Annotated in this window: 39 protein-coding genes; 13 read left to right on the top strand and 26 right to left on the bottom strand. The window is 70.6% G+C overall.

Features of this window, described 5'->3' with window-relative positions; genetic code table 11:
* From IEY93_RS34270 to IEY93_RS34260, 3 genes are all read right to left on the bottom strand, one after another.
* Positions 1-225, bottom strand: a 225-nt coding sequence (locus IEY93_RS34270; RefSeq protein WP_229691706.1) for a hypothetical protein, incomplete at its 3' end; no start/stop codon positions are given.
* 303 nt (positions 226-528) lie between these two features.
* Positions 529-1,107, bottom strand: a complete 579-nt coding sequence (locus IEY93_RS34265) for a DUF3291 domain-containing protein (RefSeq protein ID WP_372444544.1) — start codon at positions 1,105-1,107, stop codon at positions 529-531.
* Positions 1,104-1,739 carry a helix-turn-helix transcriptional regulator gene (locus IEY93_RS34260; protein ID WP_189167328.1) on the bottom strand — a complete coding sequence of 212 codons (636 nt, stop codon included), beginning with the start codon at positions 1,737-1,739 and terminating at the stop codon, positions 1,104-1,106. Before IEY93_RS34260 ends, IEY93_RS34265 begins: the two co-directional genes overlap by 4 nt.
* Before the next feature lie 632 nt (positions 1,740-2,371).
* On the opposite strand from IEY93_RS34260, the gene IEY93_RS34255 reads away from it, so the two are divergent.
* Entirely contained in the window at positions 2,372-4,462 is a 2,091-nt protein-coding gene (locus tag IEY93_RS34255) for a family 43 glycosylhydrolase (RefSeq protein WP_203969058.1), read from the top strand.
* 519 nt (positions 4,463-4,981) lie between these two features.
* Here the strand turns inward: IEY93_RS34255 and IEY93_RS34250 are convergent.
* The 5 genes from IEY93_RS34250 to IEY93_RS34230 all read right to left on the bottom strand — a co-directional run bounded on the left by IEY93_RS34250 (position 4,982) and on the right by IEY93_RS34230 (position 10,149).
* Positions 4,982-5,935 carry an FKBP-type peptidyl-prolyl cis-trans isomerase gene (locus IEY93_RS34250; protein ID WP_189167327.1) on the bottom strand — a complete coding sequence of 318 codons (954 nt, stop codon included), beginning with the start codon at positions 5,933-5,935 and terminating at the stop codon, positions 4,982-4,984.
* A gap of 259 nt (positions 5,936-6,194) precedes the next feature.
* The gene (gene pafA / locus IEY93_RS34245; protein ID WP_189167326.1) at positions 6,195-7,553 is read right to left on the bottom strand and encodes a Pup--protein ligase; all 1,359 of its coding nucleotides are present in this window, start codon (positions 7,551-7,553) and stop codon (positions 6,195-6,197) included.
* A 314-nt stretch (positions 7,554-7,867) separates the two neighbouring features.
* Positions 7,868-8,647 carry a proteasome subunit alpha gene (gene prcA / locus IEY93_RS34240; RefSeq protein ID WP_189167332.1) on the bottom strand — a complete coding sequence of 260 codons (780 nt, stop codon included), beginning with the start codon at positions 8,645-8,647 and terminating at the stop codon, positions 7,868-7,870.
* A 39-nt stretch (positions 8,648-8,686) separates the two neighbouring features.
* Entirely contained in the window at positions 8,687-9,502 is an 816-nt protein-coding gene (gene prcB / locus IEY93_RS34235; RefSeq protein WP_189167331.1) for a proteasome subunit beta, read from the bottom strand.
* A 188-nt stretch (positions 9,503-9,690) separates the two neighbouring features.
* Entirely contained in the window at positions 9,691-10,149 is a 459-nt protein-coding gene (locus IEY93_RS34230) for a MarR family winged helix-turn-helix transcriptional regulator (RefSeq protein WP_189167325.1), read from the bottom strand.
* An 86-nt stretch (positions 10,150-10,235) separates the two neighbouring features.
* Between IEY93_RS34230 and IEY93_RS34225 the strand changes: the two genes are divergently transcribed.
* Positions 10,236-10,661 carry an SDR family NAD(P)-dependent oxidoreductase gene (locus IEY93_RS34225; protein WP_203969060.1) on the top strand — a complete coding sequence of 142 codons (426 nt, stop codon included), beginning with the start codon at positions 10,236-10,238 and terminating at the stop codon, positions 10,659-10,661.
* Between the two features lie 328 nt (positions 10,662-10,989).
* On the opposite strand, the gene IEY93_RS34220 is transcribed toward IEY93_RS34225, so the two are convergent.
* Complete coding sequence (locus IEY93_RS34220; protein ID WP_189167324.1) at positions 10,990-11,199, bottom strand: ubiquitin-like protein Pup; 210 nt, start codon at positions 11,197-11,199, stop codon at positions 10,990-10,992.
* Positions 11,200-11,426: 227 nt separating this feature from the next.
* Here IEY93_RS34220 and IEY93_RS34215 point away from each other — a divergent pair, with 227 nt between their 5' ends.
* Both IEY93_RS34215 and IEY93_RS34210 read left to right on the top strand, forming a co-directional pair.
* Positions 11,427-11,831, top strand: a complete 405-nt coding sequence (locus IEY93_RS34215; protein WP_189167323.1) for a DUF8059 family membrane protein — start codon at positions 11,427-11,429, stop codon at positions 11,829-11,831.
* Between the two features lie 113 nt (positions 11,832-11,944).
* On the top strand, positions 11,945-12,826 hold the full coding sequence (locus IEY93_RS34210) for a serine/threonine-protein kinase (RefSeq protein WP_189167322.1): 882 nt from the start codon (positions 11,945-11,947) through the stop codon (positions 12,824-12,826).
* 69 nt (positions 12,827-12,895) lie between these two features.
* On the opposite strand, the gene dop is transcribed toward IEY93_RS34210, so the two are convergent.
* The 3 genes from dop to IEY93_RS34195 form a co-directional block, all read right to left on the bottom strand.
* Entirely contained in the window at positions 12,896-14,413 is a 1,518-nt protein-coding gene (gene dop, locus IEY93_RS34205) for a depupylase/deamidase Dop (protein WP_372444545.1), read from the bottom strand.
* A 190-nt stretch (positions 14,414-14,603) separates the two neighbouring features.
* A complete protein-coding gene (gene arc, locus IEY93_RS34200) occupies positions 14,604-16,367 on the bottom strand; it encodes a proteasome ATPase (protein WP_189167321.1) in 1,764 nt (587 codons plus the stop codon).
* A gap of 222 nt (positions 16,368-16,589) precedes the next feature.
* Entirely contained in the window at positions 16,590-17,450 is an 861-nt protein-coding gene (locus IEY93_RS34195) for a tRNA (adenine-N1)-methyltransferase (protein WP_189167320.1), read from the bottom strand.
* Positions 17,451-17,601: 151 nt separating this feature from the next.
* Here IEY93_RS34195 and IEY93_RS34190 point away from each other — a divergent pair, with 151 nt between their 5' ends.
* Complete coding sequence (locus IEY93_RS34190; RefSeq protein ID WP_189167329.1) at positions 17,602-18,702, top strand: GNAT family N-acetyltransferase; 1,101 nt, start codon at positions 17,602-17,604, stop codon at positions 18,700-18,702.
* 25 nt (positions 18,703-18,727) lie between these two features.
* On the opposite strand, the gene IEY93_RS34185 is transcribed toward IEY93_RS34190, so the two are convergent.
* Together IEY93_RS34185 and IEY93_RS34180 are read right to left on the bottom strand one after the other, a co-directional pair.
* Complete coding sequence (locus IEY93_RS34185; protein WP_189167319.1) at positions 18,728-19,960, bottom strand: aminotransferase class III-fold pyridoxal phosphate-dependent enzyme; 1,233 nt, start codon at positions 19,958-19,960, stop codon at positions 18,728-18,730.
* A 3-nt stretch (positions 19,961-19,963) separates the two neighbouring features.
* Positions 19,964-20,923 carry a carbohydrate kinase family protein gene (locus IEY93_RS34180; RefSeq protein ID WP_189167318.1) on the bottom strand — a complete coding sequence of 320 codons (960 nt, stop codon included), beginning with the start codon at positions 20,921-20,923 and terminating at the stop codon, positions 19,964-19,966.
* A 102-nt stretch (positions 20,924-21,025) separates the two neighbouring features.
* Between IEY93_RS34180 and IEY93_RS34175 the strand changes: the two genes are divergently transcribed.
* Positions 21,026-21,616: a TetR/AcrR family transcriptional regulator gene (locus tag IEY93_RS34175; protein WP_189167317.1), complete on the top strand. Its 591-nt coding sequence runs from the start codon at positions 21,026-21,028 to the stop codon at positions 21,614-21,616.
* A 76-nt stretch (positions 21,617-21,692) separates the two neighbouring features.
* Complete coding sequence (locus IEY93_RS34170) at positions 21,693-22,316, top strand: class II aldolase/adducin family protein (RefSeq protein ID WP_189167316.1); 624 nt, start codon at positions 21,693-21,695, stop codon at positions 22,314-22,316.
* A gap of 43 nt (positions 22,317-22,359) precedes the next feature.
* Here IEY93_RS34170 and IEY93_RS34165 read toward each other — a convergent pair whose 3' ends face one another.
* On the bottom strand, positions 22,360-23,877 hold the full coding sequence (locus tag IEY93_RS34165) for an FHA domain-containing protein (protein WP_189167315.1): 1,518 nt from the start codon (positions 23,875-23,877) through the stop codon (positions 22,360-22,362).
* Positions 23,878-24,454: 577 nt separating this feature from the next.
* A complete protein-coding gene (locus IEY93_RS34160) occupies positions 24,455-25,591 on the bottom strand; it encodes a site-2 protease family protein (protein WP_189167314.1) in 1,137 nt (378 codons plus the stop codon).
* A gap of 113 nt (positions 25,592-25,704) precedes the next feature.
* Between IEY93_RS34160 and IEY93_RS34155 the strand changes: the two genes are divergently transcribed.
* Entirely contained in the window at positions 25,705-26,565 is an 861-nt protein-coding gene (locus tag IEY93_RS34155) for a RecB family exonuclease (RefSeq protein ID WP_189167313.1), read from the top strand.
* Between the two features lie 3 nt (positions 26,566-26,568).
* On the opposite strand, the gene IEY93_RS34150 is transcribed toward IEY93_RS34155, so the two are convergent.
* Complete coding sequence (locus IEY93_RS34150; protein WP_189167312.1) at positions 26,569-26,832, bottom strand: hypothetical protein; 264 nt, start codon at positions 26,830-26,832, stop codon at positions 26,569-26,571.
* A 237-nt stretch (positions 26,833-27,069) separates the two neighbouring features.
* Between IEY93_RS34150 and IEY93_RS34145 the strand changes: the two genes are divergently transcribed.
* Together IEY93_RS34145 and IEY93_RS34140 are read left to right on the top strand one after the other, a co-directional pair.
* Entirely contained in the window at positions 27,070-27,894 is an 825-nt protein-coding gene (locus tag IEY93_RS34145; RefSeq protein WP_189167311.1) for a helix-turn-helix domain-containing protein, read from the top strand.
* A complete protein-coding gene (locus tag IEY93_RS34140) occupies positions 27,882-28,097 on the top strand; it encodes a DUF397 domain-containing protein (RefSeq protein ID WP_189167310.1) in 216 nt (71 codons plus the stop codon). The genes IEY93_RS34145 and IEY93_RS34140 overlap by 13 nt, the downstream gene beginning before the upstream one ends.
* Before the next feature lie 10 nt (positions 28,098-28,107).
* On the opposite strand, the gene IEY93_RS34135 is transcribed toward IEY93_RS34140, so the two are convergent.
* Complete coding sequence (locus IEY93_RS34135; RefSeq protein WP_189167309.1) at positions 28,108-28,974, bottom strand: helix-turn-helix transcriptional regulator; 867 nt, start codon at positions 28,972-28,974, stop codon at positions 28,108-28,110.
* Positions 28,975-29,159: 185 nt separating this feature from the next.
* Here IEY93_RS34135 and IEY93_RS34130 point away from each other — a divergent pair, with 185 nt between their 5' ends.
* From IEY93_RS34130 to IEY93_RS34120, 3 genes are all read left to right on the top strand, one after another.
* Complete coding sequence (locus IEY93_RS34130) at positions 29,160-29,930, top strand: sensor histidine kinase (RefSeq protein WP_189167308.1); 771 nt, start codon at positions 29,160-29,162, stop codon at positions 29,928-29,930.
* 237 nt (positions 29,931-30,167) lie between these two features.
* A complete protein-coding gene (locus IEY93_RS34125; protein ID WP_189167307.1) occupies positions 30,168-31,391 on the top strand; it encodes a sensor histidine kinase in 1,224 nt (407 codons plus the stop codon).
* Positions 31,388-32,071: a response regulator gene (locus IEY93_RS34120; protein WP_189167306.1), complete on the top strand. Its 684-nt coding sequence runs from the start codon at positions 31,388-31,390 to the stop codon at positions 32,069-32,071. Before IEY93_RS34125 ends, IEY93_RS34120 begins: the two co-directional genes overlap by 4 nt.
* Positions 32,072-32,120: 49 nt before the next feature.
* Here IEY93_RS34120 and IEY93_RS34115 read toward each other — a convergent pair whose 3' ends face one another.
* The 8 genes from IEY93_RS34115 to IEY93_RS34080 form a co-directional block, all read right to left on the bottom strand.
* The gene (locus IEY93_RS34115; RefSeq protein WP_189167305.1) at positions 32,121-32,708 is read right to left on the bottom strand and encodes a Uma2 family endonuclease; all 588 of its coding nucleotides are present in this window, start codon (positions 32,706-32,708) and stop codon (positions 32,121-32,123) included.
* Positions 32,709-32,835: 127 nt separating this feature from the next.
* On the bottom strand, positions 32,836-33,888 hold the full coding sequence (locus IEY93_RS34110) for an ABC transporter ATP-binding protein (RefSeq protein WP_189167304.1): 1,053 nt from the start codon (positions 33,886-33,888) through the stop codon (positions 32,836-32,838).
* On the bottom strand, positions 33,885-34,910 hold the full coding sequence (locus IEY93_RS34105; protein WP_189167303.1) for an ABC transporter ATP-binding protein: 1,026 nt from the start codon (positions 34,908-34,910) through the stop codon (positions 33,885-33,887). The genes IEY93_RS34110 and IEY93_RS34105 overlap by 4 nt, the downstream gene beginning before the upstream one ends.
* Positions 34,907-35,926 (bottom strand): ABC transporter permease, encoded by a 1,020-nt coding sequence (locus IEY93_RS34100; RefSeq protein WP_189167302.1) that lies wholly within the window; start codon positions 35,924-35,926, stop codon positions 34,907-34,909. The genes IEY93_RS34105 and IEY93_RS34100 overlap by 4 nt, the downstream gene beginning before the upstream one ends.
* 87 nt (positions 35,927-36,013) lie before the next feature.
* Positions 36,014-37,795: an ABC transporter substrate-binding protein gene (locus tag IEY93_RS34095; RefSeq protein WP_189167301.1), complete on the bottom strand. Its 1,782-nt coding sequence runs from the start codon at positions 37,793-37,795 to the stop codon at positions 36,014-36,016.
* 53 nt (positions 37,796-37,848) lie between these two features.
* Complete coding sequence (locus IEY93_RS34090; RefSeq protein WP_189167300.1) at positions 37,849-38,841, bottom strand: ABC transporter permease; 993 nt, start codon at positions 38,839-38,841, stop codon at positions 37,849-37,851.
* A 473-nt stretch (positions 38,842-39,314) separates the two neighbouring features.
* Positions 39,315-39,821 carry a cellulose synthase gene (locus tag IEY93_RS34085; protein ID WP_189167299.1) on the bottom strand — a complete coding sequence of 169 codons (507 nt, stop codon included), beginning with the start codon at positions 39,819-39,821 and terminating at the stop codon, positions 39,315-39,317.
* 310 nt (positions 39,822-40,131) lie between these two features.
* The gene (locus IEY93_RS34080; protein ID WP_189167298.1) at positions 40,132-40,773 is read right to left on the bottom strand and encodes an HAD family hydrolase; all 642 of its coding nucleotides are present in this window, start codon (positions 40,771-40,773) and stop codon (positions 40,132-40,134) included.
* Positions 40,774-40,911: the final 138 nt, after the last annotated feature.

The following is a 40,911-nucleotide window of genomic DNA, read 5'->3' as shown; positions in this document are numbered from 1 at the left end:
CACCATCGGCGCCGGATCGGCCGTGTAAATCGTCTGGACGACCGGATTGTCAGCCCGCGCCGCACCGGCCGGCAACACCACCAGGGCACAGAGCAGGCCCATGAGCGACAGCACGACGCGCCTGAATCCGACGTTGCCCGGAAAACGTAATCTGCTGGCCACGATCACCTTCCTGAGATTGCGGTTGACCACCTTGCGCCCCGTGACTCCGCCGGACGCGGTCATGCGCCATGCCCGGCGAACAATGTGAGCGCTAACATGCAGATGAGACGTATTGTTAGCGCTAACATCGCATATGATGCCGGCCCCTTGCCAATAGAGCCACACATGATCTGATTAGACGTATGACGTGTCGACCGCTCGCGTCATCACACCAATGCGGAAAACGTTCGGAACGTTAACTTCGTTGATTTTTCTGCACGGTACTGAACGAGGCGTCGTGAGTCAACGGGCATCCCGCCCGGCCGGTGGCGGCGCAGGGCCGGGGCCGGGCGCCCGCATCGGGTCGCCGGCCCCGTGGCCTTGCGGCTACTCCGGCTCCATGCCCTCATAGGTGACGAGGAGCTTCTCGGTGAGCACGCCGGCGCCGTCGCCCGCCTCGGCGGTGGCGACCTCCCGCCCGCCGGCCTCGGGCAGCGGCGGCTCGTGGAAGTCCTTGAAGGTGAAGGCGTCAGGAGTGGGACCGTGGGCGCGCAGGCGCTCCAGCCTGGCCATTCCCTCGTCCAGTGCCGGGATGTGCCCCGCGGGGATCCACCACATCACGCTGTAGGGCTCCGCCATCCGCTCGAACCATTCGCGGCGGCGGCGCAGGTAATCCAGGTGCACGGTCCGGTAGACGAAGTCCCACAGCGCCTCCCGGGACTCCCACACCGAGAAGTTGATCAGCAGCATGTCGCCGTGGTCGTGCTGGACGGTGTCGGTCGGGCCGTCCCCGCCCTTCAGCCGCCAGACGAAGCCCGGCGCGGAGTCGCTGATGGCGTTGACCGGTTCGAGCCCGGCGATGAAGCCGGCGAGCTCCGGGGAGTCCTTGGGGGCGAGCATGCGGGCGACGTTGAGCTGGGCCAGGTGCATGCGCTCACCGAACCACGGCCGGACATCTAATGTCAATGATCATTATTTTTAGAGAACGAGACGCAGCACTCCCCCGGCCGGGGATCGATGCGGGCGGTGACCTCACGCTCCCCCACCGCCGCGAGCAGCCCCTGGCACAGGGCGAGGTTGAGCGAGCAGACCAGCACCGGGCGCTCCTCGGCCAGCACGTGGAAGGGGCAGTTGCGCAGGCGCGTCACCCCGCCCTCGTCGTAGGGCGCGTAGCCGCGCTCGGTCAGCGCCTCGCGCAGGTCGCCGGCCTTGGCCCGCTCGCCCACCCGGCGGGCGGCCCCCTGCGCGGCGTCCTCGCCGCCGAGGACGTCGACCGCCTCGGCGAGCACCAGCGCCAGCGTGCGGTAGTCGCGCGGCGGGACGGTGACCTGGTGCTCCACGGCGGAGCGGCGGTACACCTTGGCGGGACGCCCGCTCCCAGGACCGGTACGCCCGGTGAGATGACGGAAGCCCGACACCAACAGCCCGGCTTCCACGAGTTTGTCCAGATGGAACGCCGCCAGCGTGCGCCCGACGCCCGCCGCGCGCGCGGCCTCGTCCCGGCCGACCTCGTGCCCCTGCGCCACGACGTACTCGTACAGAGCACGCCGCACCGGATCGCGCAGCACGACGAGGACGTCCAGATCATCACTGCTCACAGCCGGGAGTCTAGGCCGCCGCCCCTCGCGCCCACCGCTCCGGTTCCGCCCGCCGTACTTGTGATCGTTAACATCGATCTCTGTTAACGTACCCGCACTATCCCGGTTCTCTTCATGAAAGTTTCAGGAACCCGGGTGCTTTCCAGCACCGCTTCCGCCCTTCGCACTCGTGCCCGCGGACGCCGCCCCCGCCCGGCATCGAACCGGCTTCCCCACAGCGGGCACCGCGCGGCAAAAGACCTGGACAACGCGGGGAAGCCGCACGAGAAGCCCCACGTACCGCATCGCCTGCGGGCGCTGGACACCTGCCGCCGTGGCGGGATGGCCGATCTTCCCGGGACCCTCGAAAGGGCCTCGGCAGCATGCTCGCCAGCCGTGGCCTCGCGCGGCCGGCCGGGCCGATCATGTCGCGTATGTTTCGGCTTGACGAACGATCTGTTATCGCTCACAGTCTGGAGATAACGCGAGTGGGGGTCACCCGGGACCCCTCTGGCTCCCGAGGTCTGCCCCCAGATCCCTCACCCCGCCCACCACCCGGCGCCCCCGCTCGGCGGGCCGTGGCGCCGGGCGGTCCCCTCGGCGTGTCCGCCGGGCCGCGGACCGTTCACCCCCCTCGTCCTCGAAGGAGGATCATGACTGCCACTGGTGAGGCCATACGGGCCGTACCCCGGCGGCGGCGACTCTGGTCACGGGTCGCCGCCGCTCTCGTCGCGATGCTCATGGTCGGCACAGCCGCCGCGACGATGAACCCGGCGCCCGCGTCCGCGGCGACGGTCGACACCGGCGCCTGGTACGTCCTGGTCAACCGCAACAGCGGCAAGGCCCTGGACGTGTACAACCTGGCCACCAACGACGGTGCCCGCATCGTCCAATGGGCCCGCAACGACGGCAACCAGCAGCAGTGGCAGTTCGTCGACTCCGGCGGCGGCTACTACCGGCTCAAGTCCCGCCTGTCGGGCAAGGTGCTGGACATCACCGGCGCCTCCACCGCCGACGGCGCCGCCGTCATCCAGTGGAGCGACAACAACGCCAACAACCAGCAGTTCCGCCTGGCCGACTCCAGCGGCGGCTACGTCCGCCTGCTCGCCCGCCACAGCGGGAAGGCCGTGGAGGTGCAGAACTCCTCCACCGCCGACGGCGGCAACATCGTGCAGTACACCGATCTGGGCGGCAACAACCAGCAGTGGCAGCTCGTCCGGGTCGGCGACTCCGGCAATCCCGGCACCGGCACGTACAACAACCCGGTGGTCTGGCAGGACTTCCCCGACGTCGACATCATCCGCGTCGGCGACACCTACTACATGTCGTCCTCGACCTTCCACTATTCGCCGGGCGCGCCGATCCTGCGGTCCTATGACCTGGTGAACTGGGAGTTCGCCGGGCACTCGGTGCCGAACCTCGACTTCGGCAACAACTACAGCCTCAACGGCGGCCGCGCCTACGTGAAGGGCATCTGGGCCTCGGCGTTCAACTACCGCCCGAGCAACAGCCAGTTCTACTGGCTGGGCTGCATCGACTTCAGCAAGACCTACGTCTACAGCTCCGCGACGGTGGACGGCACGTGGCAGCGGCGCTCGGTGATCAACAAGTGCTACTACGACGCCGGGCTGCTCGTCGACGACAACGACACGATGTACGTCGCCTACGGCAACAGCACCATCAGCGTCGCCCAGCTCTCCGCCGACGGCACCTCCGAGGTGCGCTCCCAGCAGGTGTTCCAGACGCCCTCCAGCGTCGGCACGCTCGAGGGGTCGCGCTTCTACAAGCGGGGCGGGTACTACTACATCTTCCTCACCAAGCCGGCCAACGGCCAGTACATCCTGCGGTCCACCAGCCCCTGGGGCCCGTACGAGATGCGCCAGGTGCTGCTCAACATGCCGAGCCCGATCTCCGGCGGCGGCGTGCCGCACCAGGGCGGCCTGGTGCAGACCCAGAACGGCGCCTGGTACTACATGGCCTTCGTGGACGCCTACCCCGGTGGCCGCGTCCCCGCCATGGCCCCGATCACCTGGAGCAGTGACGGCTGGCCCACGGTGCAGACCGTCAACGGCGGCTGGGGCGCGACCTACCCCAAGCCGAACCTGCCCGCACCGCCGCGCCAGGTGAAGCCGCTGACCGGGACCGACACCTTCGCCGGCACCACGCTCGGACCGCAGTGGGAGTGGAACCACAACCCCGACACCACCAAGTACTCGGTGAACAACGGGCTGCGGCTGCAGACCGCCACGGTGACCAACGACCTGTACAACGCCCGCAACACCCTCACCCACCGCACCCAGGGACCGAGCTCGACGGCCACCATCGAGCTGGACTACTCGACCATGCGCGACGGTGACCGCAGCGGGCTGGCGATCCTTCGCGACTCCTCGGCCTGGATCGGCGTCAAACGCGACAACGGCACCACCCGCGTCGTCATGACCAACGGGCTGACCATGGACTCCAATTGGAACACCACCGGTACGGGCACCGAGGCCGCGAGCGCCGCGATCTCCGGAGGCAAGATCTGGCTGCGGTCCACCGCCGACATCCGGCCCGGCACCGGCAGGCAGGCCCGCTTCTCCTACAGCACCGACGGGACGAACTTCACCACGCTCGGCCCGGCGCTCACGATGGGCAACAACTGGCCGTTCTTCCCTGGGCACCGGTTCGGCATCTTCAACTACGCCAGCCAGGCCCTCGGCGGCGCCGTGACCGTACGCAGCTTCAACCTGGCCACTCCGTAAGCCGCGCACCGAGGGCTCGCCCTTCGGACGCGTACCGCCACTGATCGCCCGGGCTCCGGCCCGGGCGATCGCTTTTGCGCCTATATCCACCTCTGCGGTGACCGCATACGTTCACCGGGCACGGTTCCACACTCCGGCCATGCGCGGGATGTGATCGGCGCCGGGCGGTGGGTCGTGCCGGCGCCGGCTACGGAGTCCGACCCGGTCAACGTTCGTGGACAGCGCACCAGACGGGATCACCCTCTGGCGGGACCACAGCCGTGGTTATGGTGCTGTCTTTGTCGGCGAGCTTGAAGTCGTTCTGCTTCAGGATGGCACCAGACCGGGCGCCTTTACAATGTAGATCAACACTTGGCCCGGGCCCGCCGGGGTCGTCAGCGGAGGCCCGGCGCCAGGCGGCGGGATCTGCCCGCGGTGCGCCCGGGCCGTTCCGCGGAGCCGGACAGGGGCGGGCCGTCCACGGCGAAGCGCCCGGTGCCTGAGGCACCGGGCGCTTCGGCGGAGCGTATCGGAGAGGCGTCAGTAGGCGCCGAGAACGTCGACCACGAAGACCAGGGTGTCGGTGCCCTTGATCTTGTCGCCCGAGCCGGCCTTGCCGTAGCCGAGGCTCGGCGGGATGGAGACCAGCACCCGGCTGCCGACCGGAACGCCGACCAGGCTCTGGTCCCAGCCCTTGATGACCTTGCCGACGCCGATCGGGAACATCACCGGCTCGCCGCGACCCCAGCTGCTGTCGAACTCGGTGTCGCTGCCCCAGATCTTGCCCGTGTAGTGCACGAGGATGGTCTGGCCGGACTTCACCACCGGGCCGGCGCCCTTGATCACGGTCTTGCTGACGAGGTCCTTGGGCGCGGGCTCGCTGGTCTTGGTGGTCAGCTTGGGAGCCTGGTCACCGCCGGGGTTCTCCAGCTTCACGCCGTTCACCCCGGGGTCGGTGGCGGTGCCCTGGGCGGCCTTGGCCGTCGGGACGCCCATCACGTCGATGACGTAGACGCTGGCGATCGAGGTGTCGGCGCCCTGCGACTTGGCCTGCTCCAGCTGCTGGGGGGTCAGGCTGTCCTTGGCGACCACGGCGAGGAACCGCCCGCCCGGCTTGCTGTCCTGGAACGCCTTGTAGACCACGCCCGGCAGCTTGGGATCGACCTTGATCAGCTGGGGCGCGCCGTCGTCGTAGGTGGAGCCCTGGGCGGCGTTGGTCTTGCCGTCCCAGCTGTAGGCGGTGAGGTTGGCGACCACCGAGTCGCCGTCCCTGACCTGAGCGCCCGTGCCGGGAGAGAGCTGCTGGGAGGAGGAGGTGGTCGGCGGCTTGCCGGCGGGGAAGGTCACCTGCGGCTTCTTGCCGAACTCGCCTCCGACCTTCACGCCGCTGGACGACTCGCTGGTCTTGGCGGTGACGTCTTGGCCTCCCCCGCCTCCGCCGCAGGCGGCGGCGAACAGCAACGGCAGAGCGGCGAGTAGGGCCAGTCGGCGCATGGGTATCCCTCGGAGAGACGTCACGTTCGCGTCACACTACCCGACGGCCGCCACCGCCCGGACGCGACCGCCCCGATCTTGCCGAAGCCTGACCGTACTTTCGGCCGTGCTTCTCCGCCGGGCCCGCCGACCTGCGCCGCGGCCGGGGTCCGATCCTCGGCCCGGAACCGGCCGACTCCGCCGGTCGCCCCTGCCGAGGGCGACCGGCGAAAGTTTCATCGGCACCGGCCGCGGCGCGCCCGCAGGCGGCCGCCGCCGGTCACATGCCGGCGATCAGCTTGTCCACCCGCTCGTCCACGCTGCGGAACGGGTCCTTGCACAGGACGGTGCGCTGCGCCTGGTCGTTGAGCTTCAGGTGGACCCAGTCGACGGTGAAGTCGCGGCGCTTCTCCTGCGCCCTGCGGATGAACTCCCCGCGCAGCCGCGCCCGGGTCGTCTGCGGCGGCACCGACTTGGCCTCGAAGATCTTCAGGTCGGACGCCACGCGCTCCACGGCGCCCCGCCGCTGCAGGAGGTAGAACAGGCCCCTCTTGCGGTGCACGTCGTGGTAGGCGAGGTCGAGCTGTGCCACCCGGGGCGAGGAGAGCGGCAGGTCGTACTTGGCGCGGTAGCGCTCGATGAGCTGGTACTTGGTGACCCAGTCGATCTCGCGGGACACCATGTCCAGGTCGCCGGTCTCCACCGCGCGCAGGGTCCGCTCCCACAGCTCCAGCACCCGCTCGGTGATCGCGTCGCCGCCGCGCCGGTCGACGAAGTCACGGGCCTTCGAGAGGTACTCCTGCTGGATCTCCAGCGAGGACGCCTCACGGCCGTTGGCCAGCCGCACCCGCCGGCGCCCGGTCATGTCGTGGGACACCTCGCGGATCGCCCTTATCGGGTTCTCCAGGCTCAGGTCGCGCATCACCGTGCCGGCCTCCACCATGCGCAGCACCAGGTCGGTCGCGCCGACCTTGAGCAGCATCGTGGCCTCGCTCATGTTGGAGTCGCCCACGATGACGTGCAGGCGGCGGAACCGCTCGGCGTCGGCGTGCGGCTCGTCGCGGGTGTTGATGATCGGACGCGACCGGGTGGTGGCGCTCGACACCCCCTCCCAGATGTGCTCGGCCCGCTGCGAGACGCAGTAGACCGCGCCGCGCGGCGTCTGCAGCACCTTGCCCGCGCCGCAGATGATCTGCCGGGTGACCAGGAAGGGGATCAGGACGTCGGCGAGCCGGCCGAACTCGCCGTGCCTGCCCACGAGGTAGTTCTCGTGGCAGCCGTAGGAGTTGCCCGCCGAATCGGTGTTGTTCTTGAAAAGGTAGATGTCCCCGGCGATGCCCTCCTCGCGCAGACGCTTCTCGGCGTCCACGAGCAGACCTTCCAGGATGCGCTCCCCCGCCTTGTCGTGGGTGACGAGCTCCACGACGTTGTCACACTCGGGGGTGGCGTACTCGGGATGGCTGCCCACGTCGAGGTACAGCCGGGCGCCGTTGCGCAGGAACACATTGCTCGATCGGCCCCAGGACACGACTCTGCGGAAAAGGTAGCGCGCCACCTCGTCCGGGGACAGCCTGCGCTGGCCGCGGAACGTGCAGGTGACCCCGTACTCGTTCTCCAAGCCGAAGATGCGACGATCCATCACATCACACTATGTCCCCCAGGCCCCGGAGGGGAGAGATCTTCGCCGGGTTTCGGGTCCAGGAGCTTCCAGCGTGCCGTCTAGGGGGTGTAGATCCCTACGACCTTCGCGATCCGCCCATCCCGAGTGATGATCATCAGGGTGGGCCCGCCGGCCTTCGCCGCGGCCTGCGGCACCCGGCACGGGGAGTGCGGCGGAGACGCGCCAGAGTGCCGGAGGACGTCATGAACGGTTGAGCCGCCGCGCCGAACCGGCGGGTTCGGCGCGACGGCTCAACGGGGTCGAACCTCGCGGGGAGGGCGGCTCCCTGCGGCTCAGCCGCCGGAGCCGGTGTCGATCTCCCCCTCGGGGGCGGTCGCCGGCCCGCCGCCGGCCTCGGGCTCACCGGGCTCGGCCGGCGGACCGCCGGCGGTGCCCTCGGTGATGAGCCGTTCGAGCCGGGCGCCGGTCAGGCGCTGGAACTTGCGGTGCTCGCGGGTGCGGTCGAGGACCGCGACCTCGAGCTGGGACACCGGCGGGCGTTCGCCACCCGGCTCGGTGAGGGCCGCCAGGCCGGCGTCCAGGGCCTCCGGCAGCGGCATGCCCTGGCGGAAGCGGTCCTTCAGCCGGCCGGCCACGGTGTCGGCGACACCGCCCATCACGACGAAGCCGTGCTCGTCGGTGACCGAGCCGTCGAAGGTCAGGCGGTAGATCTGGTCGTCCTCGGGGGCGTCGCCGATCTCGGCGACCACCAGCTCGACCTCGTACGGCTTGCGCGACTCGGTGAACACCATGCCGAGCGACTGGGCGTACAGGTTGGCCAGGCCCCGCGCGGTGACGTCGCTGCGGTCATAGGTGTAGCCGTTGATGTCGGCGTAGCGGATGCCGCCGAGGCGCAGTGCCTCGAACTCGTTGTACTTGCCGACGGCGGCGAAGCCGATGCGGTCGTAGATCTCGCTGATCTTGTGCAGCGCCCGGGAGGCGTTCGGGGCAACGAACAGAATGCCGTTCTCGTACTGCAGCACCACGACGCTGCGGCCGCGCGCGATGCCCTTCCGCGCGAAATCGGCCTTGTCCCGCATCTCCTGTTCGGGGGACACATATCCAAAGGGCATGGACACCGGTGGTGATCCTCTCGTGGCCGTGACTGGTGGCTAGCGCAGCGGGGCGGTGGGCCCGTCGGGGTCGGCCAGGCGGCGGTCGAGCACCTGGCGGACGTACCCCTCGACCTCCTCGTCGGACAGACGACGGTAGCCGTCCTCGTCGATCACCGTCACCAGCGGCCAGATCTTGCGGGTGACGTCGGGACCGCCGGTCGCCGAGTCGTCGTCCGCGGCGTCGTAGAGCGACTGGACCAGGGTCAGCACGGTGTCCTCGGCCGAGGCGCCCGCACGGTAGAGCTTCTTCAGCGCCCCTCGGGCGAACAGCGAGCCCGAGCCGATGGAGGCGTAGTTGGTCTGCTCGTACGGGCCGCCGCCGACGTCGTAGGAGAAGATGCGCCCCCTGCCGGTGTCCACGTCGTAGGCGGCGAACAGCGGCACCACCACCATGCCCTGCATCGCCAGCGGCAGGTTGCCGCGGATCATCGTGCCGAGCCGGTTGGCCTTGCCCTCGACCGAGAGCATGCGGCCTTCGCGCTTCTCGTAGTGCTCGAGCTCCACCACGTACAGACGGGCCAGCTCGATGCCGGTGCTCGCCGTCCCGGCGATGCCCATGCAGGAGTAGTCGTCGGTGCGGAAGACCTTCTCCATGTCCTTCTGGGAGATGTAGTTGCCCGACGTCGCCCGCCGGTCTCCCGCCATGACCACGCCGCCCGCGAAAGTCGCGGCGACGATCGTCGTCGCGTGCGGGATCTGGTCGCCGACGGAGGCCGCCAGGGACTCGAATCTCCCCGGGAGGAGCCCCGGAGCGTAGGACCCGACGAACTCGGTGAACGATGTGGATCCCGTGTCCAGGAACAGGTTGTTCATCCAGCCCCGCTGTGCTGCCACGCGACTCCCTCCCAAGGACTTACGTACTCCTAGGCCGACCCTACTGCTGGTGCTGTGGTGGTTGCACTTCCCACGATCAGCTCAGGGCGAACCACATTCGCCCATCCAGCCCCATCTTTCGCGAAAAGCCGCTTTACACATCCAGACCGGGCAGGGGGCCGCGCGCCTCAGCCGTCGCCCGCGACGCGCTGGACCGCACGGGCGAGCCGGGCGACGTCGATGCCTTCGAGGTGGTCCAGGAAGTGCCGCCGCACGCTGGCCAGGTTGACCGGCCACGCATTCTCCAGGCGGGCGAGGCCGGCGTCGGTGAGGACCGCGTTCCAACCGCGGGCGTCGTCGTCGCACCTGACCCGTTCGACCATGCCCTGCCCTTCCAGCCGGGTCACGATGCGGGTCATCCCGCTCAGCGACAGCTCGCAGGCGACCGCGAGGTCTCCCATCCGCATCCGCCGGCGCGGCGCCTCCGACAGCCGCATCAGAGTTATGTACTCGACGAGCGGCAGCCGCTGTTCGCGCACCATGTCGGCGTCGATGGCACGGGGCAGCGCGTACATCAGGCGGGTCAGCGCCCGAACCAGCGTCTCCTCGTCGGGGGTGAGCGGCCGTGGCGGCCGGGCCGTGGTCATGCCGCGATTTTACGTGCTTCGCGAAGCAAGTACTATGAACTAATTGCTTGACGAAGCAAGCAATCTGATCGGCACAGGAGGCCTCCATGGGAACGCTCGACGGAAAGGTCGTGCTCATCTTCGCCTGGCCCCACCTGGTCCGGCGCGGTGGCGGCGTCATCATCAACGTCGCCTCCATGGCCGGCATGATCGCCGGCGGGGTCCCGCCGATGGTCGGGCACACCGCGGCGAACGCCGGCGTCATCGGCATGACCCGGCAGTTCGCGCTCGAAGGCGCCCCCCATGGGATCCGCGCGGTGGCCATCAGTCCCGGCCCCGTCCTGACCCCGGCCAGCGACCGGGACCTCGGCGACGATCAGGCGGCCCGGGACGCGATAACCGCCAAGACCCTGCTCAAGCGCTTCGCCCGTCCCGAGGAGGTCGTCGAGCTGGCGGCGTTCCTCGCCTCGGACCGGGCGTCGTACATCACGGGCGCGAACTACGCCGTCGACGGTGGCGCCAGTGCCTGGTGACGCCTGCGGCAGGGAAGGAACCGCCTCGGAGGGCTGCGGGGCCATGGGTGCCGGCAGGTGGACGCGGAGGGGTCATGGCAGGGCCGGGTCCGCCCCCCGGGGGGCGGGGCTCATGGTGCCCGAACGCCCTCCGGGGGCTCGCGTGCGCCTCTCCGGGTGGTGCGGAACCGCGCTCATCGCCTCTGGGTGAGGCGGGGTGGTGCTCACCGCCCCCGGGTCACCGGCGCGCTCGTCGCGCCTGGTCTCCGAGGACGGGCGGATGCTCGCCGCACCCGGGCCGGAAGGCACCCTGCCCGTGGCCCGGCGGGCGGGATCGGATCGGCCGGCTCTACTGGCCGCCCTTCTGCACGTAGCTGCGGACGAACTCCTCGGCGTTCTCCTCCAGAACCTCGTCGATCTCGTCGAGGATCGCGTCGACGTCGTCAGTGAGCTTTTCCTGACGCTCCTGGACGTCCGGAGACGCCTGCGCCTCGGTCTCTTCGACCTCGGTCTCCTGCCGGCCGGTCTGCTTCTGGCCGCCGGTGTCCTTCGTCGCCATGTGGTACCTCCGCTTGGGGGACGCATCTGTTTCATATCTTCCCCGAACCGGACGACATTTCGCGCGGATCGTCCTGTGATCTACGCCGGACGCCAGGAGGGGGACTCGTCCCGTCAGACAGCCTCCCCGCCGCAAGCCACGACAAATCGGATGAACCACCGATTTCACTAGACAGCATTGCTATCCAATGATTGGATAGGATCACTATCCAATCAGGTGGAGGTTCCATGTCCCCGGCTTCGCTCACCACCGCAGGGGTGATCTTCATCACCGTTCCGACGATCGCGTTCGGCGGCGCCTCCCTGCTCGGCCTCATCGGCCGGCGCATCCCCGGATACCTCGACAACCCCGTGCGGCGCGGCCTGTGGCGGGCGGGGCACGCCCACGCGGGCGTGCTCGTGATGCTGGCCCTGGTCGCCCTGCTCTACGTGGACCAGAGCGACCTGTCCGGCGGGCTCAGGACGCTGGTCCGCGTGCTGTTCGCCGCCGCCCCGATCCTGATGCCCCTGGGGTTCTTTCTGTCGGTCCTGCGGCCGGGCGACACGCGGCCGGGCCGGCTCATCTGGCTGACCGCGGCCGGCGGGCTGTGCCTGTCCGCCGGCGCCGTCATCCTCGGTGCCGGGCTGCTATAAAACCGATCGGCCGCCCGCTCATATGGCATTCTTGTGAAGATCCGCCCATAGGCATCCCGCTCCAGCAGGAGCGGCCGTGGGGGCTTGGACGATGCCGGATATGAACGGGTGACATGAAAGCGGACCGCGCACAGCTGCTCGGAGATCGTTATCGGCTGATCTCGCCGCTGGGCCAAGGTGGCATGGGGATCGTCTGGCGTGCCCACGACCGGCGACTGGCCCGGGACGTGGCGATCAAGGAGCTGCGCCCGGCCCAGCACGGCGACCGGTTCGACGTGCACACGGCGCGGCGGCACGCGCTGCGCGAGGCGCGGTCGGCCGCCCGGCTCAGTCACCCCGCCATCGTCACCGTGCACGACCTGCTGGAGGAGGACGGCCGGCTCTGGATCGTCATGGAGCTGGTGGAGGCGCTGACCCTGCAGGCCACGGCCTGGCACCTCGGCCGGCTGCCGGTGCACTGGACCGCCTGGATCGGGTTCCACCTGCTCAGCGGCCTGCGGCACGCCCACGCGGCCGGAGTGCTGCACCGCGACATCAAGCCCGGGAACGTTCTGCTGACCGGCGAGCGGGTGGTGCTCAGCGACTTCGGCATCGCGGTGCTCCAGGACGAGAGCTCGCACACCACCACCATGCCGGTCGTCGGCTCCCCCGGCTACATCGCCCCCGAGCGGCTGCGCGGCCACCCGGCGACCCAGGCCGCCGACATGTGGTCGTTCGGCGCCACGCTGTACTTCTCGGTCGAGGGCAGGCCGCCGGCGAGCGACGGCGGCGACCTGCTGTCGGCCCGGCCGCCCGAGCAGCACCGCCCGCCGCGCCGCGCCGGCGCGCTGCGCACACTGCTGCAGGGGCTGCTGGAGCCCGACCCCGCCGAGCGGCTCACCAGCGACCAGGCCGCGGTGCTGCTGTCAGAGCTGCTCCGCAAGGAGGGCATCGCGGTGCCGCCGATGCGGCTGACCGGCAGCGGGATCTTCCCGCCCGGCGCCTTTACGATGTAGATCGCTACCGGCCCGAAGACCGGCGGGGCGGCGTGCCCCCGCCCGGCGGGGCCGGGCGGGGGAAAGGCGTCAGCGCTCGCCGGTGAGCGCGTTGACCAGGTCGGCGGCGGTGCGGCAGCGGTCGAGCAGCTCGCCCACGTGGGCCTTGGTGCCACGCAAGGGCTCGAGGGTCGGCACCCGCTGCAGCGACTCGCGGCCGGGAATGTCGAAGATCACCGAATCCCACGAGGCGGCGGCCACCGACTCGCTGTACTGCCGCAGGCACCGGCCGCGGAAGTAGGCCCGGGTGTCGTTCGGCGGCAGCTCGATGGCGCGCTGGACGTCGTCCTCGGTGACCAGGCGCTGCATGCGGTCGCGGGCCACCAGGCGGTTGTACAGTCCGCGGTCGGGCCGGATGTCGGAGTACTGCAGGTCGACGAGCTGGAGCCGGGGATGCGACCAGGCCAGGCCGTCGCGGGAGCGGTAGCCCTCCAGCAGCTCCAGCTTGGCCACCCAGTCGAGCTCCCTGGACAGCTGCATGGGGTCCTCGGCGAGACGGGTGAGCACCGACTCCCAGCGGTTGAGCACGTCCTTGGTCATGTCGTCCACGGCCGAGCCGAAGCGGTCCTCGACGTACTTGCGGGCCTGCTCCAGGTATTCCATCTGGAGCTGGACGGCGGTCATCTTGCGCCCGTCGCGCAGGGTGACCTCGTGCCGGCAGGTGGGGTCGTGGGAGACGGCCCGCAGCGCCGCCACCGGGCTCTCGACCGACAGGTCGCCGGTGAGGAAGCCGTCCTCGATCATCGCCAGCACCAGCGCCGTGGACCCCAGCTTCAGGTAGGTGGAGATCTCCGACATGTTGGCGTCGCCGATGATGACGTGCAGGCGGCGGTACTTCTCCGGGTCGGCGTGCGGCTCGTCCCGGGTGTTGATGATCGGCCGCTTCAGCGTGGTCTCCAGGCCGACCTCGACCTCGAAGAAGTCGGCCCGCTGGCTGATCTGGAAGCCCTCGCCGCGGGAGTCCTGCCCGATGCCGACCCGCCCCGCGCCGCAGACGACCTGCCGGGAGACGAAGAACGGCGTCAGGTGGCGGACGATGTCGGCGAACGGCGTGGCCCGCCGCATCAGGTAGTTCTCGTGGCAGCCGTAGGAGGCGCCCTTGTTGTCGGTGTTGTTCTTGTACAGCTGGATCGGAGCGTTCCCCGGCATCGCCGAGGCGCGCACCGCGGCGTCCTGCATCACGCGCTCGCCGGCCTTGTCCCAGATGACCGCCGCGCGGGGGTTGGTGCACTCGGGAGTGGAGTACTCGGGGTGGGCGTGGTCGACGTAGAGCCGTGCCCCGTTGGTCAGGATGACGTTGGCCAGCCCAAGATCCTCATCGGTGAGCTGGGTGGGGTCCGCGATCTCGCGAGCCAGGTCGAAGCCGCGGGCGTCGCGAAGTGGATTCTCCTCCTCGAAGTCCCATCTGGCCCGGCGCGCCCGCGCGGCCGAGGCCGCGAGGTAGGCGTTGACCACCTGTGAGGAGGTGACCATCGCGTTCGCACCAGGCTGCCCGGGTACGGAGATCCCGTACTCGGTCTCGATGCCCATCACCCGCCGTACCGTCACGCTCTCAGCCCTTCATCTGTGCCGCCTCGCACCCGGCCGCCGCCGTCACGCCGCCTGTACACGAGCCTAGACCGTCGGCCACCGCTTCAGGCCCTTCACTAGGTCGCTGCCCGCATGCCCTCAGCGGAAACGGCGACGGCGCGGCCCCTCGCGGAACCACGCCGTCGCAGAGCCTTCAGGCCGCCCTCGATCAGAGGTACTGGCCGGTGTTGGCGACCGTGTCGATGGACCTCCCGGCCTCCGTGCCCTGCTTTCCGGACACCAGGGTGCGGATGTAGACGATCCGCTCGCCCTTCTTTCCGGAGATGCGGGCCCAGTCGTCGGGGTTGGTGGTGTTGGGCAGGTCCTCGTTCTCGCTGAACTCGTCGACGCAGGCGGCGAGCAGGTGCGCGATGCGCAGCCCCTTCTGCCCGGTCTCCAGGAACTGCTTGATGGCCATCTTCTTGCCGCGGTCCACGATGTTCTGGATCATGGCCCCGGAGTTGAAGTCCTTGAAGTACAGGACCTCCTTGTCGCCGTTGGCGTAGGTCACCTCGAGGAAGCGGTTCTCCTCGCTCTCGGTGTACATGCGCTCGACGACCCGCTGGATCATGCCGACGACGGTCCCCTCGCGGGAACCGCTGTGCTCGTTGAGGTCCTCCTCGTGGAGCGGCAGCTCGGCGGTGATGTACTTCGAGAAGATGTCCTTGGCCGCCTCGGCGTCCGGCCGCTCGATCTTGATCTTGACGTCCAGCCGGCCGGGCCGCAGGATCGCCGGGTCGATCATGTCCTCGCGGTTGGAGGCGCCGATGACGATGACGTTCTCCAGGCCCTCGACACCGTCGATCTCCGACAGGAGCTGGGGGACGATGGTGTTCTCGACGTCGGAGGAGACGCCGGAGCCGCGGGTGCGGAAGATCGAGTCCATCTCGTCGAAGAACACGATCACCGGGGTGCCCTCGGAGGCCTTCTCACGGGCCCGCTGGAAGACCAGGCGGATGTGCCGCTCGGTCTCACCGACGTACTTGTTCAGCAGCTCCGGGCCCTTGATGTTGAGGAAGAAGCTCTTGCCGGACTGGCCGGTCTTCTCCGCGACCTGCTTGGCCAGGGAGTTGGCCACGGCCTTGGCGATGAGCGTCTTGCCGCACCCGGGGGGACCGTACAGCAGCACGCCCTTGGGCGGGCGCAGCTGGTGCTCGCGGAACAGGTCGGCGTGCAGGTAGGGCAGCTCGATGGCGTCCCTGATCTGCTCGATCTGCCGGGAGAGGCCGCCGATCTCCTCGTAGGAGATGTCGGGCACCTCCTCCAGCACGAGCTCCTCGACCTCGGACTTGGGGATGCGCTCGTAGACGTAGCCGGAGCGGGACTCCAGCAGCAGGGAGTCGCCCGCCCGGATGGGCTGGTCGAGCAGGGACTCGGCGAGACGGACCACGCGCTCCTCGTCGGCGTGCGAGATCACCAGCGCGCGCTGCCCGTCCTCGAGCAGCTCCTTGAGCATCACGATCTCGCCGACGGTCTCGTAGCCGAGCGCCTCGACGACGTTCAGCGCCTCGTTGAGCATGACCTCCTGGCCGCGCTTGAGCGAGGCGACGTCCACCGCCGGGCTGACGTTCACCCGGAGCTTGCGTCCTCCGGTGAAGACCTCCACGGTCCCGTCTTCGCGGGCCTCGAGGAAGACTCCGAAGCCGGACGGCGGCTGCGCCAGCCGGTCGACCTCCTCCTTCAGCGCCACGATCTGGTCCCGGGCCTCCTTGAGCGTGGCCACCAGGCGCTCGTTCTGCCCGGTGACGGCGGCCAGATTGGCCTGCAGCTCATGGAGGCGTTCCTCCAGGACCCTGGCTTGACGGGGAGACTCCGCAAGCTTCCGGCGCAACGCGGTGATCTCCTCCTGGAGGAAGGAGACCTGAGTTGTGAGGTCCGCGACCTCTCGTTCGCGCTGGGCGGCTCGAGCCTCAGCGTCATCGCGAGCTGCCACAGTCACCTCCTTCCCAGTCGAGGGCGACTACTCAAGACCCTACCTATCTCGGGGGCATCCGTAACCTGGCCAGGGAGTGTTCGTGTCATTACATCCAGTGTTCGGTGCTAATTGCCTTATAGGCAGCTATTGCTAGGTAAGCGGAACGACAAGGTTTTCTGTTCCCGGGTTGCGCGAGCCGGCATGGTTCTCCACCGGAACGCCACACCCGTCCCCGGGTGCTCACGTACCCGACTCCTCCCCATACGCGCCCTTGGCAGGGCGCCGGCGCCTGGGCGGCGGCGTGACACCGTCCGCCATGCGACGGGACGTGACGAGGAAGCCCGTGTGCCCGACCATCCTGTGGCCCGGGCGCACGGCCAGACCTTCGACATGCCAGTCGCGGACCAAGGTTTCCCACGAATGCGGCTCGGTGAAACTTCCGTGATCGCGGAGGCTTTCCACCGTACGCGACAACTGGGTCGTTGTCGCTACATAACAGCAGATAACCCCGCCGGGGGTAAGGGCTTTGGCCGCCGCGTCCACGCATTCCCACGGGGCGAGCATGTCGAGGATCACCCGGTCGACGTCCGACTCGTCGATGGAGGCCACCAGGTCCCCCACGACCAGCCGCCACTGCGGCATCGGGCCGCCGAAGAACTTCTCGACGTTCTTGCGGGCGACCTCCGCGAAGTCCTCGCGCCGCTCGTAGGAGGTGACCTTCCCGCTCTCGCCGACGGCGCGCAGCAGGAAGCAGGTGAGCGCCCCGGAGCCGACGCCGGCCTCCACGACCCGCGCCCCGGGGAAGATGTCGGCCATGGCGGCGATCTGCGCGGCGTCCTTGGGGTAGACGACGGCGGCGCCGCGCGGCATCGAGACCGCGTAGTCGTGCAGGAGATGGCGGAAGGCCAGGTAGGACGTGCCGCCGGAGGAGCGCACCACCGAGCCCTCCGGCAGCCCGATCAGGTCGTCGTGCGGGATGGAACCCTTGTGCGTATGAAAGACGCCGCCCTCTTTGAGCGTCACGGTGTGACGCTTGTCCTTGGGGTCGGTCAGTTGTACCTGATCACCGGGCCGGAACGGCCCGTGCCTGCGGAAACCCATGCGGGAAAGGCTATATCCGCCCGTGCCCCGCTCGCGCGGGCGGCCGGTCCCACTGGGGTGACCGGTATATCAGGTAAAGCGAGGTCTGGGGTGGCGCATACCAGGGGCAAATGGATTGGCGCTCCGCGCCCGATACTGGTAGCTCTTGCCCATGCTTCCCCGTGACGCCGTCCCGGCGGGCCCCTACCTCCTGCGCCCGCTCGCCGAGGGCGACATCGACGCGATCGCGCGGGCCTGCACCGATCCCGAGATCGTCAGGTTCATCCCGAACATCCCCGTGGCCTACACCCCCGAGGACGCGCGGCGGTTCGTCACCGAGACCGCCCCGGCCCTGTGGGAGGCGGGCGGCGCGAGCTTCGCCGTCACCGACCCCGCCACCGGCGAGTGGCTCGCTGACTTCTCCCTCAAGCCGCCGGACGTCCGGGGCAACGCCGAGATCGGCTATCTGGTCGCTCCCTGGGCGCGCGGGCGAGGCCTGGCCACCACGGTGGCCCGCGTCCTGACCGACTGGGCCTTCGCGCAGGGCATCCCCCGGGTCGAACTGCTCGCCGACCTGGAGAACATCGCCAGCCAGCGCGTGGCGATGGCAGCGGGCTACCGCCGTGAGGGCGTCCAGCGCGGCGTGGGCGCGCGCAGGGACGGCGGCCGGGACGACGCGGTGCTGTTCGCCCGCGTGGTCACCGATCCCGGCACACCCGAGCGCCCCTATCTGCCCGCGCTGCCCGGCGGCGCGCTGACCGACGGCGTGGTGCGGCTGGAGCCGCTGAGCCCCGGCGACCTGGCCGCCTACCACGACATGATGTGCGAGCCGGACGTGTTCGCGCGCAGCGTGCCGCCGCAGGCCCCCGACCTCGCGGAGACCCGGTTCCGCACCCGCTGCGCCCGCGCGTGGTGGCTGTGGGGCGAGCGGGCCGAGCTGGCCGTGCGGGACGCCGCCACCGGGGAGTTCGCCGGGCACCTGCAACTGATGAACATCGTCCCGCCGCTCGCCCAGGGCATGATCGGCTACAGCCTGGCCGGCCGGTTCCGCGGGCGCGGCCTGATGACCCGCGCGGTGACCCTGCTGGCGGAGTGGGCGTTCGCCTGCACTCCCCTGCACCGGCTGGTGGCCGGCACGGCCCCGGACAACGTCGCCTCCCAGCGGGTGCTGGAACGCGCCGGGTTCGTCCGGGAGGCAGTGATCAAGAAGCTGCTGCCCGGCCCGGACGGCACCTGGCACGACGATCTGCAGTGGGTGCGCCTGCGCGGCTGACCCCGGCGGCCTCCTCGCGCGGTGCTCAGTCGGCGCCGAACTTCGCACGGAGCGCGGTGAAGGCGGCGTCGGTGCCGGCGAGCGCCCGGTCGATGTCGGCGTCGGTGTGCGCCGCCGACAGGAACCAGTTGTGCCAGGGGTGCAGGTAGACCCCCTCCCGCAGGCACGCGGCGGAGAAGTACATGCCCTTGTCCAAAGTCGCGTCGCCCGCGAAGGACAGCCACGGGATCTGCACCGGGCCGGTCTGCCTGATCGTGAACCCATGCGCCGCCGCCTGCGCGGCGAGGCCCTCGCGCAGGCGCGTCCCGGCCCGCTCCATCAGCGCCGGGCCGTCGATCTCGCGCAGCGTCTCGATGGTGGCCCTGGCCGCGGCCATGGGCACCGCCGAGAACCAGAACGACCCGGTGGAGTACAGGGTCTGTGCGGGGCCGCGCAGCGCGTCGACGCCGGTGACGGCGGCGATGGCGTACCCGTTGGCCATCGCCTTGCTCCACGCGGTCAGGTCGGGCCGCACGCCGTACGGCTCCCAGGTGCCGCGCAGGTCCAGCCGGAACCCGGCCCGGACGTCGTCGATCACCAGGGCGGCGCCGATGCGGTCGGCCAGGGCGCGCACCCCGCGCGCGAACACGGGATCGACCATCTCCTGGTCCTCGAAGGAGTCGTGCTTGAACGGCGTGACGATGATGGCGGCGACGTCGCCCTCGGCCCGCGCCGCCGCCTCCTCGGCCCCGGCGAGGTCGTTGTAGGGGTACTCGATGAGGTCGGCGCGCTCATTGGGCGTGGTTCCGGACAGGCTCGGCGTGCACCACGGGTCGGCGCCGTGGTAGGCGCCGTGGGCGACCAGCACCTTGGTGCGGCCGGTCGCGGCACGGGCCACCATGAGCGCCTGGGTGGTGGCGTCGGTGCCGTTCTTGGAGAACATCACCCAGTCCGCCGAGGGGATCAGGTCGACCATCAGCTCGGCCAGTTCGACCATGACCGGGCCGGGGCCGTTGAGGCAGTCCCCGGCGGCCCGCTGGGCGGCCGCGGCCTGCTCGACCCGCGGGTGCCGGTGGCCGAGGATGACCGGCCCCCAGCTGCACATCAGGTCGACGTACTCGCGCCCGTCGGCGTCCCACTGGCGGCAGCCCTCGCCCCGGACGAAGAACTGCGGGTAGCCGGGGGCGAAGATGGCGGCGTTGAGGTGGCCGTACATGCCGCCGGGGATCACCTTGGCGGCCCGCTCGCGCAGGGCGGCGTCGGAGGTGGTCTCGGACATGATCTAGATCCCTTCGCCGGCGTGGAGTCCTTGGACGTTCTCGTGTGCGAGGTGGTCGAGCCGTTCGGCGGTCAGGCCGTCCAGCCCCGCGTCCGATCCGAGGCCCCCGGCGACCCGCGAGGCCAGGACGGTGCCGAGGCGGGCGCAGTCCAGCACCTCGCGCCCGCCGAGCAGGCCGGTGATGAACCCGGCGCAGTAGGCGTCGCCGCAGCCGGTGGTGTCCACGACCTGGACCGGCAGGGCGGGCACGCGTGCCGTGCCGGCCGCGGTCGCCACCAGGCTGCCCTCGGCGCCCAGCGTGACGAGCACCGACGAGGGGCCCTCGGCCAGCAGGGCGGCCGCGGCCTCCTCGACGCCGGACGCACCGGTGATCAGTAGCGCCTGCTCCTCGTTGGGCAGGAAGTGGTCGACGTACGGCAGGAAGGCACGGGCGCCGGCCATCAGGTCGGGCATGGTGGACAGCAGGTCCATGGTGACGACCGTCCCGCCGCGCCGGGCGGCGCCGAGCAGTTCGAAAAACCCCGGGTCGTGCAGGCCCCAGGTGACGTCCATGCCGCCGAGGTGCACGACCCGGGCGCCGGTGACCAGTGCCGGGTCGAGGTCGGCGAACGCGTAGGCGAGGTTGGCGCCCGGCACATGGAAGGAGGGGCGGCCGCCGTCGGGGCGGATGGGCAGGATCGAGGCCGCGGTCTGCTCGCCGGGCTTGCGCACGACGCCCCGCGCGTCCACGCCGTGCCGTTCCATGAGCATCAGCAGCAGGTCGCCCAGCTCGTCGGCGCCGACGGCGCCGGCCGAGGCGACCGGCACGCCGAGCCTCGCCAGGTCGACCGCGGTGCCCGCGGCGGCCCCGGCGGCGGTGACCCTGATCTGGTCGAGCAGGTGGGTGTCCTGGCCGTGCGGGATGGACTCCACGGGCCTGGCGAGCACGTCGACGATGTGCACCCCGATGGTGAGGACGTTCATGGCGGATCCTTCTCGGATGGGGGGATTTCCGCGATCGCCGATAATAGACGGGCGTCCGACTAAAATGTCAAGACACCACGAGGCAGGGGCGAAGGGACGGGAATGCCGAAGATCGTCGATCACGAGGAGCGCCGCGAGGAGGTGGTGGACGCCGCCCGCCGGGTCATCCTGCGTGAGGGCATCGACGCGGCGACCACCAGGGCCATCGCCAAGGAGGCCGGATACTCCAACGGCGTGCTCACCCACTACTTCGCCGACAAGGACGACATCCTGCTGTCGGCGCTGCGCGCCTCCCACCGGCGCATCGTGCGGCGCCTGTCGGCCAAGCTCACCGGCCGCTCAGGGCTCGCGGCGCTGCGCGAGGTGCTGCTGGACAACCTTCCCCTGGACGAGGAGCGGGAACGGGAGACCGCCCTGGAGGTCGGGTTCTGGGGCCGCAGCCTGGCCGGAGGGCGCCTGCTGGAGGTCCAGCGCGAGGAGGCCGGCGAACTGCGCCTGCTGGTGCGCACCCTGCTGGAGTCCGGCGCGGCGGCGGGTGAGATCGCGCCGGGCACCGACCTCGACGACGCGGCCGAGCGCCTGCTGGCCCTGGTCGACGGGCTCAGCCTGCACCGCCTGCTCTACCCCGACCGGCTGGGCCCCGAGACGCTCACCCGCCTGATGGCCGCCGAACTGGACCGGCTGGGCCCCTGAGCACCGCTCGCCCGGCCCGCGGGCGACCGGGATCATGGGCGAATCGGAACACACGAGACGCGAGGACGGAAGCGGCATGAGGCTGGCGCGGGAGCGGGAACGGCTGTGCGAGATCGGGCGCACGATGGTGGAGAGCGGGCTGGTGCTCGGCACCTCGGGCAACATCAGCGTCCGCGAGGGAGACCTGGTGGCGGTCTCCCCCGGCGGCGTGGCGCTCGACCGGCTCACCCCCGGCGGCTGCCCGGTGCTGGACATGTCGGGCCGCGTGATCGAGGGCGAGCTGAAGCCGTCCTCGGAGGTTCCGATGCACCTGGCGGTCTACGCCTCCACCGCGGCGGCGGCCATCGTGCACACCCACTCGCAGTACGCCGTGGTGGTGTCCTCCACCACCGACGAGCTGCCTCCCATGCACTACAACGTGCTGCTGCTCGGCGGCCCGGTGCGGGTGGCGCCGTACGCCACCTACGGCACCGCCGAGCTGGCGGGGCACGTGCGCGCGGCGCTGGAGGGCCGCCACGCGGCCCTGATGGCCAACCACGGGGCCGTGGCCGTCGGAGCCGACCTGGAGCAGGCCCTGGAGCGCGCCAGGCTCCTGGAGTGGCTGTGCGCCGTCTACGTCCAGGCCAAGGCGATCGGCGTCCCGCGTGTGCTCACCGAACAGGAGCTGACCGCCGTGGTGGAGCGCGCCCTCCAGGGCTGAACGCACGCGGGAAGCATCGGCCGGCGCCCCGCCGGAGCATCGGTCAGGCGTTGCGGTGCGCCTCGTAGCGCATGGTGCGCGAGACTCCGATGCGCACCGTGGTGCCCGGCAGGATCGGCACCGGCTCGTTCGGCGGGATGTCGTAGAAGTTGGGATCGCCGGGCGGCTGCACCTGGGTGCCGTTCACCGAGCCGAGGTCGATCAGGTTGACGTCCCACCCGTCGAGCCGCACCCGCAGATGCCGCCGGGAGACCGACCCGTCGGGGCTGGTCACCCTGGCCGGGCGCGCCTCGCCCGAGGTGACCTCCGGCGCCCGCTCCGGGTCGCGGCCGAGAAGGTGGTCGCCGTCGAGGGTGAGCGCCGTGCCGTCGTCGAGCATCAGCACGCCGAGCGGCGGGCGTTCCCCCTTGTAGGGCACCAGGTTGCGCTGGACCAGGGCCACGCCGCAGACCGCGCAGTAGGGCACGCGGGGGTCGTTGAAGTGGTCGTTCTTGCAGTCGACCCCGTAGACCATGGGACGGTTGAGCGGCTCGGGCGTCGGCGCGGCCTCGGTGGGCTCGAACAGCGGCCCGCCGGGGCCCGGACGGTCCTCGCCGCCCTCATCGGGCAGGTACGACTCGAAGCCGGCGCCGGCGGGGCTCCCGAAGGTCTCCGCCTGGCCGGGACCGCCGGGGGGCATGGCGGCCATCTCGGGGTCGGTGAGCAGGGCCGCCGGCTGCTCGTGCGCCGGGGACGGGCCGGGCGTGCCGCCGGGCGGCGGACCGGGGAACGGCGCCGGCTCGGCCGGTGGCGCGGACGCCTCGGCCGGACCGGACACCGGCGCGGCGGGCTCGTGACGAATCGGCTCGGGCTCCCAGCCGGACGGGCCCGCGCCATAGGGGTCGGCACCGTAGGAGCCGGGCGCGCCGTAGGGGTCGGCCGGGCCCGGCGCGCCATAAGGGTCCGGCGACACCTGCGGCCCGGAGGGCGCGGACACCGCGGAGCTCACGTAGCTCGCGGAGTTCGCGGATGACGGGGCCGGCTCGGCTGCGGGCGCCGGGGTGGAGGTCTCGGCGGACCGCCGGACGGGCGCGGCGGTGAAGTCGCCCTGGCCGGTGAAGTCGCAGTTGACGCCGCCTCCGGGGATCACCCCCGCGTCCAGCCTGGCCCGGCTGATCGGCGCACCGGCGTCGGGCAGGCGCAGCTCGACGGCGGTGATCGGACCGCTCACCAGCCGGTCGGTCCAGGTGAGGGCGTCCTTGCCGTCGAGCCGGACCTCGGTGCCCGGCCCGGTGACCGATGCCTGGGCGTCGCCGCTGACCAGCACCGCGATGCCGCCGCCCACGGGGCCGGCGAGGGCGCAGGCGACCGGCTCGCCGGCCATCGACCGCGCGAGGACCTGGGCGGCGCGCCGGGCCAGGGCCCTGCCGTCGCCGCCCGCCGCGGCGGTCTCCCGCACCGCGCTCAGCAGCTCCTCGGTGACGGCGTCGGCCGCGTCGCACACCAGCAGCAGGCCGCCCACGTGGGCGATCAACCCGTTGCCGGGAAGCGGACGCACCACCCCCACGCCTTGCTCCGTCACAGAACTCTCCCTCTTCCCGAAGACACCAGTTGACCAACGGAAGACCGCATCGGGCCGTTCCCGCCGGCCGGCCGCGATCCGGGTGGTGCCGGGCCGGGACTCGCCAGGACGGGCGGGGGGTGATGAGGCTGCCGCTGGCACCGGACCGTAGCAAAAACCACGCCAGAAGTCCTTTCCGGGCCACCGGCGGCAGAACCCGTCAGACCAGGAAGACCTCTGTGTCCTCGCGCACGTCCCCGGAATGTGCGCCGCGCCGGCCGCGGTCGCCGAGCCGGCGAACCCTCTCATGCCCCGAGCCGGCGCAGACGTCGGGAAGGGCCAGGACACCGGCCGGGCTGGGCCCTCCGCGGACTCCGCCGGCCGGGCGAGGGGCGTGGAGCCGGGGTGCCGGCTGACGCCGGGCGGTTCCGCGACCGATCGGCAGGACGTGGAGCCGGCACCCCGGCCGGAAGCCCAGGCGCTGCCGGCCTGGAGTGGACCGGCGCACATCGAGACGGGTGCGATGAGCGGCCGGCGGCGCGGCGAGCCCGCGCACCGGCTCTGGCGGGACGGTTCGGCGAGGGCGGCAGGGTGCGGGTCAGACGCCGCTGAAGATGCGGTTGACGTCGGCGGTGACCAGGACGCCGAACACGTCGCCGCCCCGCTCGACCAGGAGGTACTCCCCGGAGGGCGCCTCGCGCATGGCGTCGATCAGCGACTCGCCCGACAGGTCGGCGGGCAGCACCAGCGCGGGCTCCAGGCTGCGCGCCAGGGACCCCACGGTCACCCAGGGCCGGCGGTGCTCGGGCGTGGCGGCCACGGCCGACTCGTTGACGATGCCGACCGGGTGCCCGTCATGGTCGACGACCACCATGGCCCCGGCCTGTGCCTCACCGGCCCGGCGCATGGCCTCGGCCAGCGGCACGTCGGCGGTGACCGGGACGGCCCGCCTGGCCAGCGTGCGGGCCTGGAGCCGCGGCATGCGGGCGCGCACCTTGGCGACCTGCAGCGACTGGCTGGCCCCCATCCAGATGAAGGAGGCCAGCAGCACCGACCACAGCAACTGGCCCCAGTCGGGCTCCTGGCGGGTGACCCAGGAGGAGCCGAGGGTGAGCCCCACCAGGGCGACGGCCAGCCCGCGCCCGAACCAGGCGGCGGCCTTGGTGCCGGTGACGGAGTTGCGGGTGAGCTTCCACACCCCGGCGCGCAGCATGCGGCCGCCGTCGAGCGGCAGGCCGGGCAGCAGGTTGAACACTCCGACGATGGCGTTGGAGAACCACAGCTGCCAGATCAGCACATGCGGGATGGTCTCGCTGGGGATGACCAGGCTGACGGCGAAACCTGCGGCGGCGAGACCCAGCGAGGCCAGCGGGCCCACGAAGGCGACGAGGAACTCCCGCGCCGGCGTCTCGGGCTCGCGCTCGATCTCGGAGACCCCGCCGAGCAGATAGAGCGTGATGCGGCGCACCGGCAGGCCGAAGTAGCGGGCCATCACACAGTGCGCCAGCTCGTGCAGCAGCACCGACGCGTAGAGGAAGACGGCGAACAGGAAGGCGACCAGGTAGGTGGTGAGCGTGCTCCTGCCCGGCAGGTCGCTCGCCACCACGGGCTGGAAGGTGTAGGTGATGAACGCCGCGACGATCAGCCACGTCGGTGAGACGTACACGGGGATGCCGAAGGGGCTTCCCATGCGCAGCCCCGGAGACGCAGGGCGTTGCGGGGTCTGGGTGCTCATGATGGTCGTCTTCCCTCCTTGTGCCTCGATGCTACGCGGCTTCGGGCGCGCAAACGCCTACCTGACCGGCGTCTCGGGCGTGAAGTGTCGTCCGGCTCGCCTACAGTTCCGGCATGAGCGTTTCGGAGCCGCCCGCGATCATCGGCAGCCTCTCCCCCTCCCGAGCCGGCGACTTCATGACCTGCCCGCTGCTCTACCGCTTCCGGGTGATCGACCGGCTTCCCGAGCGGCCCTCCCCCGCCGCCGTGCGGGGCACGCTCGTCCACGCCGTGCTGGAGCGGCTGTACGACCTGCCGGCCGCCGAGCGCACCGTCGCCGCGGCCCAGGCACTGCTCGACCCGCAGTGGGCCCGCCTGCTGGAGCAGTCGCCCGAGTACGCCACGCTGTTCGAGGACGACACCGAGCACGACCGCTGGATCGGCCAGGCCCGCCAGATGCTCGAGCGCTACTTCGCGCTGGAGGATCCGCAGCGCCTGGAGCCCGCGCAACGCGAGTTGTACGTCGAGGCCGTGCTCGACAGCGGCCTGATGCTGCGCGGCTACATCGACCGCGTCGACGTGGCGCCCACCGGCGACGTGCGGGTGGTCGACTACAAGACCGGCAGCGCCCCCGGCCGCGACTTCGAGGCCAAGGCGCTGTTCCAGATGAAGTTCTACGCGCTGGTGCTGTGGCGGCTGCGCGGCACCGTGCCACGGCTGCTGCAGTTGATGTACCTCGGCAACGGCGAGATCGTCCGCTACGCCCCCGACGAGGGCGACCTGCGGGCCACCGAGCGCAAGGTGCAGGCGCTGTGGGAGGCCATCGAACGGTCGCTCACCACCAGGGAGTGGCGGGCGCGGCGCAGCAGGCTCTGCGACTGGTGCGACTACCAGGAGCTGTGCCCGGAGTTCGGCGGCACTCCCCCGCCGGTGCCCGACCGCCGTCCCGGCGACACGGTGCGGGGCGCGCGGCGGGCGGCCACCGACGAGCTGTGAGATTCACCGGCCGCCGGCGTGCCCGCTCTCGGCGGCCGCCCCCGGCGCTCCGCTCCTCTCACAGGAGCGGGACGCCGCGGGTGGCAGGGCCTGGCCGAGCCGGACGCGATCGGGGCACCAGGCGGCGATCAGCCTCTCGGCCCGCCGCCGGCGGCGCTCGGCGCACACCAGCTCGGCCACGGTCTCGCGCACGCGCCGCACGGTGTCGAGGTTGGCGCACCGCTGCGCCTCGTGGATGTCGGTGCGGCCGGGGGAAGGATAGATCATCGGACCGCCTCCGTGCCCCGGGCCACTGGACGCGGCGCGCCCGTGCCCTCACGATGAAGCTGTGGCATGCTCGTCGTCGCCTCCGTCGTGCACCCGTCTGCCGCTCGTCCCTCCCAGACTGCCACCTGTCGGCTACGCAGCGTACCCATGGACATCCATTGCGTATTCGACAGTTTCTGTGTAAAGAAATGTGGAAGACGTCACGGAGATCAGTGATTACGACGAACCGGAGGCAGGATGCCCGCCCCCCGAGAGCTCGACCCGGCCGCCTCCGCACAGGCACTGTTCGGCTATGAGCTGCGGCGGCACCGCATGGCGGCCGGCTGGACGATGGAGCAGCTGGCGCAGAAGATCTGCTTCTCGGTGGCGCTGGTGGGCATGGTGGAGAACGCCCGGCGCACTCCGTCCCGCGACTTCGCCGAGCGCTGTGACAAGGCCCTGCAAGTCGACGGTGCGCTGCTGAGGCTGTGGCCGTTCATCAACCGCGCCTCCACCCCGTCGTGGTTCCGTCCCTGGCTGGAGGTCGAGCGCGAGGCGGCCACGCTGCGCACGTGGGAGCCGCTGGTGGTGCCCGGGCTGCTGCAGACCGAGGAGTACGCGCGGGCGATCCTGCTCGGCGAGCCGCGGGCGACCTGCGAGGACGTCGAAGAGCAGGTGGCGGCGCGCATGGAGCGCCAGCGCATCTTCGAGCGGCCCGAGCCGCCCATGCTGTGGGCGGTGCTCGACGAAGCGGTGCTGCACCGGCCGATCGGCAGTGCCGAGATCATGGCGGCCCAGCTGCACCGCCTGCTGGAGGCCGGCACGCTGCCGTATGTCACGATCCAGATCGTCCCGCTCAGCGCATATTGCACCACCGGACTGGAAGGCGGGTTCATCATCGCCCAGACCCGCGGCCTGCCCGACACCGTCTATCTGGAGTCGGCGGGGCAGGGCCAGGTCGTCGAGCGCGCGGCGGAGGTCGAAGAGCTCACCGTCCGGTATGAAGTGATCCGTGCTGAGGCGCTTCCGCGGCGCGCTTCGCTCGACTTGATCAGGGAGACGATTCAGCGATGGACCACCTGAAGGATGATTTACGCGAGGCGACGTGGTACCGCTCCCCCTACTCCGGCAGCAGCGGCGGCAACTGCGTCGAGGTGGCCCGCCTGCCCGGCGGCAGGGTGGGCGTGCGCGACAGCAAGCGGCCGGCCGGGCCGGCGCTGGTGTTCGCGGCCCGCGAGTGGAACATGTTCAGCCGCGGCGTGAAGGCCGGGCACTTCCCCGGTTGAGCCGGGCGGGTCACAGGCGCCCGTCCGGCGATGACAGGCCGCCCTCCTCCACGTGCTTGGCCAGCAGGCGCAGGGCGTCGGAGGAGGAGGTGCCGGGCGTGGCCGTGTAGATGAAGAGCTTCTGGTCGGGTTCTCCGGGCAGCGACATGGTGTGGAAGGCGACGGACAGCCGTCCGACGTCCGGGTGGTTGTAGCACTTCACGCCCATGATCTGCTCGTGGACGTCGTACTTCGCCCACAGCCGGCGGAAGTCGGCGCTCTGGTCCATCAGGTCGCGGATCAGTTCGTTGAGCCGCGAATCGTCCGGATGGCGGCCGGCCTGGAACTTGAGCATCGCCGTGAGGTAGCCGGCACACTCGTCCCAGTCGCAGGACAGCTCCCGGGCCCGCGGGTCGAAGAAGGTGAAGCGCACCAGGTTCCGCTCGCGGGAGGGCACCGCGTAGACGTCGAAGACCAGGGCGCGGAACAACCGGTTGGCGGCGAGGATGTCCCCGTTCCTGGCCATGACGAACGCCGGCATCCCGCCGGCGTCCAGGCTCTCGATCAGCTGCCAGGTCTCGGCGGCGATCCGCGGCGGCCCGTGGCCGCTGTGGCCGTGCACGGGCGCGACCAGGTTGAACAGGTGGTCGCGCTCGGTGTCGTCCAGGCGCAGGGCCCGGGCGATGGCCTCGAGCACCGCCGGCGAGGCGTTGCGGCTGCGGCCCTGCTCCAGGCGCGTGTAGTAGTCGACGCTGACCCCCGCCATGCGCGCCAGTTCCTCCCGGCGCAGCCCCGGCACACGTCTGCGGCGCATCCCGGGATCGGTGCCGGTGTCCTGCGGGCGGAGGCGGGCGCGGCGCGAGCGGAGGAACTCCCCCAGTTCCACAGCACGGTCCATATGTCCAGTATGGAGGTTAATGTCAAGCTTCTTCCGTTTCATCGGCATCCTGGTACTGCTGGTCCCAGTCTGAGGAGTGCCAGGTCAGCGGCCCTTTTCCCGGTTCGGAGATGGTTGTCTGGAAGAGAACCACGAGCAGCGGGGACCGATGCCGAAGGTCGCCGGTGGCCAGAGAGGGGACAGTCATGACCGATCCGGTTCTGCGGGCCACGCTCGAGCAGGCCGAGCAGGCCGGCAGGCACGCCGACAACGCCAGGAGACTGGCCGAGCTGGCCGTCCGCCAGGCCGCGGCCGTCCTGGACGAGCAGCGCAGGTTCGCCGCCGACGTCGCGCACGAGCTGCGGACCTCGGTGGCCGCCTTGCGCGCCGAATTGGAGGAGGCCGGCATGCACCCCGAGCAGACCGACCTCGAGTGCCTGCTGGAGCGGACGCTCGGCGGCGTCGGCCGGCTGCAGAAGGCGATCGACGATCTGCTGCTGACCGCCGGAACCGCCGCGGGCCGGGCCGAGCCCGAGCGGGTCGACCTCGCGGAACTGGTCGCGGCGGAGACCGGCGAGCGCCCCGGTGACCTGGAGCTCGCGCCGCTGCCGGACGGCCCGGTCGTCGTCGAGGCCGTCCGCGCCGAGCTGGGCAGAGCGCTCGCCATCCTGGCGTCCGAGGCCCGCCGCCGCGGCGGGGGCAGCATCCGGGTCCGCCTCGACGGCGACACCGCCGAACTGTCGGTCAGCGCCCTCGGCACGGAATCGGAGACCGGGCGGATGAAGCGGTTCACCCGGCTCGACACCTTCACCGGGGACTGCGGGCTGAAGCTCACGATCGCCCGCGGCATCGCGCACGCCCACAACGGGACGCTCTGGTTCGCCGCGGGCTCGCGAGGCGTCCAGAGCGTCGTGCTGCGCCTGCCGGCGGCGGGGGCGGCCGGCGAACCGTCCGACGAGCTGGCACACACCGCCTGACACTCCCGCCCGCTCCGGAAAGCGCCTTCCATCCCCACCGGCCCGCTCTCCCGCCGGCCCCATCCTCATCCTCCCGGCGGCCCCTCCCCCGCCCTGCCCGGACCCGCCCGCCTCGCCGGCGACGACACCTCACCCCGGCCGGCTCCCCGTACGCCGTGGACGCCTCCTTCCGCGGGATGAGGCGGATATCCGTCCGCAGCAGGGTGGCGGGCAGCGCAGACGTCCTAAATTGAGAGGGTGCGCACGTCCCCCGGCGGCCCTCGGGCCTGGCTGAGAGCCCATCCCCTGATCGGCGACTCGGCCCTCGCTCTGGTGCTGGCCGGGCTGTCGATCTGGACGGCCGTGCTGGCCGGTACGGGCGATCCCTCCGCCGGGTACGGGCCGTTCCGCACGCCCGACGCCCTCAGCGCCGGCCTCATCACGCTGGCCTGCCTGCCGGTGGCGGCGCGCAGGCTCCGGCCCCTCACGATGATCTGCCTGGCCGAGATCCCCCAGATCGCCCTGGCGGCCCTCGCCTACGACGGGGGGCTGTCCAGGCTGGCCTCGCTCGTCCTGGTCTACACCGTCGCCACCCACCGCGGGCTGGCGCTCAGCCTTGTGGCCGCCGCGGCGAGCACGTTCTCCCACCTGGCCGAGGTGGTGGCCGGCGGCGGCCGGGAGGGCTGGCTGCAGCAGACCTTCGCCGTGGTCGTGACCCTGACCGTGTGGGTGGTGGGCCGCTCGGTCCGGCTGCGCAGGGTCTACCTCGCCGAGCTGGTCGACCGCGCCGAGCGGCTGGAACGGGCGCGGGACGCCGACACCCGCGCCGCCCGCGCCGAGGAGCGCTCGCGCATCGCCCGTGAGCTGCACGACGTGGTGGCCCACCACGTGAGCGTGATGACCGTCCAGGCGGCCGCCGCCCGCAAGGTGCTCGACACCCGGCCCGAGGCCGCCAAGGACGCCCTGCTGGCCATCGAGGAGATGGGCCGCACCGCCATGCGCGAGATGCGGGGCATCGTCGGCGTGCTGCGCACCGACGCCGAGGCCGGTGAGGTCGCCGAGCTCGCGCCCCAGCCCGGCATGGGAGACCTCCCCGGCCTGGTCGACCAGATGCGCGAGGCCGGGTTGCGCGCCCAGCTGTGGGTGGAGGGTGAGCGGCGCGAGCTCCCGCCGGGCATCGACCTTGCGGCCTACCGCCTGGTCCAGGAGGCCCTGACCAACAGCCTGCGCCACGCGGGGCCCGCCGCGCGGGCGTGGGTGACCGTCCGCCACGACCCCGGCGAGCTGACGGTACAGGTCGAGGACAACGGCATCGGCGCGAACGGCCGCCTCGCGCGCGGTTCGGACGACCGCCCCGGTCACGGCCTGGTGGGCATACGCGAGCGTGTGGCGCTTTATGGTGGAATCCTGCGAATCGGCCCGCGGCAGGGGGGCGGATTCGAGGTCCGAGCCCGATTCCCCCTTGAGGACTCTCACAGATGACTATCAGGGTGCTGCTGGTCGACGACCAGCCGCTGCTGCGTACCGGCTTCCGGCTGATCCTGGAGGCCGAGCCGGACCTCACGGTGGTCGGCGAGGCGGGCAACGGGTCCACCGCCATGGACCAGTCACGGGCCCTGCTGCCCGATGTCGTCCTGATGGACATCCGCATGCCCGGCGTCGACGGCATCGACGCCACCCGGCGCATCGTGCGCGACGCCGCCCCGGGCGCGCACGTGCCGCGCGTCCTGGTCCTGACCACCTTCGATCTGGACGAGTACATCGTGGAGGCGCTGCGCGCCGGCGCGAGCGGCTTCCTGCTGAAGGACGTGCCGCCCGACGAGCTCGTGCAGGCGATCCGCGTCGTGGCGGCGGGAGACGCCATCGTCGCGCCGAGCGTGACCCGCCGGCTGCTGGACAAGTTCGCCGCCCGGCTGCCCTCGGCGCACCAGCAGGCCACTCCGGCCCGCGTCCACCGGCTGACCGAGCGCGAGCTCGAGGTGCTGCGGCTGATCGCCCGGGGCATGTCGAACGCCGAGATCGCCGCCGAGCTGGTGGTCAGCGAGACGACGGTCAAGACCCACGTGGGCAACGTGCTGACCAAGCTGGGGCTGCGTGACCGGGTGCAGGCCGTGGTGCTCGCCTACGAGACCGGCCTGATCACCCCTGGCGCCATTCCCTGACCGGCCGAGGTGACCGCACGGCCCCGGCATCGCCCTTCCCCGGCCTGCGTCACGGTGACGTCAGCGCCTCGAACGACACCTCGACCGAGATCGGGTCATCGAGGGACAGCCGCTTGGTGTGCCCGCACACCAGGTCGTACCTCTCATCGATGAGCCGATGCTCCTCGATGAGCACCACCTCGTCGCCCGCCTGGTCCAGGAAGACGATGAGATAGACCGGAATCCCGGCCGCGGCGTAGGCGGCCTTCTTGTCGACGGTGTCGGTACGGAACGAACTCTCCGGTGAGACGATCTCCACCACGATCACGGCGTCGCCGGCGTACAGGCGCCGGTCGCCGGGCAGGGGACGGAACACCGTGACATCGGGCCGCCGGAGATTGAGCGGAACGTCGCTGATCCGGACGTCGATGTCGGTCTCCACCAGCAGGCACGGCTCCGGCTTCCGTGCCTGCTCCAGGGTCGCGGCCAGCCGCCTGCCCACCCGGTTGTGCACACGCGAAGGACTCTCGCACTTGACGATGTGACCGTCGATCACCTCGATCGTGCGGCAGAAGTCCTCGGGCAACGCCGTGTAGTCCTCCGCCGTGATCTGATCCGGAATCCAGCGACACCAGTCACCGGGCACGCGACTCGTCATGGCCCCACCCTAGCGATCATCCTTCGCTCCCCCATGCTCAGATCCACTCACCGTCACGACATGGACACCCTGAGGAGTGGTCAACGGCGCGTGGCGGAACGGTCAGCGGGGGGAGATCGAGCAGGTGCTACTCCGTGGCGGCGCCGGGCGCGGCGGGGACGGCGGCTTCGGGGGCCGCGTCCGCCGGAGCAGGGGCGTTCTCCGGGAAGTGGCAGGCGACCTGGTGGCCGGGCGCCAGGGCGACGAGCGGCGGCTCCACGGTCTTGCAGACCTCCTGCGCCTTCCAGCAGCGGGTGTGGAACCGGCAGGCCGGCGGCGGGTTGAGCGGGCTCGGCACGTCGCCCTGCAGGCGGATGCGGTCGCGCCCGCCGCGCGCCTTGACGTCCGGGATGGGCACCGCCGACAGCAGCGCCGTGGTGTAGGGGTGCATGGGCCTCTCGTACAGGCCCTTGCGGTCGGCGATCTCCACGATCTTGCCGAGGTACATGACCGCGACCCGGTCGCTGATGTGCCGGACCACCGACAGGTCGTGAGCGATCACGACGTAGGTCAGATCCAGCTCGTTCTGCAGGTCTTCCAGCAGGTTGACGACCTGGGCCTGGATGGAGACGTCCAGCGCGGAGACCGGCTCGTCGGCGATGATCAGCTTGGGCTTGAGCGCGAGGGTGCGGGCGATGCCGATGCGCTGCCGCTGGCCGCCGGAGAACTCGTGCGGGTAGCGGTTGTAGTGCTCGGGGTTGAGCCCGACCAGCTCCAGGATCTCCTGGACGGCCTTCTTGGTGCCCTGCTCGGTCTTCACCCCCTGGATCCGGAACGGCGCGCCGACGATCGCACCGACGGTGTGCCGCGGGTTGAGCGAGCTGTAGGGGTCCTGGAAGATCATCTGCATGTCCCTGCGGAGCGGCCGCAGCGCGCCCTGGGACATGTGCGTGATGTCGTGGCCCTCGAAGCGCACCGTGCCGCCGGTGGGCTCCAGCAGCCGGGTGATCAGCCGTCCGGTCGTGGTCTTGCCGCAACCGGACTCGCCCACCAGGCCGAGCGTCTCGCCCTTGCGGACGTCGAAGGTCAGCCCGTCCACGGCCTTCACCGCGCCGACCTGCCGCTTGATCAGGCCCTTGGTGATCGGGAAGTGCTTCTCCAGCCCCTCGACCGACAGCAGGGGCTCGGGCGTCTCGCTCACACCGACTCCAGGTTGGGCTTGATCTCGTTCTCCCAGATGGCGCGCCGCTCCTCGCCCGCCATGTGACAGCGCACCAGGTGGCCGCCCTCGGTCTCCAGGAGCTCGGGCACGGCGGTCTTCGCCTTACCGCCGGTGCGGCCCTCGAAGGCGCAGCGCGGGTGGAAGGCGCAACCGGACGGCACGTTGATCAGGGACGGCGGGGTGCCCTTGATCGGCATGAGCCGCTCGGTCGGCTCGCGGTCGAGCCGCGGCATCGAGCCGAGCAGGCCCCACGTGTAGGGGTGCTCGGGACGTTCGAAGATGTCCTCGGCGGTGCCGTACTCGATGCACTTGCCGCCGTACATGACCAGGATGTCATCGGAGAGCTCGGCGACCACGCCGAGGTCGTGCGTGATGATGATCAGCGCGGAGTTGAACTCCTGCTGCAGGTCGCGCATCAGGTCGAGGATCTGCGCCTGCACGGTGACGTCCAGCGCGGTGGTCGGCTCGTCGGCGATCAGCAGCTCGGGGTCGCACGACAGCGCCATGGCGATCATGGCGCGCTGGCGCATGCCGCCGGAGAACTCGTGCGGGTAGGAGTCCACCCGCCGGTCCGGCTGCGGGATGCCGACCCGGCCGAGCATGTCGATGGCGTGCTTGCGGGCGACCGCCTTGCTCACCGGGTTGTGGATGCGGTACGCCTCGATGATCTGCGCCCCGACGGTGTAGTACGGGTGCATGGCCGACAGCGGATCCTGGAAGATCATCGCCATCTTCTTGCCGCGCAGCGCCCGCACGTGCTCGGGGCCGGCCGAGACCAGCTCGTCGCCGTCCAGCCGGATCTCGCCGGAGATGCGGGCCCGGCCGCCCTTGTGCAGGCCGAGAATGCCGAGGCTCGTCACGCTCTTGCCCGAACCCGACTCGCCCACGATGCCGAGGGTCTTGCCGCGCTCCAGGGAGAACGACAGCCCGTCGACCGACTTGACCAGGCCGTCGTCGGTCGGGAAGTGGATGCGCAGGTCCTCAAGCTCAAGGAAGCTCATGCCAGCCTCACTCTCGGGTCGACCACCGCGTAGAGCAGGTCCACGAGGAGGTTGGCCAGGACGACGAAGAACGCGGCGACCAGCACCACGCCCATGACCTTCGGGAGGTCCTGGTTGACGATCGCGTCGATGGCGTACTTGCCGATGCCGGGCAGCGAGAAGGTGCTCTCGGTGAGCACCGCGCCGCCCATGAGCAGACCGAGGTCGAGGCCGAAGATGGTCAGGATCGGGGTGAGGGCGCCGCGCAGCCCGTGCTTGACCACGACCACGCGCTCGGTCAGTCCTTTCGCCCGGGCGGTGCGGATGTAGTCCTCGTTCATCGTCTCGAGCATGCCCGACCGGGTGAGCCGCGCGTATCCGGCGGCGTACAGGAACGCCAGGGTGATCCACGGCAGGATCAGGCCGTAGGCCCACAGGGCGGGGTTGGTCAGGAAGGGGGTGTAGCTGCCGCCGGGCGCCGTGATCGCGAACGGCCGGCCGTAGCTGAACAGGACCAGCGAGACGATGCCGGTGAAGAAGATGGGCAGGGAGACCCCCGCCAGGGCCACGCTCATCGCCGCCCGGTCGAACAGGCTGCCGCGCCGTAGCGCGGAGATCACGCCGGTGGCCACGCCGGCGATCAGCCAGATGATCGCCGCACCGATGGCCAGCGACCCGGTGACCGGCACCCGGTCCAGCAGGTCGGGCCACACCGGCAGGCGGGACAGGAAGGAGTAGCCCAGGCACGGAGCCGGGCAGTGCTCGACGGTGGGACCGTAGCTGTAGTCGGCACCTGCGACGATGCCCTTGGCGAACCGCCCGTACTGCACGACCAGCGGGTCGTTGAAGCCGAGCCGCTCCGCCGCCAGCTTCACCTGCTCGGCGGTCGCCGTGCGGCCGACGTACCGCGCGGCGAGGCTTTCCGAGGTGGCGCCGGCCAGGCGCGGCACCAGGAAGAAGATGGCAAAAGTGATCATGCTCACGATGGCGAGCATGACGACACCCCAGATCAGGCGCCTGATGATGTATGTGACCACAGTCCCCCCGGCTCCGGGGGCCGGCCGGTGGGCCGGCCCCCTGCCGCGTTCACGTGTCTATCGGAACTTACGGATGGTTCGGGCCGGCTACTGCAGGCCCATGTTGAGGTAGTCGTACATGCCGAACGCGTCGCTGTAGTAGACGTTCGTCAAGCCCTTGCCGCGGATGAGCAGGCTCTTGGCCCAGATGCCGGGGAGGATGAACGCGTCCTCCATGACCTTGCGGTCGATCTGCGCCCACATCGGCTCGCGCTTGGCGACGTCGGTCTCCAGGGAGGCCTGGTCGAGCAGCTTGTCGACCTCGGGGTCGCGGACGCTGACGTTGGAGGAGCCACCGGTCTCGCGGATCACGCGGCTGTCGACGATCTGCTGCAGGAAGCCGTAACCGTCGGGCCAGTCGGCACCCCAGCCGTTGACGGCCAGGCCGATCTTGTTGTCCTTGGCGTAGCCCGGCTTGCCGGCGTACAGGGCGAAGTAGTCGGCCTGCGGGAACGGCTTCAGCGTGAGCTTGATGCCGGCCTTGGCCAGGGACTGCTGCAGCGCCTCGGCCGCGGCCTTCTCCTTCGGCCGCTCGGCGCGGTAGGAGATGTTGGTCTCGAAGCCGTTCGGCTGGCCGCAGGCGGTCAGGTGCTCCTTGGCCTTGGCGATGTCACCGTGGTTGTCCGGGCCCGGCGGGTAGAGGTTGAAGTCCTCGTGCCCGGGGATGCCCGGGGGCAGCAGGCTGGTCGCGATCTGACCGCCGGAGAACTCGCCTCCGTAGGCGGTCTGGTAGGCGACCTTGTCCGCGGCGTACTGGACGGCCTTGCGGCATTCGATGTTGTCCAGCGGCTTCACGTTGCCGTTGACCGACGTGTACCAGAGGCGGGTGATCGTCGGGTTGTCCGTGCCGGCCTTGAGGTTGGGGTCGGTCAGCACGCGCCCGAGGGTGGCCGGCTGAGCGCCGGTGCCCGCGATGTCGAGGTGCAGGTCACCGGACAGGAGCCGGTTGTCGATGTCGTCGGCGTTGACGTTCGTGGTGACCTCGTAACCGTCGGGCAGCGCCTTGCGGTTGGGGTCGGTGGCCGGGTCCCAGTTCTCGTTGCGGACCAGGGTGAAGCCCTTGCCGATCTCGTTCTTGTCGAACTTGTACGGCCCGGAGGAGATCACGTGCTCCTTGTACTTGGCGCCGGTGTCCTTGTCCTTGGGGACCGGGATCGTCGCCGGGAGCTGCGCGAAGTAGTCGAAGCCGCTGTAGGGCTGCTTGAGGTGGAAGACGATCGTCTGGTCGTCGGGGGTCTCGATCGCCGAGTCGGTGTTGGCGTCCTTGGACTTGTAGGCGCCCTTGTAGCCCTTCGGCCAGTCGAGGGTGTCGTTGAAGTAGGTGTACCCGTCGGGGAACACCTCCTTGTCGAACGACCGCTCGACGCCGTACTTGACGTCCTTGGACGTGATCGGCGTGCCGTCCTCGAACTTCACGCCCTGCTTGAGCTTGTAGGTCCAGGTCTTGGCGTTGTCGCTCGGGACGCCCAGGCTCTCGGCGAGGTCGGGGATCAGCTGGGCGCTCTCCTTGCCGGGGGCCGGCTTGAACATCACCAGCGAGCGGCCGTAGAGCCGGATGAAGTCCCAGGAGTAGCCGTAGTAGGTGTCGCCCGGGTCGAGGGAGTCCCAGTCGCCCGCGTTGGCGAGCTTGATGATGCCGCCCTTCTTGTCAGAAGGGTTGAACACCTGCGTGAGAGCGGCGTTGAACTCCGCCTTCGCGGCGTCACCGCCACCGGCCGACGCGGCGCCGGACTGGCCCGGCGTCGCCGCGCCGCCGCCACCACAGGCGGACAGCCCCAGGGCGAGAACCGCGCCCAGAGCGGTCACCCCCAGTGTGGTTCTTCTCTTCATCTACAAAACCCCTTGTGTCGACAGCCAGGGAACTTACGGGGAACAAATGGAGCTCAGCGAGCCCTCGGGTCGAGGGCGTCCCGGAGACCGTCACCGAACAGGTTGAAGGCGAGCACGGTGATGAAGATCGCCATACCAGGGAAGAACATGAAGTGCGGGATCGTGTAGAACCGCACGGCGTCGGAGAGCATGCCGCCCCAGGTGGCGGTGGGCGGGCGCACGCCCACCCCGAGGAACGACAGCGCCGCCTCGAACAGGATGTTGGTCGGGATCAGCAGCGTCGCGTAGATGAGGATCGGCGCCACCAGGTTGGGCAGCATCTCGCGGAAGATGATGTACGGGCCGCGTGCGCCCAGGCTGCGGGCCGCGTCGATGAACTCGCGCTCGCGCAGCGACAGTGTCTGGCCGCGCATGATGCGCCCGATGTAGGGCCAGTTGAAGAAGCCGATGATGAAGATCAGCAGTGAGACGCGCAGCGCGTCGCCGGAGAGCCCGAACGCCGAGTCGGGCACGACGCCGGCGAGCGCGATGGCGAAGACCAGCAGCGGGAAGGCGAGGAAGACGTCCATCGCCTTGCTGATCACCGAGTCGACCCAGCCGCCGAAGTAGCCGGCCATGACGCCGAGCAGGGTGCCGATGGCCACCGACAGCAGGGTGGCCAGGAAGGCGATGAGCAGCGAGATGCGGGCTCCGTAGACCACGCGGCTGAAGATGTCGCGGCCGTTGACCGGTTCGACGCCGAACAGGTGGTCCGCGCTGATGCCGGTGCCGTCCTTGGGCGCGAGGGTCTCGGAACTGATGAGGTCCTGGTTGAAGTCGTTCGGCGGGTGCCCGAACCAACTGACGATCAGCGGGGCGAAGATCGCGACGAGGATCAGGAAGATCACGACGCCGGCCCCGGTCAGCGCCACCTTGTCCCGCTTGAGGCGCGTCCACGCGATCTGGCCGAGCGAGCGGCCCTCGATCGCCTTGCCCTGCGCCCCGTCCAGCACGGCCTCCGGCGCGGCCTGGAGCTCCTGGCCGGAGACATCGAGCGGTGCGGTCATAGTTGTTCGGCCCCCTGGATCCCAGACGACTGTGTGGCTGCCGATGTACCGCCCGGCGCCGGGTGGCCACAGGCGTCGCCCATCTTTCGGGCAGGCCGCAGGTGTGCGGCCCCCGGACGCAGAATCTACGTGCTGAGCTGCACTGACCAGTACCTGAGCGCGCTATGTGGCTCAACTGTGATTCATGCGAAATTCATTCGTGTTGATCTTGAACGGAATGTCCGGGGCTTGTGTGGATTGTGTCCCGGAACCGTGACATCACCCGGAAACCGCGCGGGGACAGGGGATGCGGAGCCGGAGAGCCTCCCGCCGAGGCGGGCGGAGAGCGGAAAATCGTTCCGGATCACGGCCGCCGCGGACACTCGCGGCGTTCCCAGGAAGCATCCTTGAAGATCATGAAGCGCTGGATGCCGTTACGTGAACTTAACATTACGACGTCCGGCGGACGGGCCCATCGTGGCCCGGATCATCGATCAGCTGATGCCGCGGCGTTTGAGGATCTCCTCGATGTCGGACAGGTCGTCGTCGGCGGCGGGAGCTGCGGGCCGGGACTGGACGGGGCGGCGCAGTGGCTGGGTCGGAGCCGTGCCGCCCGCGGCGCCGCCGGCGGGTGGCGTCGGCCCGGTGGCGGTCTCGCCTCCCCGCGTGCGCTTGCCGGCGGTCGTCCCGGCCCGCAGGCGCCGGCCGCGCAGGACGCCGGAGACCAGGAACAGCACGGCCGACAGGCCGGCCACGGCCACTCCGGCCCAGACCATGGGCGACAGGACCAGCCCGGTCAGGAAGCCGGCCACCGCCGTGCCCGCCTGCCACAGGGCGGGCAGTGCGCCGGTGAGGTAGGCGGCGACCGGGATCAGGGACCAGGCGGCGCCGCGCAGGCCGGCGGCCGCGCCGCGCCTGCGCAGGGCCAGGAAGCTCAGCACCAGCCCGGCGGCGGTCAGCCCGGCGCACAGCGGCAGCCAGGCGATCTGGTCGTACGACATCGCGTCGCCCCCCTTGGTCGCTCTTCCCCTTCCATCCTGGCACGTGGGGCGGCGGCGTCATCTCCTCCTTTGGGATGGCCCGTCCCCCGCCCGGAGGATCCCGCCCGGGCACGAGGAGGACGTCCGGCGTTGGGAGGTCGCGTCCGCGCGGTCCAGGGGCCGTGAACGACGAGCGGGGGGGCGAGCAAGCCCTGGTCTCTCCACGAGCAGAGACAGGCATCCACGGGCTTGGGAGGCAGTGGGCCTCAGGAGCCGGTCGTGGGAGCGTGAGGAAGGGCGCTGGAGTGCACCGGCCGGGACGGCGGGCCGGTCAGCGGCCGACAAGGTCGCGGAGGGTGGCCAGGCCGACCTGCTTGAGCGACTCGGCCACCAGGCGGCGGGGGGCCGGCGGGATGGGCAGCACGCTGGGCACGGCGACGACGGCGCAGCCGGCGGCGGTGGCGGAGGCCACGCCCGCGGGAGAGTCCTCGATGGCGGCACAGCGCAGGGGGTCGGCGCCGAGGGCGGTGGCGGCCCTGAGGTAGGGCTGCGGGTGGGGTTTGAACAGGTCCACGTCGTTGGCGGTGACCACGACGTCGAAGCCGCCGCCGATGCCGCCGAGCACGGCGTCGGCCAGCAGGCGGGAGGAGGAGGTGACCAGGCCGGTGGGCAGGCCGGCCGCGCGGACCTCGGCGAGCAGCTCGGCCGCGCCCGGCATCAGGTCGAAGCCTTCGGCGAGCAGGCCGAGGACGGAGTCGATCATCCAGGCGGCGACCTCGTCAGGGTCGCGCTCGGCCCCGCTCTTGGCGAGCATGTACGCCACGGCGGCCGGCATGGATCCGCCGACCAGGTTCTCCTGGTCGGCGGCGGTCCACCCCGCGCCGAGGCGCCGCATGACCGACGCCTCGGCCTGGAACCACAGCTTCTCGGTGTCGACGAGGGTTCCGTCCATGTCGAAGAGGACCGCGTCCACTGTTCTCCCTACCGGTGCCGGCACGTACACCGAAGACCGTACCGGCCGCCCGGAAGGGCTCAGACGTTGAAGTACTTGGCTTCGGGGTGGTGGACGATCAACGCGGAGGTGGACTGCTCGGGATGCAACTGGAACTCC

Origin of the sequence: Sphaerisporangium melleum (assembly GCF_014646695.1) — a bacterium.
Lineage (GTDB): Bacteria > Actinomycetota > Actinomycetes > Streptosporangiales > Streptosporangiaceae > Sphaerisporangium > Sphaerisporangium melleum.
Note: the sequence above shows the minus strand (reverse complement) of the source record. Positions and strands in the feature narration are given on the sequence as shown.

Coding starts and splice junctions, on each gene's coding strand:
- IEY93_RS34255 (WP_203969058.1), top strand. CDS start 2,372: ATGACTGCCACTGGTGAGGCCATACGGGCCGTACCCCGGCGGCGGCGA.
- IEY93_RS34250 (WP_189167327.1), bottom strand. CDS start 5,935: ATGCGCCGACTGGCCCTACTCGCCGCTCTGCCGTTGCTGTTCGCCGCC.
- pafA (WP_189167326.1), bottom strand. CDS start 7,553: ATGGATCGTCGCATCTTCGGCTTGGAGAACGAGTACGGGGTCACCTGC.
- prcA (WP_189167332.1), bottom strand. CDS start 8,647: ATGCCCTTTGGATATGTGTCCCCCGAACAGGAGATGCGGGACAAGGCC.
- prcB (WP_189167331.1), bottom strand. CDS start 9,502: ATGAACAACCTGTTCCTGGACACGGGATCCACATCGTTCACCGAGTTC.
- IEY93_RS34230 (WP_189167325.1), bottom strand. CDS start 10,149: ATGACCACGGCCCGGCCGCCACGGCCGCTCACCCCCGACGAGGAGACG.
- IEY93_RS34225 (WP_203969060.1), top strand. CDS start 10,236: ATGGGAACGCTCGACGGAAAGGTCGTGCTCATCTTCGCCTGGCCCCAC.
- IEY93_RS34220 (WP_189167324.1), bottom strand. CDS start 11,199: ATGGCGACGAAGGACACCGGCGGCCAGAAGCAGACCGGCCGGCAGGAG.
- IEY93_RS34215 (WP_189167323.1), top strand. CDS start 11,427: ATGTCCCCGGCTTCGCTCACCACCGCAGGGGTGATCTTCATCACCGTT.
- IEY93_RS34210 (WP_189167322.1), top strand. CDS start 11,945: ATGAAAGCGGACCGCGCACAGCTGCTCGGAGATCGTTATCGGCTGATC.
- IEY93_RS34195 (WP_189167320.1), bottom strand. CDS start 17,450: ATGGGTTTCCGCAGGCACGGGCCGTTCCGGCCCGGTGATCAGGTACAA.
- IEY93_RS34190 (WP_189167329.1), top strand. CDS start 17,602: ATGCTTCCCCGTGACGCCGTCCCGGCGGGCCCCTACCTCCTGCGCCCG.
- IEY93_RS34185 (WP_189167319.1), bottom strand. CDS start 19,960: ATGTCCGAGACCACCTCCGACGCCGCCCTGCGCGAGCGGGCCGCCAAG.
- IEY93_RS34180 (WP_189167318.1), bottom strand. CDS start 20,923: ATGAACGTCCTCACCATCGGGGTGCACATCGTCGACGTGCTCGCCAGG.
- IEY93_RS34175 (WP_189167317.1), top strand. CDS start 21,026: ATGCCGAAGATCGTCGATCACGAGGAGCGCCGCGAGGAGGTGGTGGAC.
- IEY93_RS34170 (WP_189167316.1), top strand. CDS start 21,693: ATGAGGCTGGCGCGGGAGCGGGAACGGCTGTGCGAGATCGGGCGCACG.
- IEY93_RS34160 (WP_189167314.1), bottom strand. CDS start 25,591: ATGAGCACCCAGACCCCGCAACGCCCTGCGTCTCCGGGGCTGCGCATG.
- IEY93_RS34155 (WP_189167313.1), top strand. CDS start 25,705: ATGAGCGTTTCGGAGCCGCCCGCGATCATCGGCAGCCTCTCCCCCTCC.
- IEY93_RS34150 (WP_189167312.1), bottom strand. CDS start 26,832: ATGATCTATCCTTCCCCCGGCCGCACCGACATCCACGAGGCGCAGCGG.
- IEY93_RS34145 (WP_189167311.1), top strand. CDS start 27,070: ATGCCCGCCCCCCGAGAGCTCGACCCGGCCGCCTCCGCACAGGCACTG.
- IEY93_RS34140 (WP_189167310.1), top strand. CDS start 27,882: ATGGACCACCTGAAGGATGATTTACGCGAGGCGACGTGGTACCGCTCC.
- IEY93_RS34135 (WP_189167309.1), bottom strand. CDS start 28,974: ATGGACCGTGCTGTGGAACTGGGGGAGTTCCTCCGCTCGCGCCGCGCC.
- IEY93_RS34130 (WP_189167308.1), top strand. CDS start 29,160: ATGACCGATCCGGTTCTGCGGGCCACGCTCGAGCAGGCCGAGCAGGCC.
- IEY93_RS34120 (WP_189167306.1), top strand. CDS start 31,388: ATGACTATCAGGGTGCTGCTGGTCGACGACCAGCCGCTGCTGCGTACC.
- IEY93_RS34115 (WP_189167305.1), bottom strand. CDS start 32,708: ATGACGAGTCGCGTGCCCGGTGACTGGTGTCGCTGGATTCCGGATCAG.
- IEY93_RS34105 (WP_189167303.1), bottom strand. CDS start 34,910: ATGAGCTTCCTTGAGCTTGAGGACCTGCGCATCCACTTCCCGACCGAC.
- IEY93_RS34095 (WP_189167301.1), bottom strand. CDS start 37,795: ATGAAGAGAAGAACCACACTGGGGGTGACCGCTCTGGGCGCGGTTCTC.
- IEY93_RS34090 (WP_189167300.1), bottom strand. CDS start 38,841: ATGACCGCACCGCTCGATGTCTCCGGCCAGGAGCTCCAGGCCGCGCCG.
- IEY93_RS34085 (WP_189167299.1), bottom strand. CDS start 39,821: ATGTCGTACGACCAGATCGCCTGGCTGCCGCTGTGCGCCGGGCTGACC.